The sequence below is a fragment of the Pseudarthrobacter linnaei genome (assembly GCF_055412825.1).
Genome location: NZ_JBVAYX010000004.1, coordinates 112541 through 168931 on the forward strand (window position 1 = coordinate 112541; position 56391 = coordinate 168931).

Sequence of the window (56391 nt, forward strand, 5' to 3'; positions counted from 1 at the left end):
AGTCGTTCATCTGCGCCAGCGCGGCGTCATCGGGCTTAATGACGACGTCGACCCCGTCGCCGAGGATATTGAGCTCCGAGTCCGTCACCAGCGCCGCGACCTCGATGAGGGCGTCGTTGATGCTGTCCAGGCCGGTCATTTCGCAGTCGATCCAGACGATGCGTTCATTAGATATAGGCACGCGCCCAGCCTACCGTTCCGTCGCCGCAGGGCGGCCCGATGTTAGGATTTCGGGTACACGGGCGTCGAAATTTTTTCCTCGTCGCGGCGTGCCCCGGGCCGGTTCCCACGGCTGGCAGAGCGCGCAGAAGAGCCCCACAACAGATTGGACGATCCTGAGATGACGGTGCCTGTGCCTGCGGCGGGGAAAACGGCTGCCGGCACGTCCCCGGCGGCAACCGCTGCTGAAGTGGACAATGCCCGTTCACCGCTGCTGGCGGGATTCGTAGGTTCCCTGCTGATGGCGATCGGTTCGCTCGGCGTGGGCTGGCTCGCGCCGGCTTCCGAGCTCCGCCGCATTCCGCTGTTCATCTGGATGCGTACCGAAGCCGTCGGCGTCGCGCTGTGCATCGTGCTGCTGGCCGTCGGCGGGATGCTGCTCGTCCGCGCCTGGCTCAGGCTCGGCCAGCGCGTGCAGGTCTGGGGAGCCGAGGCCCGCAAAGCCATCCTGCAGGCGGTCGTCCTGTGGGGGCTGCCCCTGATGTTCTCCGTGCCGCTGTTCAGCCGCGACGTGTATGCCTATATCGGGCAGGGACGCCTGATGGTGGAGGGCTTCAACCCTTACGAAAGCGGTATTTCCGCCCTGTCGAACTATTTCCAGCTCGGTGCCGACAAGATGTGGACCGAGGCGCCGGTGCCATACGGACAGCTCTTCCTCTGGATCGAGCAATTGGTCGTCTGGTCCACCAACGTGCACCCGGAAGCCAGCATCATGCTGTTCCGCCTCGCCGCGCTGGTGGGAATCGTGCTGTGCATCATCTACGTTCCCAAGCTCGCCGAACTGCACGGCGTCAACCCGCACCGCGCCCTGTGGCTGACCGCCGCCAACCCGCTCTTCCTCACCAACTTCATCGCCAGCGTCCACAACGACGCCCTCATGATCGGACTGGCCCTGGCCGGGCTCTACTACTGCGCCACCCGGCGGGTCATCCTCGGCCTGGTCCTGGTGACCCTGTCCATCTCGGTCAAACCCATCACCATCGTCTTCCTGCCCTTCATCGGCCTCCTCTGGGCAGGAAAGAACGCCAGCTGGCCGCGCAAGTTCGTTTTCTGGGGGCTCACCGCCGGAATCAGCCTGGCCCTGCTGTACGCCATGAGCCTGGTCAACGGCTTCGGATTCGGCTGGATCAACGGCCTCTCCGCCCCGGGCAGCATCTGGATCTGGTACGCCCCGGTCGGGCTGCTGGGCCTGGTGGTCGCTTCCATCTTCAACGCCTTCGGACTCGACGGCTGGGGGCTGGCGAAGTGGGTGTACGACGCCGGCAAGCTGCTGGCGCTGGGCATCATCGCGTGGCAGATCTTCCGCGGCGACTACGACCGCCTGATCCGCCGCCTCACGCTGGCGTTCGCCGCCGTCGTCGTCCTGGCTCCGATGATCCAGTCCTGGTACGTCGTCTGGCTCATTCCGCTCTTCGCCGTCACCGGCATCCGCGACGACTGGCAGGTCAAGGCACTGTACTTCATCGTGTCGTTCTTCATGGTGTACGCGATCTCGGACCAGCTGGAAGTCTTCCCCTACCTGCAGACAGCGGATCTCGGCCTGGCCCTGGCCCTGGCCCGCAACGCCGCCGCGATCATTGCCCTGCTCTTCGCCCTGTACCTGATCTTCCTCGACCCCAAGACCAAGCTGCTGTTCAGCAAGTCCGAGGAACCTGTCACCACCCGCCCGGTCATCTGAGGTTCCGGAGGGCTTCGCGGCGGGAGAGCGGGCTCAGTGCCTCACCGTGGCGCGCCGCGAAGTTCCGGACCCAGTCCGGATCCGTGGCGGAGAAGTCACGCAGGGCCCAGCCGATCGCCTTCCGGATGAAGAACTCGCGGTCGGCCAGATTGGGTTCGATCACGGCTGCCAGCAGGGCAGCGTCCGTCGCGGATTTGGCGCCGAGCTGTGCCGTGATGGCGGCCCTCCGGATCCAGAAATCGGGGTCCGTGCTCCAGCGGCGGAGCACGATGGACATGTCCTCCCGGTGGCTCTGCAGCAGCCCGCAGAGCCGGTGCGAGACTCCGTCCACCAGGTCCCACCAGGCGCCGCTGCGGATGATTTCCTCGTACAGCGCCAGCATGCCCATTTCCCCGGCGGCCAGCCTCAGGCCTGTGAGGTCGATGGCGGCGTAGCGTTCCTCCCGCCAGCCGGCGCCGCGCCAAAGCTCCAGTACGGTGGACTGCAATTCGGGGAGGGACGCGGGAGGCAGCCGTTTGGCGGTGTCCGTCACGATCCGCCGGACCTCAGGAACCCGGACGCCCAGCGAGGGCATCCCGGACTTCAGGTAGGCCTGCGCCCCCGCGGCCCGGGCAGGATCGGCGGCACCCCGCAGCCCCGACCGGATCGCGGACATGAGTTCAAGGTTGGCCATGGGGCAACTTTAGCCACGCTCCGGCTGGCCCTAGAGTTGAAGGCATGTCGATGATCAAGAGTCCCGCCGAGATTGCCCTGATGCGAGAAGCCGGCCGGGTGGTGGCCAACACGCTGGAACGCGTCCGGGAGGCTGCCGCCGTCGGCGTGTCCCTGAAGGAACTGGACGAACTGGCCGCGGCGACGATTGCCGACGCCGGGGCGACGCCGGCCTTCCTGGGCTACAAGCCGCGGTGGGCCTCGGTGCCATTTCCCGGGGTGATCTGCACGTCGGTCAATGATGCCGTCGTGCACGGCATCCCCAACGACTACCGGCTCCAGGACGGCGACCTGCTCAGCGTGGACTGCGGGGCGTTCCTCGAAGGCTGGTGCGGGGACGCAGCGATCAGCTTCATCGTGGGCGCCGCCGACCCCGTGGACCAGGCCCTGATCGACGCCACCGAGGCCGCCCTGGCCCGTGGCATCGAGGCGGCCCGGATCGGGAACAAGATGGGGGACCTGGGCTACGCGATCGGCGGGGCATCACGCCGCGCCGGCTACGGGCTGCTGGCCGACCACGGCGGCCACGGGATCGGCAAGACCATGCACGCCGAGCCCCACGTTCCCAACGACGGCCGGCCCGGCCGTGGCATCAAACTGACCGAGGGGCTGGTCATTGCGATTGAGCCGATGCTGATCCTGGGGGGCAAGGACGATTACTTCCACGACGACGACGAGTGGACCCTCCGCTCGGCCGACGGCCGCCGCGCTGCCCACAGCGAGCACACCGTGGCCATCACGAAGGACGGTCCGGTCATCCTCACCCTGCCCTAGGGGCCGGTGCCGGCGCGTCCTTCGGGGACGGTGGCGGCGCCGGCAGGGCGGACGACGGCACGGCCGAGCACCGCGTCGCTGACGACTTCGAACCCGGCAGCCAGGAACAGACCCAGGTACCGTGAAAGAGGTCGGCAGGGCCGGCCCCGGGCCGTTGCAAGGCGTCGACCGGACATCTTTCCACCAACGTCCCGCCGCGGAAGGCGAGCACTCCCGGAGCCGGGGCGCCGCCGTCGAACCTGGCCCGCAGTTGGACCTTCCGCTGCTCCGGGGTGGACGCCGACCATTCCGTTCCGGTGGGGGCGAAGAAACCGCACCAGCAGCGCGACGGCTCGCCGCGGACGCCGAAGAGGCGATCGATGTCGGGCCAGTCCGCTGCCGCGGTGGTCAAGGCTCCGTGCCCGCGGATCTCTGGATCACGCCTGGAGGGAGGTCAGCTCCTGCCGATGTCAGCTCGCGCCGATGTCAGCTCGTGCCGATGTCAGCTCGTGCCGATGTCAGCGCTTTCGCGTCCCTGAGCCGGTCTGGCGGCCGACGCGCTGACGATGCGCGGCGAGCCGCAGCTGAATGATGCGGGCGGCACCGGCGATGGCCACGAGCACCCCGCCGCCGACGGCCGCGATGAACAGGGCAATGCCCAGCGGAACGGACCCTTGGAGGCCAAAGAACCTCACCTGCACGTAGTCCTGGTTCTGCAGGATGAAGGCGATGAGCAGGATCAGTACCACCAGCGCGCAGGCCACCGCGGCCCAGACCATACCGGCGCGGGTCACCTGGCGCGGTTCGGGGGCAGGGGCCGGAGTTTCGGGCGTCCCCGCGCGGGCAGGTTCCTCGGTCGGCGCCGGCGCCGCGGACGCCGGGGTCCCGGGAACAAGTTCGGTGCTGCCCGCCGGGACGTCGGTGATCGAGCCCGCCTCGGCGGACCGGGACGGGACGTCAGCCACTCCGGGGTACTCGTCAGCCGCCCCGGGGGACGGGGTGGGCGGCGCACCGGTGGGGCTGTTGGAATCGCGGGGGTCAAATCCGCGGGGTGTCTGGGTCATGGCGGCCATACCTTTCAGTTGCGGGCAGAACGCACAGGCTGCCCCTGGTGTCCTGCCTGTCCTCTCCATCCTAAGAGTGCTGGTGGCCGACGGGTGGATATGCGCGGCGGGCGCGGTGCGGCAATTTGTGGGGCGGCAGGTACGGGCTGTTGGCACGGGGCGGACGACGGCATGGCGTCGCAGCCAGGGGACGCCTGGTGGAGGAGGCCGGGGCCGTGAGCATTTTCGACAACGCGGTGTACGTGGACGGTTACCGGACCGCGGACCCGGCGAGCCTGGACGAGACGTACTCATCCTGCGGCAGCGCCAGGGCATGGCGTGGATCCGGCTCTACCAGCCCGATGCGGCAGAGCTACTGTCTGCGGCCGAGGAGTTCGATCTCAACCACCTGGCCGTGGACGACGCGCTCGCCGGCCAGCGGCGGGCGACGCTGGAACATTACGGCGAAACGCTCTTCCTGGTGCTGCGCCCGGCCCGCCATCTTGACGACCTGGAGAAAGCGGAGTTCGGCGAAATCCATGTCTTCCGCGGGACGGATTTTGTGGTCACGGTCCGCCGGGCCGGGTCACCGGACCTCGCCCGGGTCCGCCGCCGGATGGAATCCCAGCCTGAGTTCCTGGCGCTCGGTCCGTACGCCGTGCTCTACGCGATCCTGGACCAGGTCGTGGACGAGTACGAGCCGGTCGCGTCCGGCCTGGAAAACGACGTCGACGAAACCGAGGACGAGCTGTTCGCTGCCGGCCCGGGCGTGTCCCGCCGGATCTACGGACTTTCCCGCCAGGTCATCATGTTCCAGCCGGGCGACGGCACCCCTGACCATGATCCTGCAGTCCCTGATGGCCGAAGCGCCGGACCACCAGCCCCGCCCCGAGTTGCAGGACCACTATCGGGATGTTTTGGACCATGTGCTGCGGCTCAGCGAGCGGGTCGCGGCCTTCCGCGCCCTGCTGCACAACGCGCTCGCCGTCCACGCGGCGCTCGTGGCCCGGCGGAAGAACGATGAAAAGCGGCTGCTGACGGAGTCGAGCTACGCCCAGAACGAGCAGGTCAAAAGGATCTCCGTATGGGCGGCCATTCTGTTCGCACCGACGCTGATCGGCACCATCTATGGACTGAATTTCCGCAGCATGCCTGAACTGGACTGGGTCTTTGGCTACCCGATGGCGCTGGGCCTGATGATCGGCATGGGCGGCCTGCTCCATTGGACGTTCACGCGCAACAATGGATCTGGTCTGTCGCTGCGTGCGTGCGTGTGCACGGGCCGGGCGGGAGCGCGGCCCTGGCCTGCGGAAAGTTCCGGCAGGCCAGAACTGCGCTCTGGTGCCCCAGGAGGGAATCGAACCCCCGACCGGCGGATTAGAAGGCCGCTGCTCTATCCCCTGAGCTACTGGGGCGTGCCGGCGTACTCGCCCGGCTGCTGCCGGGGGACGCCTCAAAAAGCTTACCGCGCCCCGCGGCTGTCCGCTGTCAGGGACACCCGGCGGCTCCGCCACGCGCTGGCCCGCACAGCGACCTGCCCTCCCGCTGCCGCCCCGGCGGCCGGGTTATCCACATGGCGCATCTGGCCCCTCGCGGAGGGTCGTCACGGGCGCGAAGCTGAAAGAGCCTGCTAGGGCGCGACATTTCAAGAGAGGACATGAGCATGAGTGACAACATCACGGTCCGTGGCTTCGTTGCCACGGAGCCCAAGAGCTCGACGACGCCCGGCGGTGTGGCGACGGCGAACTTCCGGCTGGGTTCCACCGAACGGCGCTACGACCGCGCGGCGAACGCCTGGATTGACGGGAACACCAACTGGTTCACGGTCCAGGGGTACCGGCAGTTGGCCGGAAACATCGGTTGCAGCGTCAAGAAGGGCCAGAAGGTCATCGTCGTCGGACGGCTCAAATTGAGGAGCTGGGAACATGACGGCCGGGTCTATCACTCGGCTGAAATCGACGCCGACTCTGTCGGCCACGACCTCATGTGGGGTTCCGCCAACTTCATCCGCACGGCCGCCAGTGGTCCGCAGGCCGCTGCGGGCCCGTCGGGCCAGACGGCGCTCCCGCCGGACGGCAACCGTGAGGGGATCGAGGAGGGCGACCAGGACTACGACGAGAACAACGACGAGAACAACGACGACGTCGGTGTGCCCGCCGCCCACGGTGTGTTCGTCGACGACATCAGCGGCGAAGAGGAGGAACTCGATGAGGAAACCGGCGAACTGAAAGGGGCGGCGGCCTGAACGGGCAGCGCCGGCGTCACGCCCCGTGGGGCCGGCTCCGGGCCGCGGCAGGTGGTGGATGCCGCCGGCCTGAATGTGAGTTATCCCGGCAGAACCACTAGATTTGTAGGCATGGCGGAATTTATTTACACAATGACCAAGGCCCGTAAGGCCGTTGGCGAAAAACTTATCCTCGATGACGTAAGCATGTCCTTCTTCCCGGGGGCCAAGATTGGCGTCGTCGGCCCGAATGGTGCAGGCAAGTCCACCATTCTCAAGATCATGGCCGGACTGGACACTCCCTCAAACGGTGAGGCCCGGCTCAGTCCCGGCTACACAGTCGGCATCCTGCTGCAGGAACCGCCGCTGAACGAGGACAAGACCGTCCTGGGCAACGTCCAGGAAGGTGTCGGCGAGATCATCGGCAAGATCCAGCGCTTCAACGCGATCTCCGAAGAGATGGCCAGCCCCGACGCTGACTACGATGTCCTCCTTGAGGAAATGGGTCAGCTGCAGGAGGCGATCGACGCCGCCGACGCCTGGGATCTCGACTCCCAGCTCGAGCAGGCCATGGACGCCCTCCGCTGCCCGCCGCCGGAAGCGGACGTCACCCTGCTCTCCGGTGGTGAGCGCCGCCGCGTCGCCCTCTGCAAGCTCCTGCTCCAGAAGCCGGACCTGCTGCTCCTTGACGAGCCCACCAACCACCTGGATGCCGAGAGCGTGCTCTGGCTTGAGCAGCACCTCTCCAGCTACCCCGGCGCCGTCCTCGCCGTCACCCACGACCGGTACTTCCTCGACCACGTGGCCGAGTGGATCGCCGAAGTGGACCGCGGCCACCTGTACCCGTACGAGGGCAACTACTCCACGTACCTCGAGAAGAAGCGCGCCCGCCTGGAAGTCCAGGGCAAGAAGGACGCCAAGCAGGCCAAGCGCCTCACCGAGGAACTCGAGTGGGTCCGTTCCAACGCCAAGGGCCGCCAGACCAAGTCCAAGGCCCGCCTGGCCCGCTACGAGGAAATGGCTGCCGAAGCCGACCGCACCCGGAAGCTGGACTTCGAAGAGATCCAGATCCCGCCGGGTCCGCGCCTGGGCGGCCTCGTCCTGGAAGCGAAGAACCTGCAGAAGGGCTTCGAGGACCGCACCCTGATTGACGGGCTGTCCTTCACCCTGCCGCGCAACGGCATCGTCGGTGTCATCGGCCCCAACGGCGTCGGCAAGACCACGTTGTTCAAGACCATCGTCGGGCTCGAGCCGCTCGACGGCGGCGAGCTGAAGATCGGTGACTCCGTCAAGATCTCCTACGCCGACCAGAGCCGCGGCGGCATCGACCCGAACAAGACCCTCTGGGAAGTTGTCTCGGACGGACTCGATTACATCCAGGTCGGCCACGTCGAAATGCCGTCGCGCGCCTACGTAGCCGCTTTCGGCTTCAAGGGCCCGGACCAGCAAAAGAAGGCCGGGGTGCTCTCCGGTGGTGAGCGCAACCGCCTGAACCTCGCGCTGACCCTCAAACAGGGCGGAAACCTGCTGCTTCTCGATGAGCCCACTAACGACCTTGACGTCGAAACGCTTAGCAGCCTCGAAAACGCCCTGCTCGAATTCCCGGGCTGCGCCGTTGTGGTCTCGCACGACCGCTGGTTCCTGGACCGGGTGGCCACCCACATCCTCGCCTACGAAGGCGACGAGGAAAACCCCTCGAAGTGGTACTGGTTCGAGGGCAACTTCGAATCCTACGAGGAGAACAAGATCGAGCGCCTGGGCGCGGATGCGGCCAAGCCGCACCGCGTGACCCACCGCCGCCTCACCCGCGACTAAGCCCGCAAGGCACAAAGCGCGGAACAGAAAAGGCCGGCTCCCCACGGGGGGAGCCGGCCTTTCGTTTGTCGTCGGCGGGAAGGATCCGGGGCGCAGTGGATCCCGCGTGCAGGATCCATGGCGGATCAGCCGCGTTCTGCCCTGCGCATCTGGTGCTGCAGGACCTTGGACTGGACGGCGCCCTTCACCTTGTTCTTGAGGTCCGTAGGAACCCGGATCATGCCTTCCTGCGCCACGGTGGCCACATGCAGTCCGTCGCGGCTGAAGATCTTGCCGGTCGCCAGCCCGCGGGCGCCCTGGGCACTGGGGGATTCCTGCACGTAGAGCAGCCACTCGTCCACCCGGACCGGCCGGTGCCACCACATGGCGTGATCCAGGCTCGCCACCGACATGCCCGGGGTAATCCAGCTCATCCCGTGCTTGCGGAGGATGGACTCCAGAATGGTGTAGTCGCTCGCGTAGGCCAGAGCGGCACGGTGCAGTTCCGGATCGTCCGGGATTGGCCCGAACGTCTTCATCCAGACGGCATTGCGCGGTTCCTTGTCGCCCTTCGCCGAGACGTACAGGGCCGGATCGACGTGCCGGATGTCGAAGGGCCGCTCGTAGGCCCAGTGGCGTGCCACGGGGTGGTCATACTTGCCCAGCAGGTCCGCCGTGCTGGGCAGTGACTCCGGCCCGGGAATGCCGGCCGGCATCTCGGACTGGTGCTCGATTCCCTCGTCCTCGTCCTGGAACGACGCGATCATGGACAGGATGGGCATGCCCTCCTGGTACGCGTGGACCCGCCGCGCCGAAAAAGAACGGCCGTCCCGCAGCCGCTGGACGCCGAAGGTGATCGGCTTGTTGGCGTCCCCCGGGCGCAGGAAGTATCCGTGCATCGAATGCACACCCCGCCCCTCTGGAACCGTCCGGCTCCCGGCGATCAGCGACTGGGCAAGCACCTGGCCTCCGAAGACGCGGTGCCGGGGCTGCTGCTGCGAGGGACCCATAAAGATGTCCTCGTCCGTCCGGGCACCCTCCAGCTCGCCGAGGTTCAGCAGTTGGAGGAGCGAGGAGGTGGGGTCCTGTGCCGGCGGTCCCTGCAATCCGGCTTCGTCTTCAGTCATGGTTCGACTCTAGACGGCCCTCTGGCGCCGCCCCAAAGAGGCACAGCCGGTAGAGTCGATATTGTGTCTGACCTCCTCACCCAGCCCCTGCAGTTCACCGATCCCCGCGACCTCGCCGATCTGCGCACCTTCGCCACCCGTGCCAGGTCCATCGACGACGGCGCCATCCGCCTTCAGGCGTCCGGCGCGGTGCTCGCCGCTTACGTGTGCGTGCTGCGGCCGCGGCTGCTGGGGGAATCGACACCGACGATCCTCGGGCTGCGGACCATGGCCCTGGCGCAGCCGGCGGACACTGATGTCACCGTCCCGATCTCGGCGGTGCTGGACCGGCTGGCACGCGCGGGGGAGAACGACGTCGAGCTGCCCCTGCCCCCGGTAACCGTCACCGAATCCTGGGCTGGCGTTGGTGCGCCCCGCACCGGGTGGGAGTCCGTCGCCGCGCTGCCGGACGCCGGGCTGCGCAAGTCCGCCGAAGCGGGCATCACCGAGATCGCCGCCATCATCCCGGACAAACCCGGCGCGCTGATCGTCAACAACGCCCGCGCCATGGTCTGGGGCCGGGACCTGCCGGGCGCCGCCGGGCTTCCGCTGGGCGCCGCGTTCGCGGCCCTCACCCTCGGCTTCCTCGCCGACGGCGAACAGCAGCTCTTCCGGGCCGGACTCTGGTTCCGGCTCAGCGGGGCCCGCGGGCACGTCCTGGCCCGCACCGGTTCGGGACTTTAGGTCCTTCGACAGCGGCGGCCGGCCTGATTGACTGGGCGCACGAGCGGCGTATCGATGCTGGATCCCCCGGTCGAGCGACACCTCGGCTTCATGATGCGCTGCATCCGGACCGCAACTGGATCCGCATGCTCCGGTTCGCGGTCGGCGCCTTCGTGCTCGTCGCCCTGGCCCAAAAGACGTACGACGCGACGCTTCCGGGCAGCGACGTGGACATCTTCCAGCTCTATTCGGAATTCACTGTCCAGTCCAACCTCGTCCTCGGGGCTGTGCTCATCGCGTCCGCCGCCCAGCCCCGGACCCGGCTGCCGGAGCGGTGGGACCACCTGTTCGGCGCGCTGGTCTTCTATCTGGTGATGACCGGCATCATTTACGCGGCGCTCGTGGCGCCGCCGGACGAGCCGTGGTGGAGCTGGGACATGTACTGGCCCCAGCTCGCGCACCACCGGCTGGCTCCGCTGTTCGTCACGCTCGACTGGTTGCTCGTGACCCGGACCGTCCGCGGAAACTGGTGGCGGCCGGTTCTCTGGCTCAGCTACCCCGCCGCCTTCCTCGTCTTCTCCTGGGTGCGCGGTGCGATTGACGGCTGGTATGTCTACGACTTCCTCGATCCGACGCTCGACGGCGGCTGGCCGGCCGCGCTGGCGACGACCGCGCAGGTGCTGGCCGGGTTCCTTGTGATCGCCTTCCTCGTGCATGCCGCCGGGAACGGGCGCTCCGCACTGGCCGCGGGGCAAAGGCGGCGCTGATCACCTGTCCACGAGGGACGCGCCGTTCTGTTCGGGACCGGCCTCAGGCTCCGGAGGGGCTGTTCACCATGGAAAGAGCCGCCCGCTCCATGTAGTCCCAGAGAGTCCCCTCGTGCAGCGGGGGCAGCTCCAGGGCGTCCACCGCGGTGCGCATGTGGAACAGCCACCGTTCCTTGGCCTCCGGGGTGACCCGGAAGGGCACGTGGCGCATCCTCAGCCGCGGGTGGCCGCGCTCCTCGCCGTACGTCGTCGGACCGCCCCAGTACTGCTCAAGGAACATCAGGAAGCGCCGCTTGGCGGGGCCGAGGTCCTCCTCCGGGTACATCGGCCGCAGCAACGGGTCAGTCGCCACGCCGTCGTAGAAGACATCGACGAGCTTCACGAAGGTCTCGTGGCCGCCCACGGCGTCGTAGAAGTTGTCCGTGTAGCCGGGCTGGGTGAACGGGTCGTTCTGCAGCAGCTGCTGGGGTTGGCGGGGTTCGCCGGCGCTGGGAATCGTCATGGTTCTATTCTCCGGCCTTCTGCTGGGGTGCGCTGTCGGCCTCGTCCCCCGCCGCCGTGACGGGCGGATTGTAGGTGCCCTGGGAACGGTTCCCCACCCGCAGGATTTCACCGTTGCGCAGGTACCAGATGGCGCCGTCCTCCGCCCGGACCCGGGTAATCCGCAGGTTCATGGCCTCGACCGTGCCCACCACTTCGGAGGTCTCGATGATGTCGCCGATCCCGTACTGGTCCTCCATGGTGATGAAGATGCCGGCCAGGAAGTCGCGGATCAGCTGCTGGGCGCCGAAGCCGATGGCGATTCCGAGGATTCCGACGCTGGTCAGGATCGGCGCAATGTTCACGTTCAGGTTGTTGAGCACGTACATGGCGGTGAGGAGGGCCACGGTCACGCTGACCACGCTGGTGAGCAGCGCACCGATGGTGTGGGCCCGCTGGACCCGGCGCTCGTGGTCCAGGGCGCGGAAGGCGGGGGCCACCCAGCGGAAGCCCGGTTTCTTGAACATGGTGCTGCCCGCGGCGACGCGCTTGGTGATTCCGGCGATCACGAAGGACGCCACCAGCCACACGGCGACGCCGACCCCCAGACTGATGAGGACCCCCGGCACGTTGATGGCTGACATGTCCGGAGGGGTGATGGGGTCGGTCGTGGTCATGCGGTACATCGTCGGGGGTACTCCTTGTGCTGCGTTTCTGCTGCCGGCCGGTATCGCCGGGCTGGACGTCATGGGAGGCGGCCGGCGTTCGCCGGGCGCATAACGCTCTGGTCTCATTCAACATTAGCGCCGTAGCGTGGCCCCATGCGCATCCTGGTTCTCGGAGGCACGGCCTTCCTGTCTGCTGAGATGGCCCGGCAGGCCCTGGCCGCGGGCCACGATGTCACCTGCCTGGCGCGCGGGACCGTTTCCGCGCCCCCGGACGGCGCCACCTGGCTGCGGGCGGACCGCTCGGAGGGCGCCGCCGCGTATGCGGCCGCCCGCGGGGCGGCCGAATCCGACGGGGCCTGGGACGCCGTCGTCGACGTATCGCGGGACCCCGGCCAGGCGCGGGAGGGACTCGAGGCGCTGGCCGGCGCCGCCCGGCACTGGACCTTTATCTCCAGCTGCTCCGTCTACACAGACCACTCCGTGGCCGGGGCGGACGAAGCCGCCGGCGTCCTGGCGCCGCTCCCGCCCGGGACGGACCTCAGCGCCGGGAACTACGGCGAAGCCAAGGCAGCCATCGAGTACTGGACCACGGAACTCGCCGGGGACCGGGCCCATATCTGCCGGGCCGGGCTGATCGGGGGCCCGGGTGACGGCTCGGACCGCTACGGGTACTGGCCCGCCCGCTTCGCCCGGGACGCGGATCCCGTCCTGGTCCCGGACATCCCCACGGACGCCATCCAGATCATCGACGTCCGCGACCTCGCGGCCTGGATCCTCACAGCCGCCGGGAACGGGACGACGGGGGCGCTGAACGCTGTGGGGGAGCCGGTGCCGTTCGCCGAATATATCGAGGCGGCGCGTCAGCTCACCGGCGCTTCCGCCGAGGTGGTCGCCGCTCCGGAGGACTGGCTGGTGTCCCGCGGGGCGAACTACTGGGCCGGTCCCGACTCGCTGCCGTTGTGGCTGCCGCCGGGCCATGAGGGCTTCGCGACCCGCAGCAGTGCCGCGGCCCGGGACGCCGGCTTGCTCACCCGGCCCTGGACGGACACGCTGCGGGACACCCTGGCGGACGAACGCCGCCGGGGGCTCGGCCGCGAACGCAGGGCCGGGATGAGCCCGGAGACCGAACGCCGGATCCTGGCCTAGTACCGGGCACTGCGTTAGGGGCCCTGGCCTCCGGGCACCGTGCTTGGTTCGTGCAGCACGGGGAAGTTGACGCTCCGGGCGATGAAGCAGACCCGGTTCGCCCCGGCGTGGAGTTCCTCCAGGAGCTCCTCCGCCACCGGCGCCGCCAGCGTGACCCGGGGCTTCAGCGTGACCGATTCAAACTGTCCGCTGCCGTCACGGTTGGTCCGCATCAGCCCCTCGGCCCGGTCCTCATACCCCGTGACCACCACGCCGTGCTTCACCGCCACATGCAGGAAGGACAGCATGTGGCACTGGGACAGGGCGGCCAGCAGCAGCTGTTCCGGGTTGTAGCGGGTGCGGTCGCCGTGGAACGTCGGATCCGCGGAACCGTGCAGGACCGGCAGCCCGGGAATCTCGATGTCGTGGTCGCGTGAATAGCCGCGGTAGGACGCCGTCCCCTCGCCCAGGTTCCCGGTCCAGCGGACTGTCAGCGCATAGCGGTGCTCGTCGAGGCTCATGGCTTCAGCCTAGGACACGTCCCCGCCCCACTGACTCGTAGCAAAGGCCGCTCTGGGCGTCCAAAACGGCCTTTTGCTGCGCGCTGCACGGGCTGTGGGCCCGGTGGGCGGGGCCCCGGGACCGGCGCTTTTAGCCGACGTCGGCGTGGCGGGCGCGCAGCGCGCGGGCCACGCCGTCGCGGTTCTCCAGCATCATCCGCCGCAGGGCCGCGCTGTCCTCCGGCAGCGAGGCCAGGAACTCGTCCGTGCGGTCCACGGTCGCCTGCGTGGTCAGTTGCGCCGGGTAGAGCCCGACGACGATCTGCTGGGCCAGCGCGTGCGTGCGCTCCCTGACGATGCCCGGGACCGCGGCGAAGTACTTCCCGGCGTACGGCTCCAGCAGGGCGGTGTCCAGCACCCGGGTGAAGCCGCTGACGGCCGAGCCCTGGAGGGCATTGGACAGCTCGCCCTTGACCACAATGGAGTCCCAGGCCGCGGCCTTGGCCTCGGGCGTTGGAATGGCGGCCTTGGCGAGGGCCGCCGCGTTCTGCCCGGTGGCGGTGTTGTCGTGCGCGAGTTCGGCGTCGATCTGCTCTTGCCCGGCGCGGCCGCCGGCGACGAGGGAGGTGACCAGTTCCCAGCGCAGGTCCTGGTCCACGGTGAGGCCCTCCAGCGTCAGGCCTCCCTCCAGCAACGCGGAGACGGTGTCCAGCTGTCCTGCGCTGCGGGCCAGCAGGGCATAGGACTTGACGAACTGCAGCTGCACGTCGGAGCCTGCCGGGACGCTGGAGGCCAGCTCCCAGAGCCGGTCGACGGCGGCCACCGCGGTGGCCTCCTTGTGGTCCGGAGCCACATAAAAGTTCAGTGTCGTGGCGAGCTGGCGCAGCTGGACCTGGATTACCGAGGAGTCGGACTCCTCGGCGATGTTGGCCAGGATCAGCTCCACGTATCGGCGGGCCGGGGTTTCGCCGTCGCGGGCCGCATCCCAGGCCGACCCCCACACCAGGGTCCGGGGAAGGCTCTGGCTGAAGTCCTTCAGGTGCGCCGTGGCCGTGGCGAGGGACTTCGGGTCGAGGCGGACCTTGGCGTAGGCGAGGTCGTCGTCGTTGAGCAGGATCAGGTCCGGCTGGGCCAGCCCGGCCAGCGACGGCACCTCGGTGCGCCCGCCGTCGACGTCGAGCTCCGCGCGGTGGACGCGTTCGAGCTTCCCGGCGGCGGTGAGGTTGTAGAAGCCGACCGCGAGCCGGTGCGGGCGGATGGTGGGCTGGGCTTCGGTGGCGGACTGCAGGATCGCGAAGGAGGAGATCATCCCGTCGTCACCCACGCTGAGTTCGGGCTTGAGCGTGTTGACGCCGGCGGTCTCCAGCCAGAGCTGGCCCCATTGGTCCAGGTCCCTGCCGCTGGCCTTTTCCAGCTCGGCCATCAGGTCGCTGAGCTCGGTGTTCTGCCAGGCGTGCTTGCGGAAGTACTCGCGGACGCCGGCCATGAACTCCTCCGGACCCACCCACGCCACCAGCTGGCGGAGCACCGAGGCGCCCTTGGCATAGGTGATGCCGTCGAAGTTCACCTCGACGTCCTCCAGGTCGTTGATCTCGGCGAAGATCGGGTGGGTGGTCGGGAGCTGGTCCTGGCGGTAGGCCCAGGACTTCTCCACCGAGGCGAAGGTGGTCCAGGCACGGTCGAACCTGGTGTTCTCCACCGCGGCCAGGTGGGACATGTATTCGGCGAAGGACTCGTTGAGCCAGAGGTCGTTCCACCAGCGCATCGTCACGAGATCCCCGAACCACATGTGGGCCAGCTCATGCAGCACGGTGATGGCGCGGCGCTCCACCTGGGCGTCGGTGACCTTGCTGCGGAAGACATAGCCCTCCAGGATGGTCACCGCCCCGGCGTTTTCCATGGCGCCGGCATTGAACTCCGGCACGAAGAGCTGGTCGTACTTCTCGAACGGGTACGGGCAGCCGAACTGTGCCTCGAAGAACTCGAAGCCCTGGCGGGTGAGTTCGAAGATGTTGTCGGCGTCGAGGTACTGCATCAGCGACTTGCGCGCGAAGACGCCCAGCGGGGTGACTTTCCCGTCAGCGGAGACCACTTCGCTGCGGACGGACTGGTACGGGCCCGCGATCAGGGCCGTGACGTAGGAGGAGAGCCGCGGCGTGGGGGTGAATTCCCAGACGGAGCGGGCGCCGCCGTCGGTGCCGGGGATGGTCTCGACCGGCACCGGGGTAGGGGAGTTGGACACGATGTCCCAGTGCGAGGGGGCAATCACCGTGAACGTGAAGCTGGCCTTCAGGTCGGGCTGCTCAAACACGGCGAACATCCGCCGGGAATCCGGCACCTCGAACTGTGTGTACAGGTACACCTCGTGGTCCACCGGGTCCACGAAGCGGTGCAGCCCCTCGCCCGTGTTCATGTACGGGGCCTCGGCAACGACCAGCAGCTCGTTGTCCGCCGCCAGGTCCGGCAGCTGGATGCGGATCCCGTCGGACACCTCGGCCGGGTCCAGCTCACGGCCGTTCAGGGTCACACTCTGCACGGCGTTGGTGACGGCGTCGATGAACGTCGAGGACCCCGGCCTGGCCGTGAACTTCACGGCGGTGGTGGTGCCGAAGACTTTCTCCCCGCGGGTCAGGTCAAGCTCGACCTCGTAGGAGTCGACGGCGATCAGTTCGGCGCGCTCGCGTGCTTCGGCGCGCGTCAGGTTCATTCCGGGCAAAGTTGGGCCTCCAGGGATGCGTGGGGATGGGAAAACTCGGTAGTGTGAAACCATTCTTTCACTTCTGCGGCGCTTGGCAAGTAGCCTCGGTCACACCACGGTACTAAGGCCGAACCGCCGGGGGTAGCGTTGGGGATATGGGAAAGCTTCGGGACTCCGTAGACGTTCGGGCGCTGCGCTTCGCCGTGGGGTTCCCGCTGGTGCTCGCCGCCGCGTTTGTGGGGTGCGCTGTCCTGCTCCGCTCCGACCTGCCCGAGCCGCTGGCCGTGCGGTGGGCCGCGGGCGCCGCCGCGGACTTCGCGCCGTTCGGCGCGGTCGTCGGCGTCGGTGCGGCCATGATCGTGCTGTTGGGCGGGGCCGTGCTGGTGCAGGCTGTGCCGCTGTCCCGTCCGGCGGTCATGCGCCGGATCATGATGGGTGCCGGGCTGTTCGTGAGCCTGTTCGTCACCACCGTCCTTGCCGCCGTGCTGGTCGGACAGCTCGGACTGCCGAACGCGGCGGACGCCCAGGTGGATGTCGCCGTTCTCGCCATGGGCAGCGGCGCCGCCCTGGGCCTGGGCGTCGTTATGGGCTTTGTCTTCAAAGCCGACGAACGCTGGTCCACGGACGATGACCGGGCCATGGCAGAAGCCCTGGCCCGCGAGCTGGACCCCGACCTGGCGCTGGACTCGGTGAGCCTGTGGGTCCATGCCCGCAGCTCGGTCTTCGTGATGCTCGGGATCGCCACCCTGCTTCCCGCCGCGCTCCTGACCATCGCTGTGCCCTGGCTCGCTGCCCTCCTCGTGGCCCTGGCCCTGCTGGCCGCCGCGTGCCTGTTCGCCCGCATCCGGGTGGACCGGAGCGGGCTGCGGGTCTTCGCCGCCGGCTTCGTCAGGGTGATGGACGTCCCGGCCGCCGCCATCGAGGGAGTGACGCCGAAAGAGGTCAAGGCGGCCGATTACGGCGGCTGGGGATACCGCAGCCACGGGACCACGACGGCGCTGCTCGTCAGCAGCGGACCGGCAGTCGTCGTCGACCGTTCCGACGGCCGGACCCTGGCCGTCAGCGGCGGAAGCGCCACCACGGCGGACAACGTCGCGCAGGTGATCTCACGGGTGGCGGAACGGGCCCACCGGCCCGGCGGCGCCGCCGGTGTGTGAAGTCCGCCCGGCGGCCGAACCCGCCCGCCTGCCCGCGCCCTAGTAGGCTGGGAACAGCCCCCGCAACCGCCCCCGCAGCCCACGTGACTCCACTGATCTGCCCAACTGAACGGATACGCCGTGACTCCCACTGACCTCCCGCGCGTGCACATCGCCACCGACCACGCCGGCATGGAACTCAGCGCCCACCTCGTCAGCCACCTCAGCGCCAAAGGCTACGAGGTCCTCGACCATGGACCCAAGACCTACGACGCCCTGGATGACTACCCCTCCTTCTGCATCAACGCCGCGCTCGCGGTCGCCGCGGACCAGGAAGCCGGCACCCACGCCCTCGGGATCGTCCTCGGCGGCTCCGGCAACGGCGAGCAGATCGCCGCCAACAAGGTCAAGGGCGTCCGCGCGGCGCTGGCCTGGAACCTGTCCACCGCGAAGCTGGCCCGCGACCACAACGACGCCAACGTCGTCGCCGTCGGCGGCCGCCAGCACAGTGTCGAGGAGGCCACGGAAATCATCGAGGCATTCCTGGCCGAACCCTTCAGCAACGACGAGCGCCACGTCCGCCGGATCGGCAAGATTGCCGCCTACGAGCGCACCGGCGAGGTCATCGACTAGTGCCGGAAGGGCATTCCGTCCACCGGCTGGCCCGCCAGTTCGGGGACGTCTTCACGGGGGAGCGGCTCGCCGTGTCAAGCCCGCAGGGCCGCTTCGTTCACGGCGCGGCGCTGCTGGACGGACACACCCTCACCGGCTCCGCGGCGCACGGCAAACACCTCTTCCTGGAGTTCGAGCACGGGCTGGCGTTGCACGTCCACCTGGGTCTCTACGGCGCCTGGGACTTCGGCGGCGACGCCGGCTTCCGGGGTGCCTCCAGCATCGGCGCGCCCCGCAAAGTGGGGGAGCGGGAGGTCTACGACGACGACGCCGGAACGGCCGGGCCGTCCGGGTACGGAGGCCCGCCCGCCCCGGTCGGTGCTGTCCGCGTCCGGCTCGCCGGCACCCACGGCTGGGCCGATCTCCGCGGCGCGACCACCTGCGAGACGGTCACGGAAGCCGAGGCGGCAGCCGTGCTGGCCCGGCTCGGCCCCGACCCGCTGCGGAACCGTCCCGGCGACCGGGACGCCTTCGCCGCCGCGGTCCGGGCCAAACGCACACCGCTCGCGGCCCTGCTGATGGACCAGAAGGTCATCGCCGGCGTCGGCAACGTGTACCGCGCCGAGCTGCTCTTCCGGCAGGGCCTGGACCCCTGGCTGCCGGGACGGGGACTGTCCGCGGAGGCGGCCGTACGGCTCTGGGACGACACGGTCGCCATGATGTCCGACGGCGTCCGCGACGGCCGGATCATCACCACACCCCCGCGCTACTGGAGCGTTCCCGCCGGCGCCCCGCCCGGCGGCACATCCCGAGGCCTCCCCGCCCCGGACGAGTCCCACTTCGTCTACCGCCGGCAGGGACTCGACTGCCGGAACTGCGGGACCCCGGTTGCCCTGACCGACCTCGGCGCCCGCAAGCTCTACTGGTGCCCGTCCTGCCAGGCGTGAGCTGGGGTTTGGCGGGGTAAGGGAGGCAGCCGCCCGGGCGTCCGTCGGCGGCACGAAAAAGCCCCTCCGGAGAGGGGCTGTTTCGTCATATTTCGGAGGGGACGACGGGAATCGAACCCGCGTAATCAGTTTGGAAGACTGAGGCTTTACCATTAAGCTACGTCCCCGGGTATTCGCAGGAACTCTGCAAAGCTTCCGGGCGGCTGTTGAAGCCGGATACAACTAAACCTAATTCAGGGCCCCGGTGTCAAATGTGCAAATGGGAGCCGTATGACCGTAGACTGTTCTGTGCACTTACGGGGTGTAGCTCAGCTTGGCTAGAGCACCTGCTTTGGGAGCAGGAAGTCGCAGGTTCAAATCCTGTCACCCCGACTCTGCAGTTACCGCCAGACCCTTGGCGGCGCGGAACCCCACCCCCTAAAAACCAGGAGTACTTAGACTGTGAAGAGCGCTGTCGAGAACCTCACCCCCACGCGGGTCAAGCTCAATGTTGAGGTCCCCTTTGAGGAATTGAAGCCCAGCATCGCAGAGGCATACAAGACTGTTGCTTCGCAGATCCAGGTCCCCGGCTTCCGCAAGGGCAAGGTCCCCTCCAAGCTCATTGACCAGCGCGTTGGCCGCGGCTACGTGCTGGAGACTGCCATCAACGACGGCCTCAACGGCTGGTACCAGGCAGCCGTTCAGGAAACCGGCATCCGCCCGCTGAGCCGTCCCGAGGTCGAAATCACCGAGGTTCCGGACCCGTCCGCGACCGACGGAGAACTGAAGTTCCACGCCGAGGTTGACGTCCGCCCCGAGATCGAACTGCCCGACTACGCCGGCATCCAGGTTGAGGTTGCCGCCGCAGAGTCCACCGACGCCGACGTCGACAAGGCCCTGGACGAACTCCGCGGCCGTTTCGGCACGCTGAAGTCCGTGGACCGTCCGGCCGCCGACAAGGACTTCCTGACGATCGACATCACCGCCACCATCGACGGCGCCGAGGTTGATTCCGCCACCGGCCTGTCCTACCAGGTCGGCGCCGGCACCATGCTCGAAGGCCTCGACGAAGCCGTCACCGGTCTCAGCGCCGACGAGGACGCCTTCTTCGACACCACCCTCGTGGGCGGCGAGCACGCCGGCGAGTCGGCCCAGGTCAAGGTTGTCGTCAAGTCCGTCAAGGAGCGCGAGCTTCCTGAGGCCGACGACGACTTCGCCCAGCTGGCGTCTGAATTCGACACCCTGGCCGAGCTCCGCGAGGACCTCGCCAAGCAGGCCGCCGAGTCCAAGGTCGTCGAGCAGGGCGTCGAAGCCCGCGACAAGGTCCTCGACAAGCTCGTTGAGCTCGTAGCGGTCCCCGTCCCGGATTCCGTCGTCGAAGAGCAGCTTGAGCAGCACTTCAACGCCGAGAACGCCCACGGTGAAGGCGAGCACGACACCGAGGAGCACCGCGCCGAGGTCAAGGCCAACACGGAGCGCGCCTTCCAGAACGAGATCATCCTGGACGCCATCGCCGAGAAGGAAGAAGTCAATGTCAGCCAGAATGAGCTGATCGACTACATCGTCACCACGGCCGGCCAGTACGGCATGGACCCGAACCAGTTCGCCCAGATCATCGATCAGAGCGGCCAGGTACCGATGATGGTGTCCGAGGTCCGCCGCCGCAAGGCACTGGCCGTCGTCCTGGGCCAGGCCGAGGTCACCGACACCGAGGGCAACAGGGTTGACCTCAGCGACTTCGTCCGCCCCGGCGGCGAAGAGGCACCGGTCGAGGCCGGAACCGAACCCGATGTCCAGGACGCCGCTTCCGAGGAAGCAGCAGCCGAGACCGTAAAGAACGATGACCCGGCAGCAGTGAAGTTCTAGCACTTTCTGTTCCCGCAGTTCCTGCCGCACCCCCGGATCACTGATCCGGGGGTGCGGCTTTTTAAGCCGGTGATGAACCCTCCCGGGCAATCGTGCGCCGTCAGCGAACAGCCCCGCGCCTGAGCACAATGGAGCCGGGAAACCCGTTAGTGTCCATGTAGGAAAGTTCAGTGATGTCGTCCAGTGGCGTCACCGTCGCCAGCGAGAGGTAAGTACATATGTCACAGCAAGCAGGGGCACCCCGGATGGCTACTGTCGATCCGGCAGCCCAGGATAACTACATTTACAACCGCCTGCTGAAAGAGCGCATCATCTGGCTCGGCTCCGAGGTCCGCGACGAGAACGCCAACGCGATCTGCTCGCAGCTGCTGCTGCTCTCGGCCGAGAACCCCGAGAAGGATATCTACCTCTACATCAACTCGCCGGGCGGCTCCGTGACCGCCGGTATGGCCATCTACGACACGATGCAGTTCATCCCGAACGACGTCGTCACCGTCGCCACCGGCCTCGCCGCCTCGATGGGACAGTTCCTGCTCTCCTCCGGCACCAAGGGAAAGCGCTACGCCACCCCCAACGCCCGTATCCTGATGCACCAGCCCTCGGGCGGCATCGGCGGCACAGCCTCGGACATCAAGATCCAGGCCGAGCTCATCCTGCACATGAAGAAGGTCATGGCCGAACTGACGGCCGACCAGACCGGGCAGAGCGTCGAGACCATCCTCAAGGACAACGACCGCGACAAGTGGTTCACGGCCAAGGACGCCCTCGAATACGGGTTCTTCGACAAGATCGCGGCGCACGCGGGATCCGTGGCCGGCGGCGGCGGTACCAACGCCGACACCGCCTCAGTCACCGACTCAACCGACGATGCCACCGAGAACTGACCGGCAGGTAGATAGCAATGAATTCAGGAGCAATGAACATGAACTACAACTTCGGTTCGACTGCCGGTAACCTGCCGAGCAGCCGCTACGTGCTGCCGCAGTTCGAAGAGCGCACCCCCTACGGCTTCAAGCGCCAGGACCCGTACACCAAGCTGTTCGAGGACCGGATCATCTTCCTTGGTGTCCAGGTCGACGACGCCTCGGCCGACGACGTGATGGCGCAGCTGCTCGTGCTTGAGTCCACCGACCCGGACCGCGACATCACGCTCTACATCAACTCCCCGGGCGGCTCCTTCACCGCCATGACAGCGATCTACGACACGATGACGTACATCCGCCCGGAAATCCAGACCGTCTGCCTCGGCCAGGCCGCCAGTGCCGCGGCCGTGCTCCTCGCCGCCGGGACGCCGGGCAAGCGCCTTGCGCTGCCGAACGCCCGCGTGCTGATCCACCAACCCTCGCTTTCCGGCGGCCAGGGCGGCCAGGCCTCCGACCTGGAGATCCAGGCCGCCGAGGTCATGCGCATGCGGGCCTGGCTCGAGGACACGCTGGCCAAGCACTCCGGCCGGACGCCGGAACAGGTCAACAACGACATCGAGCGCGACAAGATCCTCACCGCTGCTGAGGCCATGCAGTACGGACTGATCGACCAGGTGCTGGATTCCCGCAAGATGAAGCCCCAGGCGATCACCAAGTAGCAAGCCATCACGGCACAAGCAGTACCCGACGCCGGTGCGGCCCACTTTTGTGGCCGCACCGGCGTCGGCTTTCCACCCAACAGGCCCAAAGTGACCTAGAGTGGAACATGTCACGGCTGGCGCCTTCCAAGGCGCGTCCGTGATTCCAGTAACGGGTGCAGCGCTGCGCAGGAGTGGAACACGGCCGGCAGCAAGATTCTAAAGGGGTTCACATATGGCTCGGATTGGCGAGAGCACGGATCTGCTGAAGTGTTCTTTCTGCGGAAAGAGCCAGAAGCAGGTTCGGAAGCTCATTGCCGGGCCCGGCGTCTACATCTGCGACGAGTGCATTGAACTCTGCAACGAGATCATTGAAGAAGAACTCGCCGAAGTAGCTGACCTGGGCAGTTTTGAGCTGCCCAAGCCCCGCGAGATCTTCGACTTCCTGCAGGAGTACGTGATCGGCCAGGAGCCCGCCAAACGCTCCCTCGCCGTCGCGGTCTACAACCACTACAAGCGCATCCAGGCCGGGCACGCACCCAAGAGCGGCAGCCTCGCCGAGGGCGTCCATCACGACGACGTCGAGATCGCCAAGTCCAACATCCTGCTGATCGGCCCCACCGGCTGCGGCAAGACCTACCTCGCGCAGACCCTGGCCCGCCGCCTCAACGTCCCCTTCGCCGTCGCCGACGCCACCGCGCTGACAGAGGCCGGCTATGTCGGCGAGGACGTCGAGAACATCCTGCTCAAGCTCATCCAGGCCGCCGACTACGACGTCAAAAAGGCCGAGCAAGGCATCATCTACATCGATGAGATCGACAAGATCTCGCGCAAGAGCGAGAACCCCTCCATTACCCGGGACGTCTCGGGCGAGGGTGTCCAGCAGGCCCTGCTCAAGATCCTCGAGGGCACCGTCGCCTCGGTTCCGCCGCAGGGAGGCCGCAAGCACCCGCACCAGGAATTCATCCAGATCGACACCACCAACGTGCTCTTCATCGTCGCCGGCGCCTTCGCCGGCCTCGAGGAGATCATCGGTTCTCGGTCCGGGCGCAAGGGCATCGGTTTCGGGGCCCCGCTCAACGAGGTCAAGAACAATGCGGACTCCTACGGCGAGGTCATGCCCGAGGACCTGCTGAAGTTCGGGCTCATCCCGGAGTTCATCGGCCGCCTCCCGGTGATCACCACGGTCTCCAACCTGGACCGGTCTGCGCTCATCCAGATCCTGTCCACGCCGAAGAACGCCCTGGTGAAGCAGTACCAGAAGATGTTCCAGCTTGACGGCGTGGAGCTGGTCTTCGACGAGGAGGCGCTGAACACGATCGCGGACCAGGCGCTCGAACGCGGCACCGGAGCCCGCGGGCTCCGCGCCATCATGGAGGAAGTCCTGCTCCCGGTGATGTTCGACCTGCCCAGCCGCGACGACATCGCCACGGTCATCATCACCGAGGAAGTGGTCTCCAAGAAGGCCGCGCCCACGATGATCGCCCACGACGTCAAGCGCCGCAAGTCCGCCTGATCCGGAATAAACAGGCCGCGCCGCCCGCTGTCACCTGTGGTGCGTCCGGTCGCTGGGCTGGCGCTGTGCACCTTTTCCCCAGACATCCCAAGGAGAACACCTGTGCCTGAAACCAATAAAGCTGACTTCTGGTTTGATCCGATGTGCCCCTTTGCCTGGGTGACTTCCCGCTGGATCAGCGAGGTGGAAGACGTCCGCGACATCAGCACCGAATGGCACGTCATGAGCCTCGCCATGCTCAACGAGGGCCGTGAGGAGCTCCCGGCGGAGTACAAGGCGTTCCTCACCAAGGCCTGGGCGCCGGTGCGGGTCATCACGGCGGCCGCCGAGCGGCACGGCACAGGGCACGTCAAAGCGCTCTACGACGCCATGGGCACCAAGATCCACAACGAGGGCAACAAGGACATCGCCGAGGTCATCTCCAAGTCCCTCGCCGAGGTCGGCCTGCCCGCGGAACTCGCGGCAGCCGGCCACACCGATGAATTCGACGCCGCGCTGCGGACGAGCCACGAGGCCGGAATTTCGCTGGTGGGCCAGGACGTCGGCACACCCGTCGTTGCGTTCAACGGCACCGCCTTCTTCGGCCCCGTGCTCACGCGCATCCCGCGGGGCGAGGAGGCCGGCCGCCTTTGGGACGCCTCGGTGACCCTGGCGTCGTTCCCGTATTTCTTCGAAATCAAGCGCAGCCGCACCGAAGACCCCGTTTTTAACTAGCCGTCCGGGCGGGTCAGGAACGCCCCCAGGGGCAGCAAAAAGCCCCTGAAGAACTACTCTGATGTAGTTCTTCCGGGGCTCTTGTGTATCCGGGCGGCTGGGATCACAATTGAACTTACCCACTTCGAAAGAAGCGGGACGCAGGAACCAAAGATTCAGTGACACTCATCCGACGCAGCCTTCGGCAAAGTCAGATGATGGCTACCAGTGACGAGGTAGGAAGACCTGAAAATCCAAGGATTCTGCCAGATTGTCTAAGACGTCACGTGACAATCGAAAAGTCGAAGCCCCACCAACGGCAAAACGCTGATGGGGCTTCCCCTTTGCCCAAAAACCGGCCCGCAACGGGCGGCCGGCGGGGCTCCTAGACTTCTGCCGGCGCCAGGACGACGTCGCTCACGGCCAGTTCGCCGTTGCCCACCGCCAGGGTCAGCTCGCGCGCGTTGGCCGCAGCCTTGAGGTCGGCGAGGCCGGCGTTCAGCTGCGTGGTGAGGGACTCCGAAGCCGTGATGGTCGCGGACAGCACCTCGGTGCGCTGCTTGACCTTGGCCTCCGACTTGGCCTTGCGGATGCCGCTGAGCGCGGTTCCCACGGTGGCCAGCAGGGTGGTGTCGCCGTCAATCTCGACGGCGGACGGCCACTGGGCGCGGTGCACGGAACCAGTGCGCCACCAGCTCCAGACTTCCTCCGTCGCGAAGGGCAGGAACGGGGCGAAGAGGCGCAGCAGCGTGTCCAGGCTCGTCGCCAGCGCCGCGAGGACCGACGCCTGTTCGGTCTCGCCGGCGGCACCGTAGGCGCGGTCCTTGATGAGCTCCACGTAGTCATCGGTGAAGTGCCAGAAGAAGCTTTCGGTAATCTGCAGGGCCCGGGCGTAGTCGTAGTTTTCGAACGCCTTGGTGGCCTGCTGGACCACGTCGGAGAGCTGGGCCAGCACGGCCCGGTCCAGGGGGTTGCAGAGCACGGAGAGGTCCCCGGAAACCACCGAGTTTTCCGTGGCGCCCAGGTTCAGCACGAACTTGGAGGCGTTGAGCAGCTTGATGGCCAGCCGGCGGCCGATCTTCATCTGCGCGATTTCGTAGGCCGTGTCTGCGCCGAGCTTGGCGGAGGCCGCCCAGTAGCGGACGGCGTCCGAGCCGAACTCCTCCAGCACATCGGTGGGGACGATCACGTTGCCCTTGGACTTGGACATCTTCTTGCGGTCCGGGTCCAGGATCCAGCCGGAGATCGCTGCGTGCTTCCACGGCGCGACGTCCTGCAGGGCGTCGGCGCGCACAGCCGTGGAGAACAGCCAGGTCCTGATGATGTCGTGAGCCTGGGGGCGCACGTCAAACGGGAAGACCTTGGCGAAGAGCGCCTCGTCGGTGCTCCAGCCGCCCACGATCTGCGGGGTCAGCGAGGACGTGGCCCAGGTGTCCAGCACATCGGCGTCGCCGGTGAAACCGCCCGGCACATCGCGCTGGGCCTCCTCGTAACCCGGGGCCGCGTCCGCGGCGGGGTCCACCGGCAGCTGCGCGTCGGACGGGACGAGGGGGGCCGCGAAGTCCGGGTTGCCGTCGGCGTCCAGCGGGTACCAGACGGGCACAGGCACACCGAAGAACCGCTGGCGGGACACGAGCCAGTCACCGTTCAACCCCGAAATCCAGTTCTCGTAGCGTGATCGCATAAAAGCCGGGTGGAATTCGATCTCGTGACCACGGGCGATGAGCCGCTCGCGGCGTTCCCCGTCCCGGCCGCCGTTGCGGATGTACCACTGTCGCGAGGTCACGACCTCGAGGGGCTTGTCGCCCTTTTCGAAGAAGTTCACCGGGTGCATGATCTTCTTCGGCTCGCCGTCGAGGAGTTCGGCGGCGGCCAGGAGCTCCACCACGCCCTCCTTGGCGCTGAAGACCGTCTTGCCGGCGATCGACTCGAAGGTGGCGCGGCCTTCGGCGGTGGTGATCCATTCCGGGGTCTCGCCGATGATGCGCCCGTCGCGGCCCACGATCGCCCGCGTGGGCAGCTGGAGTTCGCGCCACCAGGTGACGTCGGTGAGGTCGCCGAAGGTGCAGACCATGGCGATGCCGGAGCCCTTGTCCGCCTTGGCCAGCGGGTGGGCCATGACCTCCACCTCAACGCCGAACAGCGGGGAGGTGACCTTCTTGCCGAACAGTGGCTGGTAGCGCTCGTCGTCGGGGTTCGCCACCAGGGCGGCGCAGGCGGCCAACAGTTCCGGGCGGGTGGTCTCGATGTAGATCTTCTCGCCGTCTTCGGTGAAGAAGGGGTAGCGGTAGTACGCTCCGGCGACCTCGCGGTCCTCGAGTTCGGCCTGGGCCACGGCGGTGCGGAAGGTGACATCCCACAGGGTGGGGGCCTCGGCCATGTAGGCGTCGCCGGCGGCGAGGTTCGCCAGGAAGGCGCGCTGGGAGATGGCGCGGGACTTGTCGTCGATCGTGCGGTAGGTCAGGTCCCAGTCCACGGACAGGCCGAGTGTCTGGAACAGGTTCTCGAAGACTTTCTCGTCCTCGACGGCGAGCTCCTCGCACAGTTCGATGAAGTTCCGGCGCGAGACGACGTCGAAGTCGCGCTGATTCTTGGCGGGCTCGGCCGGAGGCCGGTAGCCGGCGTCGTACGCGGTGGTCGGGTCGCAGCGAACGCCGTAGTAGTTCTGCACGCGGCGCTCGGTGGGCAGGCCGTTGTCGTCCCAGCCCATCGGGTAGAACACGTTCTTGCCGGTCATGCGCTGGTAGCGGGCCAGGACGTCGGTCTGGGTGTAGGAGAACATGTGGCCCACGTGCAGCGAACCCGACGCCGTGGGCGGGGGAGTGTCGATCGAGTACACCTGCTCCCGCGTGGTGTCCGGGTCGAACTTGTAGGTCCCTTCGTCAAGCCAGCGCCGGGTGAGGGCGTCTTCGAGCCCCTCCAGGGCGGGCTTGTCCGGAACGTTGATGGGGGCGGTGGTGGGCGTGTCTGTACCCTGCGTGTCTTCAGCCATGGGCCCAATTCTTCCACGGTCCGTGCCGGCAGACTGCCGGGGCCCGCCAATGGCGGGGATCTGAGGGTGTTGCGGCGCGGCGCCCCCAGCCACCGTCAGGCGTAGCTGGCGGTAATGGTCCTGGATTTTCCCTCGAATTGGATTCGACCGCCGTAGGGGAGGATCCACTGCGGTCGGGTGTGCCCGAAGGGGACCCCGACGCATACGACGGCGTCCGGGTTGTACCGGGCGATTTCGGTGCTGACCACGTCCCGCTGTGCGGCGCGTAGCCGAGCCCGTTCAGCGGGAGGCGGAACCTTTCCGTGGCAGCTGACGGGAGGCCTGGCGACCATCACGCCGTCGACCGCCCCCAGGACACCGCGTTCGCCGAGCGCTCGGACCCATCGCTTGACCCAATCTGCGGGAGCCAGCAGCTCGCTGGTTTCGAGGATCAAGATGGCGCCCCGGAGCGCGTCGACTGAGGGGAGCCTGTCGGCGATGGCGAGCTGGTCGAGGACTTCGAGGCACCACCCCACGTGTGACCGGAGACCGTGCGTCCGGGACCTGACCACGCCCAGGGTTCGGTGGGCTCGCGGTCGCCATATTCGCCGAGTGCCCGCGGTTCGAGCCAGTCCGGTCCGAAGTCCTCTGATTCCCCGGGATCGGTGATCTCCAGCTCGCCTCCGGTGAGCAGGGCAGCCCGCAGGGAAGCGAGGTGGACGTCGTCCACACCGGGCCCGGCGCCGAGGTGGACCTGGGTCGAGCCACCGTAGTAGGCGGTTATCCCCAGGGACCACAGCCAGTTGAGCAGGTTGGTGTTGTCGCTGTATCCGATGAAGATCTTGGGATCCGCGACGACCGCCGCCGCGTCGAGATGCGGCAGGACCGTGATCTGGTCGTCGCCGCCGATGGTGGCAAGAATCGCACGGATGCCGGGATCGGCGAATGCCGCATTGATGTCCGCCGCCCGTTCCTCGGGACTGGATCCGAGCTTGCGTGTCGTCGGGAATTCCACCGGGATCAATCCCGTAGCGGCAATGAGCCGCCGCATCGCCTGCTCATGCACGGCCGGGGCGAGTCCGGGGGCGGCGAACGACGGAGAAAGAACCGCGACACGATCGCCCCTATTGAGCTTTCGACCGGACAAGTTCAGCTGTGAATGATCCATTCAGTCATCGAACCAGACGGGGCACGGGCCGGGGGAACGCTTGAGTACCTGCGTCAGCTGCAGCAAGGGCCGGGCCACAGGGTTTATGCGGTTCGGGCAAAGGGACGCTGCTGTTGGCCTCCTGGAACGCCCTCAAGTTTCGCCAGACCTGGCAGCGGCGGGTCAGGTCCAGGATTGCTTCCCGTGCCAGGGCTGCCGGGCTCATCTTTCGCGTTCCGGCGTAGCATGCGCACATGGAGACATTTGCCGGACCCTTCGCGATCAAGCGCATCTATGACGAGCCCGCGGACGACGACGGCTGCCGGGTCCTGGTGGACCGGCTCTGGCCGCGGGGGATCAGCAAGGAACGCGCGCAGCTGGAGCTGTGGCTCAAAGACGTGGCACCCTCGCCGCCGCTGCGGACCGAGTTCGCGCACATGCAGGAACGCTTTGCCGACTTCCGTGCCGCCTATGAGGCCGAGCTCGACGGCAACCCGGCCGTGCAGACGCTGCGGGACCTGGCCGCCGAGCACGGGAAGGTGACGCTGTTGTTCGCCGCGAGGGACCCGCAGACCAACCATGCCCGGGTCCTGCAGGATTTCCTGGCCCGCTGACCGCTCCTGGGGCGGCCGAGTTCATCCGGCTTCATCCAGGTCCTCCCGTGGGGGAACGCCGCGCGGAGGGCCTGGACTTGCCGTTAGGGTGGTGCCATGACTGAGGAACTTCACAACAAAGCAGCAGTTGTCACCGGCGCCAGCACCGGAATCGGCGAGGCCACCGTGCGTGCGCTCCGGACCGAGGGGTGGACCGTGTACGCCGTCGCCCGCCGCGTGGACCGGTTAGAGGCGCTCGCCGCGGAAACCGGCGCCATCGCGCTTCCGGCGGACGTGACCGACGACGCCGACGTCGCCCGGCTCCTGGACGAGGTGACCCGCGCCGGCGGCATCGACACGCTCATCAACATCGCCGGCGGCGCCCGCGGCGCGGACAAGGTGGCCACGGCCAGGACCGAGGACTGGGAATGGATGTTCGAGGTCAACGTCCTGGGCACCATGAAGCTCATTCGGGCGTTCCTTCCAATGCTCCGCGCCTGCGGTGAAGGCACCGTCCTGAACCTGACGTCGACGGCGGGACTGTCCGCCTATGAGGGCGGCGGCGGCTACAACGCGGCGAAGTTCGCCCAGCACGCACTCACCGGCGCCCTGCGCCTCGAGGAGGCCGAGCACAATCTCCGCGTGATCGAGGTCGCCCCCGGACTGGTCCAGACGGAGGAGTTCGCGCTGAACCGCCTCGGCGACCAGTCAGCGGCCGCCAAGGTGTACCAGGGCGTCGAGAAACCGCTCACCGCGGCGGACGTCGCCGACGTCGTCCGCTACGCCGTCACCGCACCGCACCACGTCAACCTGGACCAGATCGTGATCCGCCCGGTGGCGCAGGCCGCCAACTACAAGCTGATCCGCAAGGGCTAAGCTTTCGCGCCCGGCCGCGGCGTCGCCCGGCAACCGTCGCTTATCCGGGACCGGACCGGCAACGCGGGGTCACCTACGGCCCATTGACCGGGGGTTTATGGGCTGGATGTGACCCCGCGTTGCCTGGCCTACCCGGTGGCCGGGACGGTCAGTGTGGCCATGATGGCGGCGTGGTCCGTCCCGGCCACCCGGTGCACGGCGTAGTCCGCGCTGCGCACCGACGGGCTGGTCAGCACATGGTCGATCGTGATGCCGGGGAGGAACAGCTCCTCCATCGGCCAGGTGGGGACCAGCCGTGAGCCCTCGGCCATTCCCACGTCCACCAGTGTCCGCCCCCCGCCCTGCAGGATCTCCCGGAACTCGGCATGGTCATAAGTGGCGTTGAAGTCACCGGCCAGCACCACATTCCCGGGCTGTGACGCCAGCCGGCCGAGGGCTGCCAGGTCGCTGCGCCACTTCGGCAGGCCCACGCCCACGGGTGCACGTACGTGGACGTTCGTCAGTTCGACGACGGCGCGTTGCCCGTTGGCCTCGGCGGTGAGCCGGATCAGCGGCATCGGGAAATGGGAGTCGGGAACTTCCCCGGTGGCCACCGGCTGGTGGACCGAGTAGACGGCATTGCCGGCGGCGCGGCCCGCAGGGTGGCTGATCCTGTTCGGCAGCAGAGCGGGCAGGCCGGCAGCAGCCAGCCGGTCCTCGAACGCCTGGGTGTACTCCTGGAGCGTCAGCAGCGTGATGCCGTTCTCGCGGACCAGCCTGACGATTTCCGCCGCGTCCGCTTTGCCCAGTTTGGCGTTGAGGCTCATTGTCCGCAGCTCCACTGCGCCGTTCACAGAGTCAGCCGCAGCATTCGGCGCGGAGCCCGGTGCGGAGCCCGGCGCGGCGTCCGGCGCTGACCTGGTGTAGTCCAGCGGGACCAGCCAGAAGAGTTGCACGGCCACGAGGCAGGCCGCGGTGCCCGCCATCCATCGCCGCCGTCCCAGCACCGCGAACAGCAGCGAGGCGCCCGCGGGCAGCACCAGCCACGGGGTGAAGGACACCAGCTGGACCACGGTGATGGGCCATTCCTGCGGCACGGCACGGAAGACGGAGACCACCACAACGGGTGCTGCCGCCAGCCCCGCCAGCCACCGCCAGCCGGACCCGCCCGCAGGCGTTCGCGGGGCAACGCGGACCCGGGTCCGGAACATCATGGATTCAGTGTAGGCATTGCGGGGCCGTTGCAGTTGTTAGACTTCTTAGAGCAGCTTTGACCCGGCCATCACCGGTGAGCTTCCGGAAGAACGCCCCGGCGCCACGACTTTCCTGCAACATAGTGCGCCAGAGCCGGTAGAACCGGACGGGTAAGCCCGTCACAGCAGTAATGAGCGGCCGACGCCGGTGCTTCCCCCCGGGGAAGTGGGACCGATGCCGGTAAGTGAGGTGGTACCGCGGTGCCGGTGTTGTCGAAAGACAGTGCAGGGGCCGTCCTCGCATCCTGAATGAAACCACTTGTTCACCAGCTCAACCCAGGATGTCGAGATGACTTATTACCCGAAGGCCTCCGCCGCCACGTCCGGCGCAGGCGCCCCCACCTCTGCTTCCACCACCTCCGGTGTGTCGGCCTCCGTGAGGTTCCCGGAGGTCGAAGAGCGCATCCTCAAGTACTGGGACGAGGACGGCACGTTCCAAGCCAGCATCGACCAGCGCCCCTCTGACCTTCCTGGCGGAGAGCGTGGCAGCAACGAATTCGTCTTCTACGACGGTCCCCCGTTCGCCAACGGCCTGCCGCATTACGGCCACCTGCTGACCGGCTACGCCAAGGACCTCGTGGGCCGCTATCAGACCCAGCGCGGACGCCGCGTCGAGCGCCGCTTCGGCTGGGACACCCACGGGCTGCCCGCCGAGCTGGAAGCCATGAAGCAGCTGGGCATGACGGACAAGACCCAGATCGAGGCCATGGGCATCGACAAGTTCAACGACGCCTGCCGTGCCTCCGTGATGAAGTACGCCGACGAGTGGAAGAGCTACGTCACCCGCCAGGCGCGCTGGGTCGACTTCGAGAACGACTACAAGACGCTCAACGTCGAGTACATGGAGTCCGTGCTCTGGGCCTTCAAGCAGTTGCACGAAAAGGGCCTCACCTACAACGGCTACCGCGTGCTGCCGTACTGCTGGAAGGACGAGACGCCGCTGTCCAACCATGAACTGCGCATGGATGACGACGTCTACAAGAACCGCCAGGACCAGACCGTTACCGTCACCTTCCCGATCACGGCAGGGGAGTCGGACCTGTCGAAGCAGCTCGCCGGTGTGCAGGCGCTCGCCTGGACCACGACGCCCTGGACGCTGCCCACCAATGCCGCGCTCGCCGTCGGCCCCGACATCAGGTACGTGGTCCTGCCGGCTGGACCCAACGGCGTCAAGGCCGCCTCCACTGACGCGCCCGTCACCGGCAGCTTCCTGCTGGCCGCCGAACTGCTCGGCACCTACGCCAAGGATCTTGGCTACGGCGACGGCGCCGAAGGTGCCGCCGCGGCCGAGGCTGCGGTCATCTCCACCCACACCGGCACCGAACTCGAAGGCCTGACGTACGAACCCCTCTGGGACTACTTCGCTGACGACGAGAAGTACGGCAACCAGAACGCCTGGCGCTTCCTCGTGGCCGATTACGTCACCACCACCGACGGTACCGGCCTCGTCCATCAGTCTCCGGCCTACGGTGAGGATGACCAGAAGGTCTGTGAAGAGGCGGGCATCCCCGTCGTCCTCTCCGTGGACGAAGGCGCCAAGTTCCTGCCGCTGTTCAGCCACGGCCCGCTGGCCGAGATCGCCGGGCTGCAGGTCTTCGACGCCAACAAGCCGATCACCCAGGTGCTCCGCGCCCAGGGCCGGCTGGTCCGCCAGGCCAGCTACGAGCACAGCTACCCGCACTGCTGGCGCTGCCGCAACCCGCTGATCTACCGCGCAGTGTCCTCCTGGTACGTCGAGGTCACCAAGTTCAAGGACCGCATGTCCGAGCTCAACCAGGACATCAACTGGATCCCGGGCAACGTCAAGGACGGCCAGTTCGGCAAGTGGCTCGCCAACGCCCGGGACTGGTCAATCAGCCGGAACCGCTACTGGGGCAGCCCCATCCCGGTCTGGCAGTCCACGGACCCGGACTACCCGCGCACCGACGTCTACGGCTCGCTCGCCGAGATCGAGGCCGACTTCGGCCGCCTGCCGCTGAACAAGGCCGGCGAGGTGGACCTGCACCGGCCGTTCATCGACGAACTGACCCGACCCAACCCGGACGACCCGCGCACCCCGGCGGAGGGCCAGTCCGTCATGCGCCGCGTCGAGGACGTCCTGGACGTCTGGTTCGACTCCGGCTCCATGCCCTACGGCCAGGTCCACTACCCGTTCGAGAACGAGGAATGGTTCGACACCCACAACCCGGCGGACTTCATCGTCGAGTACATCGGCCAGACCCGCGGCTGGTTCTACATGCTGCACATCCTCTCCACCGCACTGTTCGACCGGCCGGCCTTCCGCAACGTCATCAGCCACGGCATCGTCCTGGGCTCGGACGGCCAGAAGATGTCCAAGAGCCTGCGCAACTACCCGGACGTCTCCGAGGTCCTGGACCGCGACGGCTCCGACGCCATGCGCTGGTTCCTGATGTCCAGCCCGATCCTGCGCGGCGGCAACCTCGTCGTCACCGAGCAGGGCATCCGCGACGGCGTCCGCCAGGTCATCCTGCCGCTGTGGAACGTGTACAGCTTCTTCACGCTCTACACGAACGCTGCCAACGCTGCAGCAGGACCAGCGTCCGGCTATGACGCGAAGCTGCGCTACAACGGCTACGCCGACACCCTGGACCAGTACCTGATGGCCAACACCGGGGACCTGGTCCGGAACATGACCGCGCAGCTGGACAGCTACGACATCTCCGGTGCCTGCGATGAACTGCGCAGCTACCTGGACATGCTCACCAACTGGTACGTCCGGCGCAGCCGCCAGCGCTTCTTCGACGAGAACGTGGACGCCTTCGACGCGCTCTACACCGCGCTGGAGACGGTCTGCCGGGTCGCGGCCTCGCTGCTGCCGCTGATCTCCGAGGAGATCTGGCGCGGCCTCACCGGCGGGCGCTCCGTGCACCTGGCCGACTGGCCGGACGCGGAACTGTTCCCGGCCAACCCGGGCCTCGTCGAGGCCATGGACCGGGTCCAGCAGATCTGCTCCACCGGCTCCTCCCTGCGCAAGGCCGCCAACCTGCGCGTCCGGCTGCCGCTGCAGGAACTCACTGTGGTGGCACCCGGCGCGGACTCGCTGGAAGGCTTCGCCGCCGTCGTCGCCGATGAACTGAACCTGCGCTCCGTCCGCCTGCTCGATGCCGACAGCGCCTCCCCGGCGGAGTTCGGCATCGAGCAGAAGCTCGTGGTGAACGCCCGGGCCGCGGGACCACGGCTGGGCAAGAACGTCCAGCAGGCCATCAAGGGCGCCAAATCCGGCAATTGGTCGCTCAGCGACGCCGGAGTGGTCACCGCCGGCGGCCTCGAACTCGAGCCGCAGGAATACACCCTGGAAACCGTCGTGGCCGAAGCCGCGGAAGGCGAAGGATCCCGCGCGGCCGCGGTCCTTCCCGGCGGCGGCTTTGTGGTCCTGAACACCGACGTCACCCCGGAGCTGGAGGCCGAAGGTGCAGCCCGCGACATGGTCCGCGCCATCCAGCAGGCCCGCAAGGATGCCGGACTCAACGTCAGCGACCGGATTCACACCACCGTCACCGCACGGCAGGACGTCGTCGAGGCCCTGCTGGCCAACGCGGAACTCGTCAAGACCGAAACACTGACCATCGAGCTGGAAACTGTTGCGGCCGACGTCAAGGAACCCCAGGTGAGCGTTGCCAAGAAAGTTGAGGCGTAGTCCATGACCGACGAATTCTCCGTAGAAAGCGTCTACGCCGAGCTGCTGGGCCGGGCGCCGGAAAACAAGATGGAGCCGCGGCTGGCCCCGCTGCACCGGGCCATGGACATCCTGGGGGAGCCGAACAAGGCGTTCCCGATCATCCATGTCACCGGCACCAACGGCAAGACCTCCACGGCCCGCATGATCGAGGCCGGGCTGCGCGCGCACGGGCTGAGCACCGGGCGGTACACGAGCCCGCACCTGTCCAAGGTCACCGAACGGATCAGCATCGACGGCGCCCCGGTACCGGATGAGACCTTCGTCCGGATCTGGGACGAAATCCGCCCGTACCTGGCCATTGTGGACAGTGAACTCGAGGCCGAAGGCCAGCCCCGGCTGACGTACTTCGAATGCCTCACCATCCTGGGGTTCGCCGTCTTCGCGGACCAGCCGGTCAACGTCGCCGTCATCGAGGTCGGCCTGGGCGGGATCACCGACGCGACCAACGTCGGCGACGGCCAGGTCTTTGTGGTCACCCCGATCTCGCTGGACCACACGGACCTCCTGGGCGACACCACCGAGGACATCGCCTACGAAAAGGCTGGCATCATCAAGCCCGGCGGTTTCCTGGTCAGCGCCGCTCAGCCCCGCGACGCGGCCCAGGTGCTGCTGGAAAAAGCCAAGGAAACCAACGTCCCGTTCCGCTTCGAAGGCGTCGAGTTCGGCGTCGAATCCCGCACCGTGGCCGTAGGCGGCCAGATGGTCACCATCCAGGGCATCGCGGGCCGCTATGAGGACCTGCTGGTGCCGCTGCACGGCGCGCACCAGGCCGAGAACGCCGCCGTCGCGATTGCCGCGCTGGAGGCCTTCTTCGGCGCCGAAAAGGCGCTCGACGCCGGGCTGGTGCAGGAGGCGTTCGCCTCGGTCACCTCGCCGGGCCGGCTGGAGGTGGTGCGCACCGCGCCGACCATCATCGTGGACGCCGCGCACAACCCCGAGGGTATCCGGGTCTCCGCCGAGGCCATCCACGAGGCCTTCAGCTTCACCAAGCTGGTCGTGGTGGTCGGCGTCCTGCGGGAAAAGGACGCCGAGGAAATTCTCCGGCAGCTCAAGGAATCCCTCGGGGACCTGGCCGCCGAATACTGCTTCACGCAGTCCAACTCGCCCCGCGCGGTGCCGGCCGAGGACCTTGCGGAACTCGCGCTGGAGCTCGGTTTCGGCGAGGAGAACATCCACGTGGCCGAAAAGCTCGACGACGCCCTCGAATGGGCTGTGGAACGGGCCGAAGCCAACGACGACCTCGCCGGCGGCGTCCTCGTCACCGGGTCCATCACACTCGTGGCGGAAGCCCGGATCCTGCTCGGAAAGGCGGAGGCGTAGCCCATGGCGAAACTCACCAAAGCCCAGCGCGAATGGCAGCCCGGCATGCCCAAGAAACGCCGCTCCACCAAAGTCCTGTTCGCCTCCACGGTGCTGCTGCTGGAGGCCTTCGTGGTGCTCTTCGGCACCCTCACCGTCTTCGGGCTGCGGCGGGATGAATTCCCGCCGGTCCTGATCTTCTCGGTCGGGATCACGCTGAGCCTGGTCTACGCCCTGACCTGCGCGGTGCTGACCAAACCGTGGGGAGTGGCCCTGGGCTGGATCCTGCAGATTGTGCTGATCCTGACCGGCATCCTGGAACCGGGCATGTTCCTGGTCGGCGGCCTCTTCGCGGTGGCCTGGTGGTACGGCATCCGCACCGGCATCCGGATCGACCGGGAGGCTGCCCAGCGGGAACGCGAACAGGCCGCCTGGGACGCAGCCCACCCCGAAGATCAAAGCAACTAGACTAATTTTCGAACCCCGTCCCCAACACATTGGAGCAGCTGTGAGCATTGAGCGCACCCTCGTCCTGATCAAGCCCGACGGCGTCAGCCGAAACCTGACCGGCAGCATCATCGCCCGCATCGAGGCCAAGGGCTACACCCTGGCCGAGCTCAAAAAGGTCGACGCGAGCCGCGAACTGCTGGAGCAGCACTACGAGGAGCACGTGGGCAAGCCGTTCTACGAGCCGCTCGTTGAGTTCATGCTCAGCGGACCGGTGGTCGCGGCGATCTTCGAGGGCCACCGCGTGATCGAGGGCTTCCGCTCGCTCGCCGGCACCACGGACCCGACGACGGCGGCCCCCGGGACCATCCGCGGCGACTTCGGCCGCGACTGGGGCCTGAAGGTACAGCAGAACCTGGTCCACGGCTCGGATTCCGTGGAATCGGCGGAGCGCGAGATCAAAATCTGGTTCCAGGACTAACCTCCGGACCCACCCTCCCCGCAGGGGTGACAGTTGAGGCCCATGTTCGTCACGAACATGGGCCTTAACTGTCACCTCGGCGGGGGGAGCCGGTGGTCTCAACGCGGGTCGGGCGCCTAGTAGCCGGAAGTCCCGATGAAGACCTGGATGAAGGCGAAGAAGATGGAGGCGACGACGGCGACGTAGAGCAGCGCCGTGATGATCCAGCCGGAGTCGCCCAGGATCCTGGTGGCGCCGGCGGGCAGGCGGATGACGCCGTGGGCCACGTTGCGGACGGTGACCCAGACGAACAGGGGAATCATGGCAGCCCAGACGACCATGCAGAACGGGCACAGGATGTGGATGGAGTACAGCGCCTGGGACCAGAGCCACACCACGAACGCGAAGCCCAGCGTCACGCCGGCCTGCATACCCAGCCAGTACCAGCGGGCGAACGTGGCGCCGGCGAGCATGCCCATGGCCGTGGTGATGACGACCGCGAACGCCACGATCCCCAGAAACATGTTGGGGAAGCCGAACACCGAACCCTGCCAGGTCTGCATGACCTGCCCGCAGGAGATCCACGGGTTCACATCGCACACCGTCACATGGCTGGGATCCTTAAGGACCTCCAGTTTTTCCAGCACCAGCGCCCCGGAGGCAAGCCAGCCGACGACGCCGGTGACCAGCAGGAGCCATGCGAACGGGCGGTCGCGGGTCATCGGAGGCAACAGCCGTTCCGCGACAGACGTCCTGGAGCCTTGCTGCTGCGCGGCGGCTTCGCTGGTGGCACTGGAGATGGTGGGCATGGAATGAAAGTCCTTTGGTCGGTGCAACTGGTCCGATTCTATCGCCGGAGACTGGATGAAGCCCGGGAGCCGTGGTGCCGTCCCCAGTGATTCCGTCCACGGTCCGGGCCGGATGCCTCCCTTACGCCTGATTTAGCGGGTCCTGTGAGACAATGATCGTGGCTGGAACCCGATCCACATCCGGATTCCGGTCCGGCGCCTTTGTTCCCAAGACCGCTAATGATGAGCAGGGAGCCACGGATCCTCTGATCCCGGCTGTCCCGCAATGCCATTGGACGGCACCTGGTTGTGACGTGTAGATCAACGGGTTTCAGAACAATTCCGCCGGCCCTCCAGGGCTGCCGCACCCCACTGCCGGTGCGAACCTGAGGGTATCCAATTGACTTCTGTCAATGCCTGCGGGTGTTGACAAATATTTGCCCCCACGGGTGCCGGATGTGGCGGTAACTCAGGGGCAGGAGTGTCGCCACATATGGATAATGACCAGGTTGTAACGGCCAACGACAACGCCCTCGGTGCCGAGGCGCCAGCAGACGCCGCTGCTGCGGCAACGCCGCCGAAGCGGCCGGTCCGGACCCGCCGCAAGGCTCTCCCGAAGACGGGAGCCCCCGCTGACGCAGCGGACACCGCAGCCGCATCCGCGGAGGCAGCCGACGCGGCAGTCCCCGCGGAGGCAACCCTCGCAACCGAGGCTCCGGCCGCGGAAGCCAAGGCCAAGGCACCCGTCCGCCGGTCCCGCGCCCGCAAGGTAGCCGCACCGTCCGAGCCCCTCCCGGCCCTCGCCGACGACGCCGCAGCAGCTGGCGCCCCGGCTGCCGCCGAGACCGCGGCCGCTGAAGTTCCGGCTGAGAAGCCGGTCCGGCGCCGCGCCAGCCGGGCGAAGGCCGCTGCCCCCGCCGCCGCTGCCCCCGCCGCGGAAAGCCCCGCCGCTGGGACCCCCGTCGCTGGGACCCCGGCCGCGGCAGAGTCCGCAGTGACGCCGGAAACAACAGCAGCAGCCGCGCCCATGGAAGCAGCAGCCGAAACCGCTGCGCCACCAGCAGCAGAAGCAACAGAAACGCCCGCCGCAGCACCCTCGTCCGCCGCATCGCTCTTCCTCGAGCCGGGAGCGGTCAGCTCGATGATCTTCCAGGCCCCCGACCTGGCCACCGTCGTGCGCCCGGCCCAGGCAGCCGCCGCAGTGGCGGAAGCCGAGGAAGAAGAGGGCGAGGAAGATGAAGGCGAGGACGCCGGAAGCCGCCGTCGCCGCCGCAGCCGCGGACGCCGTGGACGCAGCAGCCGCGGATCCGACAGTGAGCCCGGCGCCGAGAACGAATCCGAAGACGCCGCAGAAGAAACAGACGAGGACACCGAGGAGCAGCTGGAAGACGGTGTGACCTCACGCCGCCGCCGCCGTCGCCGCCGTGGCGACCAGGACCTCGAACTGACCGGCGGGGAAGACAACGACCCGCCCAACACGGTGACCCGCGTCCGTGCCCCCCGGGCAGCCACCGAGGCGCCCGTCAACAACCGCGTCACGTCCCTCAAGGGCTCCACCCGGCTTGAGGCAAAGAAGCAGCGCCGCCGCGAATCCCGCGACACCGGCCGCCGCCGCACCGTCATCACCGAGGCCGAGTTCCTGGCCCGGCGCGAGTCGGTCGACCGCCAGATGATCGTCCGCCAGCGCGACGACAGAATCCAGATCGGCGTCCTCGAGGACGGCGTCCTGGCCGAGCACTTCGTGTCGAAGACCCAGCAGGATTCCCTGATCGGCAACGTCTACCTGGGCAAGGTCCAGAATGTGCTGCCGTCCATGGAAGCCGCCTTCGTCGACATCGGACGCGGCCGCAACGCCGTGCTCTACGCCGGTGAAGTCAACTGGGAATCCGTCAACCTTGAGGGCAAGCAGCGCCGGATCGAGAACGCGCTGAAGTCCGGTGACTCCGTGCTGGTCCAGGTCACCAAGGACCCGGTCGGGCACAAGGGCGCCCGCCTCACCAGCCAGATCTCGCTGCCCGGCCGCTACCTCGTGTACGTTCCCGGCGGTTCCATGACCGGAATCTCCCGCAAACTGCCCGACGTCGAACGCAACCGCCTGAAGCGGATCCTCAAGGACCGCCTGCCGGAAAATGCCGGCGTCATCGTCCGCACCGCCGCCGAGGGTGCGTCCGAGGAAGAGCTCACGCACGACATCAACCGCCTCCGCGCCCAGTGGGAAGGGATCGAAGGCCAGTCGACCTCGACCAAGCTCCTTGCCCCCGAGCTGCTCTACGGCGAACCCGATCTGACCATCAAGGTGGTCCGTGACGTCTTCAACGAGGATTTCTCCAAACTGATCGTCTCCGGCGAGGAAGCCTGGGACACCATCGAGGCCTACGTCACCTACGTGGCGCCTGACCTCGTGGGCCGGCTGGAGAAGTGGACCAAGGACACGGACATCTTCGCCGCGTGGCGCATCGACGAGCAGATCCACAAGGCCCTGGACCGCAAGGTCTTCCTGCCCTCCGGCGGCTCCCTCGTGATTGACCGCACCGAAGCCATGACCGTGGTGGACGTCAACACCGGCAAATTCACCGGCAGCGGCGGCAACCTCGAGGAAACCGTCACCAAGAACAACCTCGAAGCAGCCGAGGAAGTCGTCCGGCAGCTCCGGCTCCGCGACATCGGCGGCATCATCGTGATCGACTTCATCGACATGGTGCTCGAATCCAACCGCGACCTCGTGCTGCGCCGCATGGTGGAGTGCCTGGGCCGGGACCGGACCAAGCACCAGGTCGCGGAGGTGACTTCGCTGGGCCTCGTGCAGATGACCCGCAAGCGGATGGGCACCGGGCTGCTGGAAGTCTTCGGCGAGCAGTGCGAAACCTGCGACGGCCGCGGCATCGTCACCCACGATGAGCCGGTGGAGCACCGCCGCGCCAACGTCGTGGCGGCCGAGCACCACGTCCCACGGACCGAACACCAGCCCGCCGCCCGGACCGAACGCAAGAGCCGCCGCCGCGGCAGGGGCGGCCAGGGCACGGACGAGCTGTCCGCCCCTGCGGCAGTCCACGCCGAGCCCACCGAGGCCGAGCGCCACGCCAAGGCTGAGGCCACCCGGGCCGCGCTGGCGAACATCGCCGCAGCGGCGCACGCCGCCCACCTCCATGACGGGGAGGCAGCCGCCGCTGCCGACGCCGGGGCCCGCCAGGCCGCCCTGGAGGCAGCCGTCGAGCTGGCCGCGACGGAGGAAGCTGCGGGACGTCCCGCTGCCGTGCTGACGTTCGGCGGCGAGCAGGTCGCCCTGCCGTTCGTGGAACAGGCCGACGAGAGCGCGCCATCGCTGACCCTGGACCTCCTGACCGAGGCCTTCGCCCACCTGGGAGAAGCGGAGGCCGCCACGGCTCCGGCCGCGCAGGAACCGGCTGCGCCGACGGTGAATGCCCCGGCAACAAAGGCTCCGGCAGCCCGGAGCGCAACGGCCGCTCCGGCGCGCACGGGCGGAACCGGACCGGGACGCGCCCAGACGCCGGGTTCCCAAACCGAGGCGGAAGCCGAGCCGGGCACGTCCCGGGCCCGCCGCGGGCGCCGCAACCGCAGCGCCAGCCGCGCCCAGGGCGCAGCCAACGAGACGTCGGTGGAACAGCGCCAGGAAACCCGGCAGGCCGCCGTTTCGGTCCATGAGGCCAAGGTCCCGGCAGCCACCGTGCCGGCGACCAAGCCTGCCGCGAGCGAGCCGATCATCCTCGGTGTCGGAGTTCCGGCTTCGGAGCTCTAACACCGGAACAGTTCAGCAAGGCCGCGGGTGCGGTCCGGACGGCGTAGCAATACGGCCAGGTTCGGGCCGTGCCCGCGACTTCGTTAAGGGTGCGGCCAGGCTGGGTCCCTGACACGGGGTGCCGCGCATCGACCCTCTGACATCCAGACCCGTTGAACCTGTCCGGTTAGCACCGGCGAAGGGATGTCTCTCTTGGCCACCACCTCCTCGTTTCTTTCGTGTGTCCCTGCCCCGTCGGCACCCCGGATCCCGCGGAGGCTCGCGATCGGGGGCTCCGATCCCACCGGCGGCACCGGAATCCAGGCCGACCTCAAAAGAATTCCCGCGCACGGCGGCTACGGCACAGCGGCTACGGCACGGCGGCCGTCACCGCCCTGACCGCGCAGAACACCCGCGGCGCCGGCGCCGTGCGTGTCCCGCCGGCGGCTTTCCTCTCAGCGCAGCTGGATGCCACCAGCGCGGACATCAGCATCGACGCCGTCAAGATCGGCCTGCTGCGGGACCCCGCGGTGCCCGACGCCGTCCGCACCCGGCCGGAGAAGGCCCGGCCCGCCGTCGTGGGGCCGGGGGAGCGGGCGCCCACCCGCAACGGCCACACAACCGGATGTTCGCTGTCCCCGGCGATGGCGACCATGCAGGCCAGAATCATGGGACACGGCGGCCCGGCGGGAGTGGAGGCCGCGCTCCGCCAGGTCAAGCCCCGACTGCAGGAGGCCCTGCCCGCCTCGGCGGACCTCGACGCCGGCGCCGGCATCGACCCCGGGGAGCCAATGGCGGGCCATGGCCGTGGCCTTCCGGCGGTCGGCCCGGTACGAGGTCGGCTCCTTCGACGCGCCGCGGCTGCACGCCTGACCCGGGGAGCCGGGCGGAGCCTGTACGATAGGTGGGCACGGTTCCGGAAGTCGTTGCGGCAACATCCTGTCCATACAGAGTGGCGCCTACCACGTACCTCCCTTCGGAACCAGCCTCATTTGCGGCCGAAGGCAAAATTAGCGTAGTCTAGATCTTCGGTGCTTACGCCAACACTTGGGTTATGACCTTGAGGACGCTCCACTTGATTTCAAGTGCGATTGTCCACGGGATAGCTCATGGGTCCCCCCGGGGAACCCACCGGCGTAGAGGCACAGCGTGAGCCGGACCAGAAACTTTGGACCCAGGTTCCGCACGCAAATCTAGTAATAAACGTCGAGAGAAGTGAGTTCCCCAGTGGTGTACGCGATTGTCCGCGCAGGCGGCCGCCAAGAGAAGGTTTCCGTTGGAGACTTCGTTACCCTGAACCGCGTCCCCGGTGGAGCCGGCAGCACCTTTGAGTTGCCCGCACTGCTCCTGGTAGACGGTGACAAGGTCACGTCTGCAGCTACGGACCTGGCCAAGGTAAAGGTTACGGCTGAGATCCTTGAGGACCTTCGCGGTCCCAAGATCGTCATCCAGAAGTTCAAGAACAAGACCGGTTACAAGAAGCGCCAGGGTCACCGTCAGGAATTGACCAAGGTCAAGATCACCGGTATCAAGTAACTACTCGTTACTGTTCAGGTTTTCAGCAGATTCCCCAGAATTTAAGGCAGGCATTTCCAAATGGCACATAAAAAAGGCGCGAGTTCCACTCGCAACGGTCGTGACTCAAACGCCCAGTACCTCGGCGTCAAGCGCTTCGGCGGCCAGGTAGTTTCCGCAGGCGAAATCATCGTCCGCCAGCGTGGCACCCACTTCCACCCGGGCGCCGGCGTTGGCCGTGGCGGCGACGACACCCTGTTCGCCCTGACCCCCGGCGCTGTCGAGTTCGGCACCCGCCGCGGTCGTCGCGTTGTGAACATTGTGACTGCAGCAGCTGCAGAGTAACCACAAGTCTTAAATCGGTGGGGCGGGCCATTAGGTCCGCTCCACCGGTGTTTTAACCGCATTACAATCATCTTGGGAGTCTTCGGACACCCGGGGAACAGCACTGAGGAGATCCACGTGGCTAGCTTTGTAGACCGGGTAGTACTGCACGTATCCGGCGGTACCGGCGGCCACGGTTGTGTCTCCGTTCACCGCGAGAAGTTCAAACCGCTGGGCGGCCCCGACGGCGGCAACGGCGGCAACGGCGGCGACGTCATCCTGCGCGTCGACCCCCAGACCACCACCCTGCTGGACTACCACCACGCCCCGCACCGCCATGCCACCAACGGCGGCCCCGGCATGGGCGACTGGCGCGCCGGCAAACACGGCGAAACCCTGATCCTTCCGGTCCCCATCGGCACCGTGGTCAAGTCCAAGGACGGCGAGGTCCTTGCGGATCTGGTGAGCGAAGGCGCCGAATACATCGCAGCCGCCGGCGGCATCGGCGGACTCGGCAACGCCTCGCTCTCCTCGCAGAAGCGACGCGCCCCCGGCTTCGCGCTGCTCGGCATCGAAGGCGAATCCAGTGATGTCGTCCTGGAGCTGAAGTCCATCGCCGACATCGCCCTGGTCGGATTCCCCTCCGCTGGCAAGTCCAGCCTGATCGCGGCCATGTCGGCCGCGCGGCCCAAGATCGCCGACTACCCCTTCACCACCTTGATCCCGAACCTCGGCGTGGTCCAGGCCGGCGACGTGCGCTTCACCATTGCCGACGTCCCGGGCCTGATCGAAGGCGCCAGCGAGGGCAAGGGCCTCGGCCACTACTTCCTGCGCCACGTCGAGCGCTGCGCCGCCCTGGTCCACGTCCTTGACTGCGGCACGCTCGAATCGGACCGCGACCCGCTCTCCGACCTCGCCATCATCGAAGCCGAGCTGGAGAAGTACGCGGTCGACATGAGCTACAGCGGAGCCGACGGCGAGGTTGTGCCGCTGAACCACCGCCCCCGCCTGGTTGCCCTCAACAAGGTGGACCTGCCCGACGGCAGGGACATGGCCGAGTTCGTCCGTCCTGAACTGGAATCCCGCGGCTACAAGGTCTTCGAAATCTCGGCAACCAGCCACGAGGGCCTCCGCCAGCTCGGCTTTGCCATGGGAGAAATCGTCCAGGCGGCCCGCGACGCCCTCGCCGCCGCCCCGCCGAAGGTGCACGCCCCCATCCTCAAGCCGCGTGCGGTCAACGAATCCGGCTTCAAGATCCGCCGCGAAGAGAAGAACCTCGAACCGCTGTTCCGCGTCCTGGGCGACAAGCCTGTGCGCTGGGTCAAGCAGACCGACTTCACCAACGAGGAAGCCATCGGCTACCTCGCCGACCGCCTGGCCAAGCTCGGCGTCGAAAACGAACTGTTCAAGCAGGGCGCCAAGCCGGGCGACACAGTCGTCATCGGCGAGGACGACGGCGTCGTCTTCGACTGGGAGCCGACCATGATGGCCGGCGCGGAACTGCTGGCCGCCCCGCGCGGCACCGACGTGCGTTTCGCCGACATCGGCGACCGCCCCACCCGCGGACAGAAGCGCGACGAGCAGGTCGAACGCCGCGAGGCCAAGGCCGCCGCCCGCGCCGAACTCGAAGCCGAGCGCAAGGCCGGGATCTGGACCGAATCCGTCAGCGGACGCCGTGCCGACAAGCCGCTCAAGGAGAGTGGACTGGGCGCAGCAGATGACGAGTAAAGCCGTCACTGTACCCGCCGCGGCGGTCTCCCCGGAGCACCGCAGTGCACCGGAAAGCCGCGCAACAAGCACGGTAGCGGACACGCCGGCCCCCGACCGCGCCGTGCTGTCCGGGGCCCGGCGGATCGTCGTCAAGGTCGGGTCATCCTCGCTGACGTCCATCAAGGGCGGCATCTCTGAAGAGGCGCTGACTGAGCTCGCGGACGCCCTCGCCCACAAGCGCAACGCCGGGACCGAGATCATCCTGGTGTCCTCCGGCGCGATCGCCGCAGGGCTCGCCCCGCTCGGCCTCGCCAAGCGCCCCCGCGACCTCGCCACCCAGCAGGCGGCCGCGAGCGTGGGCCAGGGACTGCTGATGGCCCGCTATACCCACGCTTTCGGGGCCCACGGCGTCACCGTCAGCCAGGTGCTCCTCACCGCCGAAGACTTCATGCGCCGCAGCCAGCACACCAACGCCCTGCGCGCCCTGGACCGGCTGCTCAACCTCGGCGTCGTGCCCGTGGTCAACGAAAACGACACCGTCGCGACCCACGAGATCCGCTTCGGCGACAACGACCGGCTCGCGGCCCTCGTCGCCCACCTGGTCCGCGCCGACGCGCTCGTGCTGCTCTCCGACGTCGACTCCCTTTACGACGGCCCTCCCGCACACGGTGCCAAGCGGATTTCGCACGTCGCCGGCCCCGCGGACCTCGACGGCGTGACCATCGGTCGCACCGGCAAGGCCGGGACCGGCACCGGGGGAATGGTCACCAAAGTCGAAGCGGCCACCATCGCCGCAGGGTCGGGCATCCCCGCCCTTGTCACCTCTACGGGCAACGCCGCCGCCGCGCTGGCGGGCGAGGACGTGGGAACCTGGTTCTCCGTCAACGGCTCCCGCAAGCCGGTCCGCCTGCTCTGGCTGGCGCACCTCGCCTCCGTGGAAGGCACCCTGGTGCTCGACGACGGCGCGGTCAACGCCGTGCGTGACCGCCGCACCTCGCTGCTGCCGGCCGGTATTTCCGCGGTACACGGACACTTCGAAGCCGGCGACGCGGTTGAAATGGTCACCCCCGACGGCACCGTGATCGCCCGCGGCCTGGTCAACTACGGCGCTTCCGAACTTCCGCAGATGCTGGGCCGCTCCACCAAGGAGCTTGGCAAGGCGCTCGGCCGCGGGTATGACCGGGTCGTTGTTCATGTTGACGATCTGGTGCTGGTCTGAGCCTCCGGCTCGCCTAAACTGGAAGCATGACTGAGGCCCTCACCCCCCGCTCTGCCGTGCTCGCCGATAAGCCGTTCGCCGAAAGTCTGCTCCCCGCGGACGGACCGGCGGACGCCACCCGCGGGACCGGCCCGGAAACCGCTCCGGAAAGCGGCGCAACTGCCGACGTCGAAGCAGCCGTCCACGCCATCGCCGACCGCTCGCGCCAGGCCGCCCGCAGGATGGCCCGCGCCAACCGGGCCTGGAAGGACCGCGGGCTCCGTGCCATCGCGGCCGCGCTGCTGGAACGCAAAGCCCAGATCCTCGCGGCCAACACCAAGGATGTCGCCGCCGGCAAAGCCAACGGCACGTCCGCGGCCCTGCTGGACCGGCTCACCCTCACGGAGGCCCGCATCCAGGGCCTCGCCGACGCCCTGGAGAACCTCGCAAACCTGCCCGATCCGGTCGGCAACGTGGTCCGCGGCCAGACCCTCCCCAACGGGCTCCGGCTGCGCCAGATCAACGTGCCCATGGGCGTCGTCGCCGCCATCTACGAGGCGCGCCCCAACGTCACCGTGGACATCGCCGGGCTGGGCCTGAAGAGCGGCAACGCCGTCATCCTGCGCGGCGGGACCGCCGCCGCCGCCACCAATGCAGCCCTCGTCACCGTGCTCCGCGACGCCCTCGACTCGGTGGGGCTGCCCGCCGACGCCGTGCAGAGCGTCGACCAGTACGGCCGCGAAGGCGCCAACGCCCTGATGCGCGCCCGCGGCCGCGTCGACGTCCTGATTCCCCGCGGCGGCCGGGAACTGATCCAGTCCGTTGTGACCAACGCCAAGGTCCCCGTGATCGAGACCGGCGAAGGCAACGTGCACATCTTCCTGGACGCCTCAGCAAACGAGGACATGGCCGTGGAGATCCTGTTGAACGCCAAGACCCAGCGGCCCAGCGTCTGCAACACCGTGGAAACCCTGCTGGTCCACTCCGCGTCGACCGTGCTGCCCGCCGTCGCCGCGGCCCTGCGCGCCGCCGGCGTCACCCTGCACACCGACGAACGGATCCGGGCCGCGCTCCCGGCCTCGATCGCCTCGGTCCCCGCCACCGAGGAGGACTGGGCCACCGAATACATGGACCTGGACCTCGCGGTGGCCATGGTGGACAGCCTTGACGACGCCGTCAAGCACATCCGCACCTGGTCCACGGGCCACACCGAGGCCATCCTGACCAACGACCTCGGCAACGCCGAACGCTTCATCGCAGAGGTGGATTCGGCGGCCGTGATCGTGAACGCCTCCACGCGCTTCACCGACGGCGGCGAATTGGGACTGGGCGCCGAGGTCGGCATTTCCACCCAGAAGCTGCATGCCCGCGGACCGATGGGACTGACGGAACTGACCACCACCAAGTGGATCGTCCAGGGCGAGGGCCAGATCAGGGCCTAGCAACGCTGTAACATGGAACAGAAGTCCGTAACGGCGGGGATACCCGCCGTCGTCAAATCTTGAACTCACTAGGGGAGAACATGCTGTTGCAGCAGATCGCCACCATCGTCACCGCCGCTGGCGAATCAGGCCACGAGGAACTCGCGCCGCTCATCGCTCCGCCGCTCGTCATTGGCGCTGTGATGTTCGCTTTGCTCATGGTCATGCTGTTCATCACGCTGTCCTACTCCAACCTGGGCAAGCGCCACGAGGCCGTCGAGGAGCACGCGGATCCGCACCGCCAGCACCCGAACAAGCACGATCACGGCCAAGGGCACTAATATTTCCGCCACCGTGAAGCAGCGCGGCGCCCAGCGCCGCCTGCGTCTGGGTGTGATGGGCGGCACGTTCGATCCGATCCACCACGGACACCTTGTCGCGGCCAGTGAGGTCGCGGCCAAGTTCGACTTGGACGAAGTGGTCTTCGTTCCCACGGGCCAGCCCTGGCAGAAGATGAGCAAGAAGGTCAGCGAGGCCGAGCACCGCTACCTCATGACCGTCATCGCCACGGCGTCGAACCCCCGCTTCACCGTCAGCCGCGTGGACGTGGACCGGCCCGGGCCCACGTACACGATTGACACCCTCCGGGATCTGCACACCCTGCGTCCGGACGCGGACCTCTTCTTCATCACCGGCGCCGACGCCCTGGCCCAGATTCTGTCCTGGAAGGACATCGACGAACTCTGGTCCCTCGCGCACTTCGTCGGGGTCACCCGGCCCGGCCACGTCCTGGACGGCATGGGCCGCAAGGACGTCAGCCTGCTCGAGGTTCCCGCCATGGCGATCTCCTCGACGGATTGCCGCACGAGGGTCGCGGCAGGAAACCCCGTGTGGTACCTCGTCCCCGACGGCGTGGTGCAGTACATCGCCAAATACGGACTGTACGGCGGCGACCCGGACACCGGGGACACCTCCGCCGGCAATGGCGCCGCCCGCTATGACCGAACCACCGAGTTAGTCCAACCCGCCAGCACCGAATGAGTTTGCAATGAGTCAGGAACAGCCACCGATCCGCAGCCGCCGCCAACTGCGGCTGGCCCGAGATGAACGCCTGGAAGCGAACCAGGAACCCGGGACCCCAGGTCCCGGCGCGGTTCCCCCTGCCTCAAACACCCCTGCCACGGACACCCCTGGCACGGACGACACTGCCACGCCGCGGCCTGGGAGTGTCGTCGCGCCCGGCGGTGCTGACCCCGCCGGTGCTGCCTCCGCCGGTGTGGCTCCAGGCGTTGTCGACCCGGGCGAGCCCACGGAGGCTGAGGTCACCGGCCGCCGCCGGAATCCGGGCCCCGTTGACTCGGTCCGCCCCGCTTCCGGCGCCGAACGGTCCTCGCAGGTCCGCGCCCGGGACCGCGCCACCTTACGCACCATCAAGGAACTCGCCGAAAAAGAAGGCAATCTCTCCGGCGGCGGACCGCTTACCCGGCGCCAGCTCCGGCTACTGCAGCTGGCTGCAGAAACGGCCCCGGCAACCTCCGCCAACCTGATTGTCCCCGCCTCCCCGCGGACCCGGGCCACCCCGGCTGTCCGCCCGCCCGGCGCAGCCGCGGGTACCCAGCCGGCCACCGGTGCGCCGGCAACCCCCGCCGAGCCGGACGCGGCGGCCGCGCGGCCGGGTGTGGACGGCCCTCCTGCTGATAGCGCCCGAGCTCCGGGTCCGAAGTCCGACGGCGGTACTGCCGGCCGGGGCGCTAAGGGACCCGAGGGCATGACCGTGGAACAGGCCCTCGCGGCGCGGGAACTGCTCGCCCAGCAGGCCCAAAACCAGCTGGCCAAAATGGAACACATCAACGCCACCGACCCGGAAGCCGTAGACCCTGACGGGCTGGCGGAGCAAATCGCACTGGCCGAGCGGGCCGCAGTGCTGAACCGCCGCGCCGCCGCCAAGCAGAAACTGGCCGAGCAGAACAGCAAGCCCGACCCGGTGCGCAATGACCCGACCACGGCGAACAACCTGGCCATGGTCACCCCCCTGGAGTTCGTCCAGGTGCCCGGCGTGGAGCGGCCCGTCTTGAAGCGCCCTGCCACGTCCCACGTGGCAGTCGTCACCAACCCGGGTCCCCGGGTTGAGCAGCCCCGGAAGTCCGGCAACCGCCGTCCGGGTCCTTCCCGCCAGCGGGGTGCGGGCACCACCACCGGCCGCGCCGGGGTGCTGGCCCGCGCGGAGGCCGCCGCCAAGGCTGCCACCGCAGCTCCGGAACAGTCCAGCCGGACGGCCGGGTTCCCCGCCGCAATCCCGTCCGGGGAGGAGTTTGCCGACAGGTCACCCGTCGCCGCGAATACCGCCCACGGGCTTGAGCCCCTCGACGCGGACACCGCCGGCCTCGGCAGGGCGCGGCGGCTGCGCCTCATCCAGCTCGCGGTGCTGGCCCTGGGCGTGATTGCGCTGATCGCCGGCATCACTCTGATCATCACCGGCCTTTTCGGCTAGGCAGCGCTTCGTTTTTGGCCCCGCCGTTGCGGCTGGCGGCCTTCCATGCATTTTCCGCTCAACAAGCTTTTTCACCCAACAAGCTTTTTCACCCAACAAGCTTTTTCACAACAAGCTTTTTCCCAACAAGGAGTCCCGTGACTGCAACAGAATCCGCCATCGCTACAGCCCGCCACGCAGCCCGAGCTGCCGCGGAGAAACTTGCCGAGGACATCGTCGCGATGGACGTCAGCGAACGGCTGGCGCTGGCCGACATCTTCCTGATTGCCTCCGCACCGTCCGAGCGCCAGGTCAACGCCATTGTGGACGGCATCGAAGACGAACTCTCCAAGTTCGAGCTCAAGCCGATCCGCCGTGAAGGACGTTCCGGCGGCCGCTGGGTCCTGCTGGACTACGGCGACATCGTCATCCACGTCCAGCACGAGGAAGACCGCGTGTTCTACGCCCTGGAGCGCCTCTGGAAGGACTGCCCGGTCGTGGACCTGCAGCTCGGGGATGACGCTTCCGCCAAGGCCGCGGCAGCCTCCGAAGCGGAGTAACAACGGGAGCGCAACGGAATATGCCCGATTTGGAATTTTCCGAAGGGCTGTTCTAAGATATTTGAGTTGCTTCGGAGAGATCCGGACCAAAAGCTGGAACCGAAAGCGCTTGCTGACGGGGTCGGAGCAACGAAAATTCGGGGCTGTGGCGCAGCTGGTAGCGCACCTGCATGGCATGCAGGGGGTCAGGGGTTCGAGTCCCCTCAGCTCCACCGGATAATCCGCCGGAATCGAAAGATTCCGGCGGATTTTTTGTTTGCTCATCATCCCGCCGCCGCAGCCATTTGGCGGGCCGTCACTAGTTTCTCCGGGCTGCCGGCACAGGCGGCGTGTCGATTCGCGTGAACACGAATTGTGGTTTAAGATAAACAGGTTGCTTCAGGGAAGACGGTCCTTTTCAGGAAAGTTTTGCCAGGCAAATTCGGGGCTGTGGCGCAGCTGGTAGCGCACCTGCATGGCATGCAGGGGGTCAGGGGTTCGAGTCCCCTCAGCTCCACCGACGAGGCCCTGCTCACTGAGCAGGGCCTCCTTTGTTTTTCGGGTGATCTGTCAACGGCCGGCAGGTCCGGGGGGTGGGCCCGAAACACACACATTTTGGCGGCCAGCCCGAGACGGGCCGCGCCCTTAGCGGGGTCGCTCGCCGGCTTTCCTGTTCTCCCGCCAGTCTCCATGCGCCCGTGGACCACAGGGCCCACAGCACCAGGAGCGGCTGGAACAGCAGGCGGATTCCGCGGCTCAGGTCCGTATTGAGTCCGAACGAATCGGCGCCTGTGGCGAACTGGGAGATGTTGCCCGGGAAGACCAGGACGAAGAAGGCCGCCACGACCCAGCCGAGGGCCACCCGCCCCCGCCTGAGCAACAGTAGGCCCAGCCCCAGGCCGATCTCCACCAGCCCGGAAGCGACCACGACGAAGTCCACGTCCAGCGCCAGCCAGGGCGGCACCTGGGCGTAGAACGCCTCACGGCTCCAACCCAGGTGGCTGACACCGGCCAGGACCAGGAAGCCGCCCAGGAGCAGCCGGCCGGCGGTGCGCACATTCGAGCGCAGCCGGGAATCCGCGGCGCGGGGCGCCGCCGGACGGTGGGATGGAACCGGACCGGGGGACTGAACTGGGCTGTCGGGCACGGGGCGCCGCCTTCACTCTGGGGAAATCAGCTTAGCAATCGGGCCCGACCGGCCCTTCGTCCGCCCGCTCGACTAAAGTTGGGCACGTGAACGAGACCCTGCCCCCGTGCCCCGAATGCTCGAGCGAATACACGTATGAGATGGGCGCGCTCCTGGTCTGCCCCGAATGTGCACACGAGTGGTCACCGGCCGCGGAGCCGGAGCCGGACGAGCAGGACGCCAGGCCGATCAAGGACGCCGTCGGCAACATCCTCGCCGACGGGGACACCGTCACGGTCATCAAGGACCTCAAGATCAAGGGCAGTTCCACCGTGATCAAGGTCGGAACCAAGGTCCGCGGAATCCGGCTCGTTAACGGCGTCGGCGACCACGACATCGACTGCAAGGTGGACGGCGTTGGTCCCATGCAGCTCAAATCCAGTGTCGTCAAGAAAATCTGACCGGAGCTGGTCCGCATGCCACCGTCCGCAGGACCGGGCAGGGGAGATCGCCGTCGGAGGTTGTGGGGAGCGCTCGGAGGGGGAGCCGCGGGCTTCGTGCTGGCGTCCGTCGCGTACCTCTTGATCACCCCCGTACTGGAAGCCAGCCCCGGGTGGCTCCGGGAGCTGCAGGGGCTGTCGTGGAATCTTGTTCCAGGGCTCACTCTGCTCGGCGGAGTCACCGGATGGATGGTAGCCGGCACCCGACCTCCGCGCTGAGCACCGTTGAAATGGGTGATCGCGCGCCAGCGGCTCGGCCAGCGGCACCGGGACTCAGCGGGATCAGGATAAGTTTGCAGGGGCCCACATTCTCGGGGTCCGAAGAACGTGACTCACAGAAGGCGGCAGCTCGCGCGTGGCGGACAACAATCTTGATTCCCTCTTCTCCCGGCTGGGCAGGTTCCCGGACGTGGAGGCGGCCAACCTGCAGGCCTGGGACGCCACCGACAGGCTCCTCCTGGACACCGCTACGGATCTGCTGGCTGCCGGTGTCCTGCGGCCCGGCAGCCGTCTCGCCGTCGTGGGGGACCGCTACGGGGCACTGACCCTTGGGGCGCTGGCCCTCGACGCTGCCGGCTGGGCCGGTCCGGTGCGGGTGCACCAGGACCTCATCACCGGGGAGCATGCCCTCCGCCACAATGCCGGGAGGCTCGGGGTTGGCGGCGGCTTCGAACAGCTGCCGCTGGGCGCCGGGCTCCTGTCCGGGGCCGGCGTGGTGCTCCTTCAGCTGCCCAAGTCCCTGGCGGAGCTGGAGGAGATTGCCGACGCCATCGCCCGCCACGCAGCGCCCGACGTCGTGCTGCTGGCCGGCGGCCGGGTCAAGCACATGAGCCTGGGCATGAACGCGGTGCTGGAGCGCCACTTCAACGAGGTCCAGCCCCAGCGGGCCCGGCAAAAATCCCGGATCCTGCTCGCCCGCGGACCCGGGCCCGCCACCGGCGCCCCGCCGTTCCCGGTCACCGAGGTCAACACTGAACTGGGCCTGACCGTGTGCGCCCGCGGCGCCGTGTTCGCCGGCACCGGGCTGGACATCGGCACCCGGTTCCTGCTCGACTTCCTGCCCCAGTTGCCGCCGGCACGGCACGCGATCGATCTCGGCTGCGGCACCGGGATCCTCGCTGCCATGTACGCCCGCGCCAACCCCGGTTCCCGGGTCACGGCCACCGACCAGTCCGCCGCCGCGGTCGACTCCGCCCGGGCGACGGTGGAAGCCAACGGACTCGCCGCCCAGGTCACCGTGCTCCAGGACGACGCCATGGCCTCGCTGCCGGAGGCCAGCGCTGATCTGATCCTGCTCAACCCGCCCTTCCACGTCGGGGCCGCGGTGCATGCCGGGGCCGGCCTGAAACTGATCGAGGCGGCCGCCCGGGTACTTGCGCCGGGCGGGGAGCTCTGGACGGTGTTCAACAGCCACCTGCACTACCGGCCGGCGCTGCAGCGGTTGATCGGCCCCACCCGTGAGGTCGGCCGGAACCCGAAATTCACGGTGACCGCCAGCATCCGGAAAACCTCCGGTGTGTGAAGCGCCGCGCGGAGGCGGCCACAGGGGCGTAACGTACGATTCTGGAATAAGCAGTGCATAGCCAAAGACGTTTAGGGGTATCAGTGACTGAGATCCGCCAGCCATCGCCGAGGCGCGGAACCAATTTGCCCCGGATGGGGGACTTCAACCTCACGGTCATCCTCGATGCCATCCGGCGTTCCCCGGCCGGCCTCAGCCGGGTGGAGCTGGCCCGGATCGTCGGACTTTCCCCGCAGACCATCTCCAACATCTCCCGCCGGCTGCTGGACCAGGACCTGATTTATGAGGCCGGCAAGGAAGGCACCGGACCGGGCAAGCCGCGGACCATGCTCCGGCTCAAGTCCTCCGGCATGTACGCCGTCGGCGTCCACATCGACCCCGCCGTGACCACCTTCGTGGTCCTGGACCTGGTCGGAGCCGTGGTGAAGCATTCCCGGATCAAGACCCCGGCCGGCAGCGACCCCGGGGCCGTCATCGACACCATCGCCGCCGAAATCAAGCAGCTCATTACGGTGTCCGGCGTGAACCCGGCCCGGATCGCCGGCCTGGGGATCGCCTCGCCCGGGCCCATCGACCTCGAGGAGGGCACCGTCGTCGACCCTCCGCTGCTGCTCGGCTGGGACCGGGTGCCGCTCCGCGACGCCCTCGCCGCGGCCACCGGACTGTCCACCATCGTGGACAAGGACGTGACCAGTGCCGCCGTGGCCGAGACCTGGGCGGGCGGCCCCAGCGGAGCCGGCAGCTTCGTCTTCATGTACATGGGCACCGGAATCGGCTGTGGAATCGTGCTCAATGACGAGGTGGTGCGCGGCACCTCCGGCAACGCCGGGGAGATCGGGCACATCATCGTTGATCCCGACGGTGCACCCTGCGACTGCGGCATGCGCGGCTGTGTCAAGTCCTCCTGTATTCCCCAGGTGCTGGTGGCCCGGGCCGTTGCAGCCGGGGTCCTGGACGGCCCCCTCGAGGCCGTGTCGGGTCCTGCCATCCAGGAGAGCTTTACCGCGCTGTGCGCCGCCGCCGCCGCCGGGGACGCGAGGGCGGAGCAGATCATCGACCACTCCGCCGTTCTTGTTGCCCGTGCCGTCTCGACCGTCACCAATGCCCTGGACGTGGACCGTGTGGTGTTCGGCGGACCGTTCTGGACCTGCCTGTCGCAGTGGTATCTCGAACGGATCCCGGAGCTGGTCCGGGAAAACAGCGCCACCCGGAAGATCCATGAGATCGGGGTGGTCGGCACCGGTGTCGGCGAGGATGTCGGAGCGATCGGCGCCGCTTGCCTCGTGCTGGAGCACACGCTCGCACCCCGCTCGCAGCGCCTCCTGCTGGAGGGCTAGAGCCGGCCCGCGGACCGGTCCCGGGAACCAGGGCTCAGTCGATGTCCTCGACGACCGTGCCGAACGGGATTGAATCGTCCAGGTGAGCCTGGTGGTCATGCGGGTGGACCACAACCCGGACACCGTGCGACTTGTCTGCCGCGGACTGCATCAGGATCGGCCGGACGGTGTTGATGAAACTCTCGCTCTTGCCGGCGAGATACTCCTGGTAGCTGGCTGGAAGCTGGATCATGGCAACAGGATAGTCCTGCGGGGGCACGATGGGGAGTGCTCCCCATTGCGGGCTTTCCCGGCGCAGGCTTGGATAGGATGGCCGTTGGCCGCCGCGGAGGCAGGCGGCCGCCGCAGACCAGTGACCAAGGGGATTTTGAGTGCTTCAGACTATGGCCGCCGCACGGATCGAACCGGCGGAACTGGCCCGGGCGCAGCAGACCCTGGGTGCCATCTCCCGCAGCTTCGATGCCAAGGTGGTGGGCCAGGCCAGGCTCCGCGAATCCCTCCTCGTCGGGCTCATGACCGGCGGCCACATCCTGCTCGAAAGCGTCCCGGGGCTGGCTAAGACCACCGCCGCGCAGACCGTGGCGGAGGCCATCAGCGCGGACTTCCGCCGGATCCAGTGCACGCCGGACCTGCTTCCGAGCGACATCGTCGGGACCCAGCTGTACGACGCCGCCAGGGGCA

Annotated in this window: 50 protein-coding genes, 5 tRNA genes and 2 pseudogenes (2 of these 57 only partly in view); 40 read left to right on the forward strand and 17 right to left on the reverse strand. The window is 67.7% G+C overall.

Annotation, left to right across the window (positions count from 1 at the left end; genetic code table 11):
- A protein-coding gene (orn, locus tag ACZYZ3_RS05700) for an oligoribonuclease (protein WP_463962862.1) crosses the window boundary here: on the reverse strand, positions 1–181 show its 5' end (the start). Its footprint begins 473 nt before the window's first position; only the first 181 of its 654 coding nucleotides appear in the window; it begins with the start codon at positions 179–181; its stop codon lies beyond the left edge, outside the window.
- A 159-nt stretch (positions 182–340) separates the two neighbouring features.
- On the opposite strand from orn, the gene mptB reads away from it, so the two are divergent.
- Positions 341–1897: a polyprenol phosphomannose-dependent alpha 1,6 mannosyltransferase MptB gene (mptB, locus tag ACZYZ3_RS05705; RefSeq protein ID WP_463962863.1), complete on the forward strand. Its 1557-nt coding sequence runs from the start codon at positions 341–343 to the stop codon at positions 1895–1897.
- Here the strand turns inward: mptB and ACZYZ3_RS05710 are convergent.
- On the reverse strand, positions 1890–2570 hold the full coding sequence (locus ACZYZ3_RS05710) for a DNA alkylation repair protein (RefSeq protein WP_463962864.1): 681 nt from the start codon (positions 2568–2570) through the stop codon (positions 1890–1892). The two genes, mptB and ACZYZ3_RS05710, sit on opposite strands and share 8 nt — an antisense overlap.
- Before the next feature lie 44 nt (positions 2571–2614).
- Between ACZYZ3_RS05710 and map the strand changes: the two genes are divergently transcribed.
- Positions 2615–3382, forward strand: coding sequence for a type I methionyl aminopeptidase (gene map / locus ACZYZ3_RS05715; RefSeq protein ID WP_463962865.1), 768 nt, complete (start codon positions 2615–2617; stop codon positions 3380–3382).
- On the opposite strand, the gene ACZYZ3_RS05720 is transcribed toward map, so the two are convergent.
- On the reverse strand, positions 3379–3558 hold the full coding sequence (locus ACZYZ3_RS05720) for a hypothetical protein (RefSeq protein WP_463962866.1): 180 nt from the start codon (positions 3556–3558) through the stop codon (positions 3379–3381). The genes map and ACZYZ3_RS05720 overlap by 4 nt on opposite strands.
- Before the next feature lie 321 nt (positions 3559–3879).
- Positions 3880–4425, reverse strand: a complete 546-nt coding sequence (locus ACZYZ3_RS05725; protein ID WP_463962867.1) for a LapA family protein — start codon at positions 4423–4425, stop codon at positions 3880–3882.
- 215 nt (positions 4426–4640) lie between these two features.
- Here ACZYZ3_RS05725 and ACZYZ3_RS05730 point away from each other — a divergent pair.
- A pseudogene (locus tag ACZYZ3_RS05730) lies at positions 4641–5645 on the forward strand (magnesium and cobalt transport protein CorA); the annotation flags it as partial.
- Between the two features lie 98 nt (positions 5646–5743).
- Here ACZYZ3_RS05730 and ACZYZ3_RS05735 read toward each other — a convergent pair.
- Positions 5744–5819: transfer RNA gene (locus ACZYZ3_RS05735), tRNA-Arg, on the reverse strand.
- Positions 5820–6067: 248 nt separating this feature from the next.
- Here ACZYZ3_RS05735 and ssb point away from each other — a divergent pair.
- Together ssb and ettA are read left to right on the forward strand one after the other, a co-directional pair.
- Positions 6068–6649 (forward strand): single-stranded DNA-binding protein, encoded by a 582-nt coding sequence (ssb, locus tag ACZYZ3_RS05740; RefSeq protein WP_463962868.1) that lies wholly within the window; start codon positions 6068–6070, stop codon positions 6647–6649.
- 111 nt (positions 6650–6760) lie between these two features.
- Positions 6761–8443 carry an energy-dependent translational throttle protein EttA gene (gene ettA / locus ACZYZ3_RS05745; RefSeq protein WP_463962869.1) on the forward strand — a complete coding sequence of 561 codons (1683 nt, stop codon included), beginning with the start codon at positions 6761–6763 and terminating at the stop codon, positions 8441–8443.
- Positions 8444–8568: 125 nt separating this feature from the next.
- Here the strand turns inward: ettA and ACZYZ3_RS05750 are convergent, their stop codons facing one another.
- Positions 8569–9549 (reverse strand): acyl-CoA thioesterase, encoded by a 981-nt coding sequence (locus ACZYZ3_RS05750; RefSeq protein WP_463962870.1) that lies wholly within the window; start codon positions 9547–9549, stop codon positions 8569–8571.
- Positions 9550–9612: 63 nt separating this feature from the next.
- Between ACZYZ3_RS05750 and ACZYZ3_RS05755 the strand changes: the two genes are divergently transcribed.
- Positions 9613–10272 (forward strand): DUF8185 domain-containing protein, encoded by a 660-nt coding sequence (locus ACZYZ3_RS05755; RefSeq protein ID WP_463962871.1) that lies wholly within the window; start codon positions 9613–9615, stop codon positions 10270–10272.
- A 125-nt stretch (positions 10273–10397) separates the two neighbouring features.
- Positions 10398–11018 (forward strand): Pr6Pr family membrane protein, encoded by a 621-nt coding sequence (locus ACZYZ3_RS05760; protein WP_463962872.1) that lies wholly within the window; start codon positions 10398–10400, stop codon positions 11016–11018.
- A 43-nt stretch (positions 11019–11061) separates the two neighbouring features.
- On the opposite strand, the gene ACZYZ3_RS05765 is transcribed toward ACZYZ3_RS05760, so the two are convergent.
- A complete protein-coding gene (locus ACZYZ3_RS05765; protein WP_463962873.1) occupies positions 11062–11520 on the reverse strand; it encodes a globin in 459 nt (152 codons plus the stop codon).
- Positions 11521–11524: 4 nt separating this feature from the next.
- On the reverse strand, positions 11525–12184 hold the full coding sequence (locus ACZYZ3_RS05770; RefSeq protein WP_463962874.1) for a mechanosensitive ion channel family protein: 660 nt from the start codon (positions 12182–12184) through the stop codon (positions 11525–11527).
- A 135-nt stretch (positions 12185–12319) separates the two neighbouring features.
- Between ACZYZ3_RS05770 and ACZYZ3_RS05775 the strand changes: the two genes are divergently transcribed.
- Positions 12320–13312, forward strand: coding sequence for an NAD-dependent epimerase/dehydratase family protein (locus ACZYZ3_RS05775; protein WP_463962875.1), 993 nt, complete (start codon positions 12320–12322; stop codon positions 13310–13312).
- Positions 13313–13326: 14 nt separating this feature from the next.
- Here ACZYZ3_RS05775 and ACZYZ3_RS05780 read toward each other — a convergent pair whose 3' ends face one another.
- Positions 13327–13812: an OsmC family protein gene (locus ACZYZ3_RS05780; RefSeq protein ID WP_463962876.1), complete on the reverse strand. Its 486-nt coding sequence runs from the start codon at positions 13810–13812 to the stop codon at positions 13327–13329.
- 130 nt (positions 13813–13942) lie between these two features.
- The gene (pepN, locus tag ACZYZ3_RS05785) at positions 13943–16498 is read right to left on the reverse strand and encodes an aminopeptidase N (protein ID WP_463962877.1); all 2556 of its coding nucleotides are present in this window, start codon (positions 16496–16498) and stop codon (positions 13943–13945) included.
- A gap of 146 nt (positions 16499–16644) precedes the next feature.
- On the opposite strand from pepN, the gene ACZYZ3_RS05790 reads away from it, so the two are divergent.
- The 3 genes from ACZYZ3_RS05790 to ACZYZ3_RS05800 all read left to right on the forward strand — a co-directional run bounded on the left by ACZYZ3_RS05790 (position 16645) and on the right by ACZYZ3_RS05800 (position 19184).
- Positions 16645–17646, forward strand: a complete 1002-nt coding sequence (locus ACZYZ3_RS05790; RefSeq protein WP_463962878.1) for a hypothetical protein — start codon at positions 16645–16647, stop codon at positions 17644–17646.
- A gap of 120 nt (positions 17647–17766) precedes the next feature.
- A complete protein-coding gene (locus ACZYZ3_RS05795; protein ID WP_463962879.1) occupies positions 17767–18258 on the forward strand; it encodes a ribose-5-phosphate isomerase in 492 nt (163 codons plus the stop codon).
- The gene (locus ACZYZ3_RS05800) at positions 18258–19184 is read left to right on the forward strand and encodes an Fpg/Nei family DNA glycosylase (protein WP_463962880.1); all 927 of its coding nucleotides are present in this window, start codon (positions 18258–18260) and stop codon (positions 19182–19184) included. Before ACZYZ3_RS05795 ends, ACZYZ3_RS05800 begins: the two co-directional genes overlap by 1 nt.
- Before the next feature lie 96 nt (positions 19185–19280).
- Here ACZYZ3_RS05800 and ACZYZ3_RS05805 read toward each other — a convergent pair.
- Positions 19281–19351 (reverse strand) — tRNA-Gly (locus ACZYZ3_RS05805).
- A gap of 130 nt (positions 19352–19481) precedes the next feature.
- On the opposite strand from ACZYZ3_RS05805, the gene ACZYZ3_RS05810 reads away from it, so the two are divergent.
- From ACZYZ3_RS05810 to ACZYZ3_RS05835, 6 genes are all read left to right on the forward strand, one after another.
- Positions 19482–19556 (forward strand) — tRNA-Pro (locus tag ACZYZ3_RS05810).
- A gap of 69 nt (positions 19557–19625) precedes the next feature.
- Positions 19626–21029, forward strand: a complete 1404-nt coding sequence (gene tig, locus ACZYZ3_RS05815; protein WP_463962881.1) for a trigger factor — start codon at positions 19626–19628, stop codon at positions 21027–21029.
- Between the two features lie 245 nt (positions 21030–21274).
- Positions 21275–21913, forward strand: a complete 639-nt coding sequence (locus ACZYZ3_RS05820; protein ID WP_463962882.1) for an ATP-dependent Clp protease proteolytic subunit — start codon at positions 21275–21277, stop codon at positions 21911–21913.
- 38 nt (positions 21914–21951) lie between these two features.
- Positions 21952–22611 (forward strand): ATP-dependent Clp protease proteolytic subunit, encoded by a 660-nt coding sequence (locus ACZYZ3_RS05825; protein ID WP_282380489.1) that lies wholly within the window; start codon positions 21952–21954, stop codon positions 22609–22611.
- 214 nt (positions 22612–22825) lie between these two features.
- Positions 22826–24106, forward strand: a complete 1281-nt coding sequence (gene clpX / locus ACZYZ3_RS05830; RefSeq protein ID WP_463962883.1) for an ATP-dependent Clp protease ATP-binding subunit ClpX — start codon at positions 22826–22828, stop codon at positions 24104–24106.
- Between the two features lie 102 nt (positions 24107–24208).
- Positions 24209–24820 (forward strand): mycothiol-dependent nitroreductase Rv2466c family protein, encoded by a 612-nt coding sequence (locus tag ACZYZ3_RS05835; RefSeq protein ID WP_463962884.1) that lies wholly within the window; start codon positions 24209–24211, stop codon positions 24818–24820.
- Between the two features lie 364 nt (positions 24821–25184).
- Here ACZYZ3_RS05835 and valS read toward each other — a convergent pair whose 3' ends face one another.
- Positions 25185–27791: a valine--tRNA ligase gene (gene valS, locus ACZYZ3_RS05840; RefSeq protein WP_463962885.1), complete on the reverse strand. Its 2607-nt coding sequence runs from the start codon at positions 27789–27791 to the stop codon at positions 25185–25187.
- Between the two features lie 95 nt (positions 27792–27886).
- Positions 27887–28938, reverse strand: a pseudogene (locus ACZYZ3_RS05845) (S66 family peptidase).
- Between the two features lie 233 nt (positions 28939–29171).
- Between ACZYZ3_RS05845 and ACZYZ3_RS05850 the strand changes: the two are divergent.
- A complete protein-coding gene (locus ACZYZ3_RS05850; RefSeq protein WP_463962886.1) occupies positions 29172–29531 on the forward strand; it encodes a DUF488 domain-containing protein in 360 nt (119 codons plus the stop codon).
- A gap of 96 nt (positions 29532–29627) precedes the next feature.
- Complete coding sequence (locus tag ACZYZ3_RS05855) at positions 29628–30386, forward strand: SDR family oxidoreductase (RefSeq protein WP_463962887.1); 759 nt, start codon at positions 29628–29630, stop codon at positions 30384–30386.
- 128 nt (positions 30387–30514) lie between these two features.
- Here the strand turns inward: ACZYZ3_RS05855 and ACZYZ3_RS05860 are convergent, their stop codons facing one another.
- Positions 30515–31579, reverse strand: coding sequence for an endonuclease/exonuclease/phosphatase family protein (locus ACZYZ3_RS05860; protein WP_463962888.1), 1065 nt, complete (start codon positions 31577–31579; stop codon positions 30515–30517).
- 328 nt (positions 31580–31907) lie between these two features.
- Here ACZYZ3_RS05860 and ileS point away from each other — a divergent pair, with 328 nt between their 5' ends.
- From ileS to ndk, 4 genes are read left to right on the forward strand one after another with little or no spacing between them, the layout of a single operon-like run.
- On the forward strand, positions 31908–35276 hold the full coding sequence (gene ileS / locus ACZYZ3_RS05865) for an isoleucine--tRNA ligase (RefSeq protein ID WP_463962889.1): 3369 nt from the start codon (positions 31908–31910) through the stop codon (positions 35274–35276).
- A 3-nt stretch (positions 35277–35279) separates the two neighbouring features.
- A complete protein-coding gene (locus tag ACZYZ3_RS05870; RefSeq protein WP_463962890.1) occupies positions 35280–36638 on the forward strand; it encodes a bifunctional folylpolyglutamate synthase/dihydrofolate synthase in 1359 nt (452 codons plus the stop codon).
- Between the two features lie 3 nt (positions 36639–36641).
- Positions 36642–37085 (forward strand): DUF4233 domain-containing protein, encoded by a 444-nt coding sequence (locus tag ACZYZ3_RS05875; RefSeq protein WP_463962891.1) that lies wholly within the window; start codon positions 36642–36644, stop codon positions 37083–37085.
- Between the two features lie 40 nt (positions 37086–37125).
- Positions 37126–37545 (forward strand): nucleoside-diphosphate kinase, encoded by a 420-nt coding sequence (ndk, locus tag ACZYZ3_RS05880; RefSeq protein WP_463962892.1) that lies wholly within the window; start codon positions 37126–37128, stop codon positions 37543–37545.
- Positions 37546–37661: 116 nt separating this feature from the next.
- Here the strand turns inward: ndk and ACZYZ3_RS05885 are convergent, their stop codons facing one another.
- Positions 37662–38333, reverse strand: a complete 672-nt coding sequence (locus ACZYZ3_RS05885; protein ID WP_463962893.1) for a vitamin K epoxide reductase family protein — start codon at positions 38331–38333, stop codon at positions 37662–37664.
- Positions 38334–38805: 472 nt separating this feature from the next.
- Here ACZYZ3_RS05885 and ACZYZ3_RS05890 point away from each other — a divergent pair, with 472 nt between their 5' ends.
- The 13 genes from ACZYZ3_RS05890 (at position 38806) to ACZYZ3_RS05950 (ending at position 51742) form a co-directional block, all read left to right on the forward strand.
- Positions 38806–42069: an Rne/Rng family ribonuclease gene (locus ACZYZ3_RS05890; RefSeq protein ID WP_463962894.1), complete on the forward strand. Its 3264-nt coding sequence runs from the start codon at positions 38806–38808 to the stop codon at positions 42067–42069.
- Between the two features lie 218 nt (positions 42070–42287).
- Positions 42288–43067 carry a bifunctional hydroxymethylpyrimidine kinase/phosphomethylpyrimidine kinase gene (locus tag ACZYZ3_RS05895; protein ID WP_463962895.1) on the forward strand — a complete coding sequence of 260 codons (780 nt, stop codon included), beginning with the start codon at positions 42288–42290 and terminating at the stop codon, positions 43065–43067.
- A 208-nt stretch (positions 43068–43275) separates the two neighbouring features.
- Complete coding sequence (gene rplU, locus ACZYZ3_RS05900; RefSeq protein WP_282380108.1) at positions 43276–43584, forward strand: 50S ribosomal protein L21; 309 nt, start codon at positions 43276–43278, stop codon at positions 43582–43584.
- Positions 43585–43644: 60 nt separating this feature from the next.
- Positions 43645–43908: a 50S ribosomal protein L27 gene (gene rpmA / locus ACZYZ3_RS05905; RefSeq protein WP_120949928.1), complete on the forward strand. Its 264-nt coding sequence runs from the start codon at positions 43645–43647 to the stop codon at positions 43906–43908.
- 117 nt (positions 43909–44025) lie between these two features.
- Positions 44026–45615 (forward strand): GTPase ObgE, encoded by a 1590-nt coding sequence (obgE, locus tag ACZYZ3_RS05910; protein WP_463962896.1) that lies wholly within the window; start codon positions 44026–44028, stop codon positions 45613–45615.
- Positions 45605–46816 carry a glutamate 5-kinase gene (gene proB / locus ACZYZ3_RS05915; protein WP_463962897.1) on the forward strand — a complete coding sequence of 404 codons (1212 nt, stop codon included), beginning with the start codon at positions 45605–45607 and terminating at the stop codon, positions 46814–46816. Before obgE ends, proB begins: the two co-directional genes overlap by 11 nt.
- A gap of 26 nt (positions 46817–46842) precedes the next feature.
- Entirely contained in the window at positions 46843–48237 is a 1395-nt protein-coding gene (locus tag ACZYZ3_RS05920) for a glutamate-5-semialdehyde dehydrogenase (RefSeq protein ID WP_463962898.1), read from the forward strand.
- 80 nt (positions 48238–48317) lie between these two features.
- Positions 48318–48557 carry a hypothetical protein gene (locus ACZYZ3_RS05925; RefSeq protein WP_463962899.1) on the forward strand — a complete coding sequence of 80 codons (240 nt, stop codon included), beginning with the start codon at positions 48318–48320 and terminating at the stop codon, positions 48555–48557.
- A 55-nt stretch (positions 48558–48612) separates the two neighbouring features.
- The gene (gene nadD, locus ACZYZ3_RS05930; protein ID WP_463962997.1) at positions 48613–49257 is read left to right on the forward strand and encodes a nicotinate-nucleotide adenylyltransferase; all 645 of its coding nucleotides are present in this window, start codon (positions 48613–48615) and stop codon (positions 49255–49257) included.
- 7 nt (positions 49258–49264) lie between these two features.
- On the forward strand, positions 49265–50707 hold the full coding sequence (locus tag ACZYZ3_RS05935) for a hypothetical protein (RefSeq protein ID WP_463962900.1): 1443 nt from the start codon (positions 49265–49267) through the stop codon (positions 50705–50707).
- A gap of 137 nt (positions 50708–50844) precedes the next feature.
- On the forward strand, positions 50845–51246 hold the full coding sequence (gene rsfS / locus ACZYZ3_RS05940) for a ribosome silencing factor (RefSeq protein WP_463962901.1): 402 nt from the start codon (positions 50845–50847) through the stop codon (positions 51244–51246).
- Positions 51247–51385: 139 nt separating this feature from the next.
- Positions 51386–51458, forward strand: a tRNA-Ala gene (locus ACZYZ3_RS05945).
- 211 nt (positions 51459–51669) lie between these two features.
- A tRNA-Ala gene (locus ACZYZ3_RS05950) sits at positions 51670–51742 on the forward strand.
- Positions 51743–51757: 15 nt separating this feature from the next.
- Here the strand turns inward: ACZYZ3_RS05950 and ACZYZ3_RS05955 are convergent.
- Positions 51758–52372, reverse strand: coding sequence for a DoxX family protein (locus ACZYZ3_RS05955; RefSeq protein ID WP_463962902.1), 615 nt, complete (start codon positions 52370–52372; stop codon positions 51758–51760).
- 86 nt (positions 52373–52458) lie between these two features.
- Between ACZYZ3_RS05955 and ACZYZ3_RS05960 the strand changes: the two genes are divergently transcribed.
- The 3 genes from ACZYZ3_RS05960 (at position 52459) to ACZYZ3_RS05970 (ending at position 55710) form a co-directional block, all read left to right on the forward strand.
- Positions 52459–52812: a zinc ribbon domain-containing protein YjdM gene (locus ACZYZ3_RS05960; RefSeq protein ID WP_463962903.1), complete on the forward strand. Its 354-nt coding sequence runs from the start codon at positions 52459–52461 to the stop codon at positions 52810–52812.
- A gap of 394 nt (positions 52813–53206) precedes the next feature.
- Entirely contained in the window at positions 53207–54373 is a 1167-nt protein-coding gene (locus ACZYZ3_RS05965; RefSeq protein WP_463962904.1) for a class I SAM-dependent methyltransferase, read from the forward strand.
- A gap of 134 nt (positions 54374–54507) precedes the next feature.
- Positions 54508–55710, forward strand: coding sequence for an ROK family transcriptional regulator (locus tag ACZYZ3_RS05970; protein WP_463962905.1), 1203 nt, complete (start codon positions 54508–54510; stop codon positions 55708–55710).
- 34 nt (positions 55711–55744) lie between these two features.
- On the opposite strand, the gene ACZYZ3_RS05975 is transcribed toward ACZYZ3_RS05970, so the two are convergent.
- Positions 55745–55942, reverse strand: a complete 198-nt coding sequence (locus ACZYZ3_RS05975; RefSeq protein ID WP_463876017.1) for a hypothetical protein — start codon at positions 55940–55942, stop codon at positions 55745–55747.
- 151 nt (positions 55943–56093) lie between these two features.
- Here ACZYZ3_RS05975 and ACZYZ3_RS05980 point away from each other — a divergent pair, with 151 nt between their 5' ends.
- Positions 56094–56391, forward strand: partial view of an AAA family ATPase gene (locus ACZYZ3_RS05980; protein ID WP_463962998.1) — the beginning only. It continues 698 nt past the right edge of the window; only the first 298 of its 996 coding nucleotides appear in the window; the start codon lies at positions 56094–56096; its stop codon lies beyond the right edge, outside the window.

What these genes read in the sequence shown, in the direction of transcription:
- mptB (WP_463962863.1), top strand. Translation starts at nt 341, where the DNA reads ATGACGGTGCCTGTGCCTGCGGCGGGGAAAACGGCTGCCGGCACGTCC.
- ACZYZ3_RS05890 (WP_463962894.1), top strand. Translation starts at nt 38,806, where the DNA reads ATGGATAATGACCAGGTTGTAACGGCCAACGACAACGCCCTCGGTGCC.
- ACZYZ3_RS05860 (WP_463962888.1), bottom strand. Translation starts at nt 31,579, where the DNA reads ATGATGTTCCGGACCCGGGTCCGCGTTGCCCCGCGAACGCCTGCGGGC.
- nadD (WP_463962997.1), top strand. Translation starts at nt 48,613, where the DNA reads ATGGGCGGCACGTTCGATCCGATCCACCACGGACACCTTGTCGCGGCC.
- ACZYZ3_RS05725 (WP_463962867.1), bottom strand. Translation starts at nt 4,425, where the DNA reads ATGACCCAGACACCCCGCGGATTTGACCCCCGCGATTCCAACAGCCCC.
- ACZYZ3_RS05970 (WP_463962905.1), top strand. Translation starts at nt 54,508, where the DNA reads ATGGGGGACTTCAACCTCACGGTCATCCTCGATGCCATCCGGCGTTCC.
- map (WP_463962865.1), top strand. Translation starts at nt 2,615, where the DNA reads ATGTCGATGATCAAGAGTCCCGCCGAGATTGCCCTGATGCGAGAAGCC.
- ACZYZ3_RS05710 (WP_463962864.1), bottom strand. Translation starts at nt 2,570, where the DNA reads ATGGCCAACCTTGAACTCATGTCCGCGATCCGGTCGGGGCTGCGGGGT.
- valS (WP_463962885.1), bottom strand. Translation starts at nt 27,791, where the DNA reads ATGGCTGAAGACACGCAGGGTACAGACACGCCCACCACCGCCCCCATC.
- ACZYZ3_RS05920 (WP_463962898.1), top strand. Translation starts at nt 46,843, where the DNA reads ATGACTGAGGCCCTCACCCCCCGCTCTGCCGTGCTCGCCGATAAGCCG.
- ACZYZ3_RS05765 (WP_463962873.1), bottom strand. Translation starts at nt 11,520, where the DNA reads ATGACGATTCCCAGCGCCGGCGAACCCCGCCAACCCCAGCAGCTGCTG.
- ACZYZ3_RS05790 (WP_463962878.1), top strand. Translation starts at nt 16,645, where the DNA reads ATGGGAAAGCTTCGGGACTCCGTAGACGTTCGGGCGCTGCGCTTCGCC.
- ACZYZ3_RS05720 (WP_463962866.1), bottom strand. Translation starts at nt 3,558, where the DNA reads ATGTCCGGTCGACGCCTTGCAACGGCCCGGGGCCGGCCCTGCCGACCT.
- ACZYZ3_RS05850 (WP_463962886.1), top strand. Translation starts at nt 29,172, where the DNA reads ATGGAGACATTTGCCGGACCCTTCGCGATCAAGCGCATCTATGACGAG.
- proB (WP_463962897.1), top strand. Translation starts at nt 45,605, where the DNA reads ATGACGAGTAAAGCCGTCACTGTACCCGCCGCGGCGGTCTCCCCGGAG.
- ACZYZ3_RS05870 (WP_463962890.1), top strand. Translation starts at nt 35,280, where the DNA reads ATGACCGACGAATTCTCCGTAGAAAGCGTCTACGCCGAGCTGCTGGGC.
- ACZYZ3_RS05885 (WP_463962893.1), bottom strand. Translation starts at nt 38,333, where the DNA reads ATGCCCACCATCTCCAGTGCCACCAGCGAAGCCGCCGCGCAGCAGCAA.
- ACZYZ3_RS05820 (WP_463962882.1), top strand. Translation starts at nt 21,275, where the DNA reads ATGGCTACTGTCGATCCGGCAGCCCAGGATAACTACATTTACAACCGC.
- ACZYZ3_RS05975 (WP_463876017.1), bottom strand. Translation starts at nt 55,942, where the DNA reads ATGATCCAGCTTCCAGCCAGCTACCAGGAGTATCTCGCCGGCAAGAGC.
- ACZYZ3_RS05825 (WP_282380489.1), top strand. Translation starts at nt 21,952, where the DNA reads ATGAACTACAACTTCGGTTCGACTGCCGGTAACCTGCCGAGCAGCCGC.
- clpX (WP_463962883.1), top strand. Translation starts at nt 22,826, where the DNA reads ATGGCTCGGATTGGCGAGAGCACGGATCTGCTGAAGTGTTCTTTCTGC.
- ACZYZ3_RS05935 (WP_463962900.1), top strand. Translation starts at nt 49,265, where the DNA reads ATGAGTCAGGAACAGCCACCGATCCGCAGCCGCCGCCAACTGCGGCTG.
- ACZYZ3_RS05775 (WP_463962875.1), top strand. Translation starts at nt 12,320, where the DNA reads ATGCGCATCCTGGTTCTCGGAGGCACGGCCTTCCTGTCTGCTGAGATG.
- ACZYZ3_RS05780 (WP_463962876.1), bottom strand. Translation starts at nt 13,812, where the DNA reads ATGAGCCTCGACGAGCACCGCTATGCGCTGACAGTCCGCTGGACCGGG.
- ACZYZ3_RS05750 (WP_463962870.1), bottom strand. Translation starts at nt 9,549, where the DNA reads ATGACTGAAGACGAAGCCGGATTGCAGGGACCGCCGGCACAGGACCCC.
- ileS (WP_463962889.1), top strand. Translation starts at nt 31,908, where the DNA reads ATGACTTATTACCCGAAGGCCTCCGCCGCCACGTCCGGCGCAGGCGCC.
- pepN (WP_463962877.1), bottom strand. Translation starts at nt 16,498, where the DNA reads ATGAACCTGACGCGCGCCGAAGCACGCGAGCGCGCCGAACTGATCGCC.
- ettA (WP_463962869.1), top strand. Translation starts at nt 6,761, where the DNA reads ATGGCGGAATTTATTTACACAATGACCAAGGCCCGTAAGGCCGTTGGC.
- ACZYZ3_RS05925 (WP_463962899.1), top strand. Translation starts at nt 48,318, where the DNA reads ATGCTGTTGCAGCAGATCGCCACCATCGTCACCGCCGCTGGCGAATCA.
- ACZYZ3_RS05760 (WP_463962872.1), top strand. Translation starts at nt 10,398, where the DNA reads ATGCTCCGGTTCGCGGTCGGCGCCTTCGTGCTCGTCGCCCTGGCCCAA.
- ACZYZ3_RS05855 (WP_463962887.1), top strand. Translation starts at nt 29,628, where the DNA reads ATGACTGAGGAACTTCACAACAAAGCAGCAGTTGTCACCGGCGCCAGC.
- ACZYZ3_RS05875 (WP_463962891.1), top strand. Translation starts at nt 36,642, where the DNA reads ATGGCGAAACTCACCAAAGCCCAGCGCGAATGGCAGCCCGGCATGCCC.
- rpmA (WP_120949928.1), top strand. Translation starts at nt 43,645, where the DNA reads ATGGCACATAAAAAAGGCGCGAGTTCCACTCGCAACGGTCGTGACTCA.
- ssb (WP_463962868.1), top strand. Translation starts at nt 6,068, where the DNA reads ATGAGTGACAACATCACGGTCCGTGGCTTCGTTGCCACGGAGCCCAAG.
- ACZYZ3_RS05770 (WP_463962874.1), bottom strand. Translation starts at nt 12,184, where the DNA reads ATGTACCGCATGACCACGACCGACCCCATCACCCCTCCGGACATGTCA.